The following is a 42053-nucleotide window of genomic DNA, read 5'->3' on the forward strand; positions in this document are numbered from 1 at the left end:
GCGTGGTGATCACCCGCGCCCCCGCGCGGGAAACCCCCGCGCCCCCACCCCCGGTCCTCCACGTCCGTGTTCAACATCGGCGCCGGTACGGCGGGACGTGGTACGGCGAACCCGGCGCCGCCGTACGGCGGTCAACCCGCGATACGTGCGGCGCCAGGTGAAACGGTCCTTGCCGGAGGGCGCGCTTCGCGCGGAAAGGCGCAAGGGCTGTTCTCATGCGGGGGACACCCCCGCACCCCCGAGCCTGCCGGGCTCACCCCACTCCACCGCGACACATCCCGGTCAATACCGCTGTTCGAGCCCATGCCCACCGTTCCCACCATCCCCCCGACCCGATCCGGTCTATGCCCCCGATCCGGCTCCACTCCTAGCCGCGCCGCCCGGTACTTGTCGCCCTCCGGGCTTGTGGGTACCAGCGCCGCGACGGCGGGACGCGGTACGGCGATCCCGGCGCCGCCGGATGGCGGTTGACCTAATCCCTCTTCCGTTAGGGCTCGCAGATAATTAACACGCGGTTTTGATTTTTATGGCTGGTGCGATACCTGCGGCTGCGGCCAGTTCGTAGAGGGCTTCCAGTGTTGTGACTCGGTGGGGGCTGGGGTGGATGGTGTGTCCGGCTTGCTGGAGGAGTTCGCGAATCTCGCGGGTGCGCCGGTTGAGGGTCTCGGGCCGGACGGTGAACAGACCCGCGATGATCACCTGAGGGAGGCCGAGCCGGTGGTGGAGCAAGGTGGCCAGCAGCCGGTCGGCGAGGGTGAGAATGGGACGTCGTCCGGTGCCGGGTGCGGCCATCCGGGGACGGTGCCCGCGCCGCTTGTCCAGCTGGGCTTCGCGCTGCTGGTCGTGCAGCGTCAGCAAAGTGGCCATCAGGCCGTCCCAGTCGGGGGCCTGCAGCCCTGTCAGTGCGGGGTGACACAGCCAGGTCAGGTCGAGGCTGGGCTGGTCAAACGGGTCTGGCAGGTCGCTGGGGTGATCGTAGGATTGGGGGTGCAGGGTGTAGTTCCAATCGCCGTGCCAGTCGTGAGGCGAGAGCGGCAGGGCGTTCATCTGCCGGTCGCCGATCCGTTCTCCGGCGGGATAGGCGCCGGTGTCGAGTTCGGCGTGGACGCGCAGCCCGGTGCGGGTGGTGGTCGCCGCGATGGTCTGCACGATGACTTCGTGGCTGGTCAGCGGTCGTCCCGCCCAGTTCATGGTGATGTGGGAGAACAGCCGGTGCTCCACCTTGTTCCATTTGGAGGTGCCGGGCGGGAAGTGGCACACGATGATCTCCAGCCCGGTCTGAAGGGCCAGTGCGGCCAGTTCCGCCTTCCAGGCTCGGGTGCGATAGCCGTTGGAGCCGCCCGCGTCCGCGGTGATCAGTAGCCGCCGGGCCATGGGGTAGGCGATGGCACCCGCCCCCTTCCACCAGCGGCGGATGGACTCCACCGCGAACGCGGCGGTGTCATGGTCGGTGCCGACATTCACCCAGCCCGCATTCTGGGCCAGGTCGTAGATGCCGTACGGCACCGCCTTGCCCAAGCTCAGGTCCGGGAAGTCGTGCGTGCGGGCGCGTGCTGGTTCCCCCTTGGGCCGCCAGGTCCGGCCCGTGTTCTTGAACTCGCCGATGAGTTCCTTCTTCTTGGTGTCCACGCTGATCACCGGATCGTCGCTGCCCTGAAAGTCCTTGACCTGCTCGTTGATGTAGCGGAACTGCGCGTCGCGGTCAGGGTGCTGCTTGCCTTCCATCGTCTTGGCGTTGGCCTGGAGGCTGAATCCCTCTTCCTTGAGCAGGTCGCCGACGACATCGGCGCTCACCTTGTGTCCCTGCCGGGTCAGCTCCGCGGCCAGGGCACGGGTGGACTTGGTGGTCCACCGCAACGGCGAGCACGGATCACCTCGCTCGTCCGGCTCGACCAGGGCCAGCAGCGCCGGCCGCAACCCAGGATCGGTCTCTGCCAGGCGCTTGCGGCCCCCGCCGGGACGGCGTACCCGGCCCAGCGGTTCAGCCCCGGACTCCAGTTCATCGATCCCTAGTGAGACGGTGGCCTCTCGCACCCCGGCAGCGCGTGCCACGGCGCGGATGCCGCCATGTCCCAAGGCCCGGGCCTCGGCTCCCAGCAGCAGCCGACGCTGCCGCTCATCCAGATGCGGGAAGATCGTCTGAAACTTCACCGCCAGAAGCTCTACCGTCTCCTGCGTCACGCCCATACCACAGCAACGAGTGAGAAATTCGGAAGCTACGCCTTATTCAGCGGCGAGCCCTTACCCGCACGGGTTGTCCGCCCCGAACGGACATCCGCCCCGGCGGTCGCCCTGGTCGGCGCCGCGACGGCGGAACGCGGTACGGCGAAGAAGCCGGTGCCGCCGTACGGCGAGAAACCCGTCGTGGGTCGCCGGAGATAAATGACGTTAAGGATCAACGACGACAAACCCTTCTCCGGCTGAGGCGGATGAGCCCACCCGTTGTCGATTCCCACCGTGTCGACCATGGCCCACCCGATCCCGGGGGTTTCCGTCACCGCACGTGGACGCCCCCGCCGTATCCGTCACCGCACGTGGTGCGTCACCGCACGTGGATGCTCGCGTCGACTTCATCGCCGCACGTAGACGTCAGCCCGCGAACGTGGGCGCCTGGCGGATCACATCCGCGCTCGTCGGCGCACCCCCGGTTGACAAGTGGAGTCGTCACTCCGCATGATTAAAAAGGAGTACTCACTCCGGTTAAACTCACGCCTCCAAGGAGGACCGAACGCATGTCCGAAGCCCCCCAGATAGCCACCCCTCGCGACATCTTCAACAGCCTGATTACCGGAATCTCCACCGGAGCCTGGGCGGACCTCGCCGACCTGTACGCCGAGGACGTCGTGGTGGAGATGCCGTTCGCGATCCCGGCCCCGGTCCAGATCAAGGGCAGGGACCAGATCCGTGCCCACTTCACCGCCGCGGCGGGCCGCATGATCGAGATACGGCCCAGGGACATCGTCGTCCACGACACGACGGACCCTGAAGTGATCATCGCCGAGTTCGCCTACGACGGCCGGTTCGCGGGCCGCCAGGACTTCAGCGTCAACAACATCCAGGTCCTCAGAGTCCGCGACGGCCTCATTCAGGCCACCCGCGACTACCACGACCACTTCGCCATGGGTGTCGCCTCCGGCGCCTTGTCCGCCTCGCCTCCGCCCGCCGCCTGACCAAGGTCCGGTCCGCACCGGGGTCGTAGACCGGACCCACGGCACTGAGCCCAGGCCGACTAAAGGCCGGGGCTCAGTGCCGAGCGAGCCCAAGCGATGGAACGGTGCTCGGGTATCAAGCGAGCTCAGGACGAAAACCGGGTCAGTGCCGGGCGCGCCCCGTCACCAGATCGCGCAGCCGATCAGCCGCCCCCACCAGTGGTGAAGTCGCCTTCAGCAGGCCGGGATTCGGTGGCGTGTGCGGATGCGGCCGCGTAGGCGCCATCTTCTTCGCGCGCTCGATCTTGGTCCCCAGCTCCACCGACCGCTCAGGGCTGAGCACCAGGCGGAGTTCCGGCCACACCCGCTCCTCCTCGAACGCGATGTGTTCCCGTGCCTCCTGGATGAGCCCGGTGAGCATCTGCTCGTACCGCGTCTCCCCGGGCTGGTACCCGATCAGGTCCTCCAGCGTGAACTTCGCCTTCTGCTCCTGCCGGACGGCCTCGTCGGCGAGCTCGTGCCCACCGGGGACCAGCTCGCGCACCACGGGCCAGAAGTACTGCTCCTCGACCGCCTCGTGCTTGGACTCCTCCATGATCAGCTGATCCACCAGCTGCTTGCGGCCCGGTGTCCGCCGGCTTTCCCCCTCCCGTGCCGGTGGCGAGCCGGTCTCCAGTTCGGCCATCATGCTCTTGACCTCATCGTGATCCTTTTCCAGGACCTCGAATACGTTCGCCATGGTTGCCTCCGTTACCGATGGCGGCGTCCCCTCTTTGGGGCTTTGCCAGCGTCGCCGCAGGTAAACATGCCGCCCCGGTTCGGGCGCGTAGAGATCATGGCCGGAGAGCGGACAGAACGGGTCGTTGTGCGGTACGACGGAGTCGTGGTGGATCCTCCTCGCAGTACCATCTCGGCGGTCCGAGATCCTATGGGTGTGATCGGCACCGGAACGGTGGAGATGGCGAAAAGAGAGCCCCGGCGGCTCCCCCCGGACCTGCGGGGGCTGTTCGACGACGGCGGACGCGGACGCTTGCTGTCCGTGGACCTCCCCTCCGGCGAGGTGGTGTGGCCCGACCCCACCTACGTCCGCTGGCCGTCCAACCGCCGCCCCGCGTTCTGGCTGAGCGACGACCCGGTCACCGGCGACTTCTGGACCCGCCTTCGCCGCGAGCACCCCCACTCCGGCCTGTGGCCCGTCCTGCTGGAGGACTCCGTCCAGCCGTGGTCGGTGGGCCAGGTCGCCCCCGACGCCGCCACCGAGATCGACCACTTCCACGTCGGCGCCTTCATGGACGAGGTCTGGTCCGACTGGGTCGAACGCGCCACCGAGGACCAGCTGGAGATCCTCGACCCCTTCGGCCCCCACTGCCCCGGCCCCGCCGACCCGGCCCCCGTCCGCTGCGACCCCGACGAACTGGCCGACCGCTACGCCGCCGTCCTGGCCCAGCGCGGCATGCCCTTAGGCCTCGCCGCCGTAACCCGAGGCGCCGACGCCCTGGCCGTGATGGGCTGGCAAGGCGCCCTCCACCACAACGAGTGGAACGTCCCCCTGGCCGCCGTGGTCAGAAGCTGGGAAGACCGCTACGCCGCCCGCCTGGTAAGCATGGGCTTCAACACCTTGGAACTCTCCGTAGCCGCACCCCCCGCCACCCCCCAGCATGCCCTCCACATCGCAGCAGAACACTGGACCTTCTGCCCCGACGCCATCCTCCAAGGCGCCGGCACCCTCCTCGACTACGCCGCCCAGATCCTCAACAAACCAAACTGGTCCTTCTGGTGGGACTGAACACCCGCCGCCCTACCCCCGCACCTCGAACCAGACGACTCGCCCCCCCGAATGGAACGCCCACCCCCAGGCCGCAGACAACTCCCGCACCAGCCACAGCCCACGCCCGCTCTCGCGCAGCGGGTCGATCGTGGCGGGTATCCGTGGAAGGGGAGTGGCCGGGCCTTCGTCGAGTACGGCGACGTGGACCGTATGGCCGTCGTCGAAGACGTGGAGTGCGAGTCCAACCGTCCGCCGTCGTCGTCTGGCCTCTGAGCTGCGAAGACTGCGGATCCAGCGCGGGATGAGCATGCAGGAGGTGGCCGACCGGATCGAGATAACAGCAGCCTCACTCAGCCGTCTCGAAACGGGACGTCGTGGGATACGCCCCCGCGACCTGCGCCATTTTCTCGATCTGTACGAGGTGGGCGGACCGGAGCGGGAGGCGCTGCTGGCCCTCGCGAGGGAATCGCAGCAACGCGGGTGGTGGCAGAACTACGGCAACGTGCTGACCAGTGAGTACGCGACGCTGATCGGGCTGGAGGCGGAGGCGCTCACCGTCAGGAACTACGAGCAGACGCTGGTGCCAGGGCTGTTGCAGACCGAGGAGTACGCGCGGGCCATCATCGAGGCGTTTCGTCCCGGTGATACGCCGGAGGAGGTAAGTCGCCTCGTGGCCGTCAAGATGGAACGGCAGAAGCGGCTCACCGGCGGGGTGCCGCTGGAGTTGTCCGTGATCCTCGGCGAGGGGGTCACGCGGCAGTTCGTCGGGACGGCGGAGGTCACGGCCGAACAGCTTCGGCTGCTGGCGGTTCGACGGCCGAACGTGATGGTGCAGGTGCTGCCCTACGGTGCCGGCGCGCACCCGGCGTTGACGGGATCGTTTAACATCGTGGGGTTCCCCGCGCCGAGCCACATTGATGTGGTCTACCTGGAGAACATGTCGAGCGCGCTCTATCTTGAAGACGCGGAAGACGTACGGAAGTACGGGTCGGTGTTCGATTATCTGCGCGCGGCGGCGCTTGGTCCGAATGATTCGGCGGACTTGCTCATAAAGGCGGCTGAGAAGTTCACGTAGGGAGTCCGAGGAGAGGAGGAGCGGGATGTCCGGCGCGGATTCGTCCTGCGTCACGTGGCGGAAGAGTTCTCGTAGTGGTGGCAATGGGAACTGTGTCGAGGTCGCGGGGCTGGCGGATGGCATGGTCGCGGTTCGTGATTCCAAGACACCTGGGAAGGCGGCGGTGACGTTCGGGCGGATTGCTTGGGGTGAATACCTCCGTGCGGTCAAACGGGGGGACTTCGGGGGGCTGGCCTGAGGGTTGGGGGGTACATGTTCACTCTGGGCTTGTCAGGGTGGGATGTGGGTGGGGTGGGGGAGCGTGAGATGATGGGCGCGCTTCGCCGGATCCGGGGGCGTGGGGGATCGGTGGTGGAGGTCCGGGGCTGCCGTTGGGCAGGCTGTCGCACGCGCCCGAGAGGCTTAGTGGTCACCCGTCCACACGCAGGAGGTTTGTATGACTGCCGAGGAAGCGGAGCCGGAGGCCGAAGCCCCGGACGATGATGATTTGAAGCGGAAGTTCCGCGAGGCGCTGGAGCGTAAGCGGCAGACTCAGGCGGAGACCAATGCCGCTGGTCGGGGGAAGGGCGGCTCCAAGATTCACGGAGCCCACGGTCCCGTGGCGGGTAAGCGGTCGTTCCGCCGGAAGAGTGGCTGACGTTCGTCTGGTGCGCATGGCCGACGTTCACCGGTGCCGGTGATCATTGTTCGGGTTCGTCCTTCTTTTCCTTCGTGTCCTTCGCGGCGCAGGTCGCTGAGGTCGTACCGCTCCCTTGGGCCTTGCCGCCCGAGGGAGCGGTTTTGCGTTCCAGGGGTGTCACGACCGGCGGGGTGGGGGGCGGGAGCGGGGGGTCCTGGAAGTCGCTCGGCTGATCGTTCGGCAGGCCGTTCGGCTGATCGGTTGGTTGGTCGTCCGGCTGGTCGGTGGGCAGGTTGGTCGCTTGGGTGGTCGGCAGGGTGGGCGGGCAGTCGGGGGTGGGGGGCGGGTCGCCGGACCAGACGACGAAGTAGAAGATCAGGGCGAGTGCGCCGAGGAGGCCGGCGACCGCGTACAGCGCCAGGACGTGCCGGCGGCTGGGCGGCCGGTCGCGGAGGCCGGTCGCGGAGCCGTACGCGGAGTCTTGCGCGGAGCCGTACGCGGAGTCTTGCGTGGAGCCGTACGCGGAGGCTTGCGCGGTGGTGGTTCGGTCGTGCGCGGTGAAGGCGCGGGGTGCGCCGGTGGTCCCTGCGGGGATGGCGGGGGTCCTGCCACGGGTGGCGGGGGTCGTGAGGTGGGGTGTGCCGGAGGGGACGGTGAAGGCGGGGGAGGGGACGACGGTGAAGTTCTCCTCGTCGGCGAGGAAGCGGCGGTAGGCCTCCAGGGACGCCTGGCGGGTGGCGGTGAGGTCCTCGTCGCGGACGTGCGGGGTGACGCGGCCCGCGCACACGTAGCCGTAGATGAGCTGGAGCGGGCGGCTGTGCTGGTCGCGCGGGGCACGGGAGGACGGCTCGGTGCCGGGCTCGGCGATCTCGGCGGCGGTGACCAGGTGGGTGGCGTGCACGACGGTGAGGGGGCGCCCGGCGCGGGTGGTGACCTGGATGACGGTCGCGTGGTCCTCCTGGTTGCTCGGCACCACGGTGTCGTCCAGCACCCCGTACTCCTGCCCGTCGAGCAGCACCTCGGGGGCGAGGACCACCCGGTAACCCTTCTCGCGGCCCCGGGCGACCAGGAACGCCCAGGCGGGCATGGAAGGCGACGCGGTGTCCATGGCTCAGCCCTCCTCGGGGATGCCGGGCGGCGGGGTGGCGGCGTCCATACGGCGGCTCAGTGCTCCCGGGAGAGACGAGTGTGGGGCAGGCGGCCCTCCAGGACGTTGACCTTGCGCCGCATGTCGTGCAGGACGCGGCGGCGGGCGGCGGCCAGCTCGTCCAGGCGGCGTTCCGCGGCGCTGAGCTCCTCGGAGAGGGCGTCCTGTTTCCCCTGGCCGCCGCGCGAGTCCAGGAACAGGCCGAGCAGGGTGTCGCCGAGCGCCACGGCCGCCACGGGGCCGAAGGCGGCCAGCAGGGCGCGGCCCGCGATCTGGCTGCCGAAGGCGGTGAGCGAGGCGAGGGCCTCCAGGGGGCCCTGCTGACGGCGGCGGCGGGCCTCGGCGTCGAGGGCCGCCATGTTCTCCCTGGTCAGCCTGGCCTCCACCTGGTCGAACAGGTCGGGGACGACGGCCGACAGGGGGACGTCCACGTTGGCGGGGTGGACGGCGCCGGTGGCGACCTTGACGATGTCGCCCTCGGGGTCGACGGTGGCGAAGCCGTGGCCGACGGCGCTCACCGGAACCAGCCGCATGATCCGGGTCGAGGCGTGCATGTCGACCAGGGACCGGAAGTGCGAGTTGGACATCAGCAGGTCGTGCACGACGCTCAGGCGCCTGCCCTCGTCGGGGTAGCGGTCCGCCAGCAGGTCCCACTTGGTGATCACGAAGCTGATCGGGCAGGACGCCTCGATCATCGCGGGCAGCAGGGCGTTCAGGGTGCGCTCCAGGTGGACGGCCCCCGCCGGGTGCCCGTCCAGGTGCTGGAGCAGCCGGTACCCGTCGATCACCCCGAGCAGCGCGTCCGCCGCCTTGACGTGCCCGAACAGCTCGTCCTGCCGCCCCGACCCCTCGTCCTGCGGCTCGCTGAGCAGCTCGCCCGCGTACTCGAGGTACTTCAGCTGGAACATCGGATGCGGCGCGCCGCTCACGGCCGTCTTCACCGTGAACAGGAAATGCCGCGTCTCCCCCTTGGCCGTCCCCCGCGGCCACAGATGCGACGACCCCGTGTCCGCCATCTCGGCGTACCACTGGTTGAGCTGCAGCACGTCCCGGTACTCCGCGTTGAGGAAGTACGACTGCCCCGCCGGCACCCGCAGGCAGTGGTACATGCTGGCCAGCAACAACGTCTTCCCCGACCCCTGCAACCCGAGCGCCACCACCTGGAACGTAGGGATCCGCTCCTCGACCGCGATCGGCGCCTTGGCCCTTTTCTCCCCCATCCGCCGTGCGAGCACGGCGAACACGATGGCCCCCACCGTGATCACCAACGCGACAACCAACATGGCCTCTCCGTCCCGCGCGCCCGCGGCCCGCAGGCCACGAGCACGATGAAACGCCTCCAGGCACCCGGTCCCGAGCCCCTGACTCGAATGGTCGCGTCCCTGGCGGAGGCCGCACATGAGTACAGGCCTACTCAAATCCCGGGCAGGCCCCTGATGGTCGCCGCCCCGCGCGAGGACGGCTTCGGCGGGCTTCAGGCCACAGCCGGGCGGGCGGCGTGGCAGGCGTTTCCCCGAGGCCGTCGTGCCTGACACGCGGAGCGGCCGTGCGGCCGGTCGGAGCATGGTCTGCTCCGGGTGGCCGCACGGCCGGTGGTGCGTGATGGGCGGTCAGGGGGTCTTGACGACCGGCTTCTCGCCTGACTCGACCAGAACGCCGGGTGTCTTGACGCCGGGCGTGCCGGACACCTTGCCGTCGGGCGTGCCGGGCGCTTCGGGGGCCGGAGCGCCGGGCTTCCGGGCCGGCCCGCCGGGGGCCTTTTCGGACGGCGCGCCATAGTTGTCCGACGGCTGCTCCACGTCGCCGGCGGGCGGTGCCGTGACCGTCACCGGGGTGCCGTAATCGCCGAACTCCATGACGTTCCTCTGGCCGGAACCGCCGAAGTTCACTTCCAGCCGCCGGACCCGGCCCTGGTCGTCCACGTCCACGGCCCCCGTGACGGCCTCCGTCCTCTTGGCGTTGTCCGCGTCCGTCAGCGAGAACGTGAACCGCTTGCCGGTCCAGCCCTCGCCGGAGGCGGGACCTTCCTCCTGCACGTCCGTGGCGGACCGCAGTCGCTGCAGAGCCTGCTGCGGGTCCACCATGGCGAACTTGACCACGGCGACGACCACCGGCAGCTCGGCCGCGTCCGCGCGCGGAGCGACCTCCCATTTCGCCCTGCCCGGCTGACGGATGTACAGCAGGTCGCCGACGAACCGGGTTTCCGCGCCCTCCGCGGCCGAGGCGATGAAGCCCACGCGCTGGACGGGGTCGAAGGCCCCGTCGAACACCCTGCCGTCGCTGGTGCTGTGGATCCGGTAACTCTCCTGGCTGGTGTTGTCGACCGCGGCGGCCACCTGGGCCTGCGCCGAGGGCTGCCCCAGGGGCAGCGCCAGCATGATCACGCTCACGGCGGCCGCGACGCCCAGGGAGGCCAGCGGGACCAGTGGCCGGATCCGCCTGCGCTCCCGCCTCGCCCGCACGCCCGGCGTGTCCGTCACGGCCGGCATTCCGGCCAGGAGGTCGAGCCCCGGCGGGCGGTCCTCTGTGGCCTTGATGAGCAGGGCGCGCACTTCCTTCTCGTCCATGAACGGCTCCTCGTCTCGGTGTCTCACCGGATCCCACTCCCTTCCGCCTCGGTTCGGTTGACCGCCGTGCTGGGCGGAATCAGTTTCCGCATCGCCCGTAACCCGCGATGCGTGTGGGTCTTGACCGTCCCCACCGAGCACCCCATCAGATCGGCGACCTCCGCCTCCGGCAGGTCGTCGAAGAACCGCAGCACCAGAGCCGTCCGCTGCCTGACCGGCAGCTTCGCGAGCGCGTCGCGGACGTCCTCCGCCACCGCCCCGGCCTCCCCCAGGTCGCCGGGGCCCGGCAGATCGGGCATGTCGGCGCGCGGGATCTCCCGGCGCCATCGGGCGCGCCACCAGGATCGGTAGGTGTTGACCAGGATCCGGCGCAGGTACGCGTCGGGCTCGCTGCTGGTGTCCAGCCGATGCCACACCCGGTACAACTTGCCGAGGCAGGACTGCAGCAGGTCCTCGGCCGTGTGCCAATCCCCGGTGAGCAGGACCGCCGTCCTCAGATGGTGGTCCCCCCGGTGCCGAACGAAGTCCACGAAATCCGCATCCACCCGGTCCCCTCTCGTCGGTGAGCCATCCCTGACACTCCTTGGGACCCACCCCAGGTTGACCGGTGACCGTTCTGTTACGACCAGCATGGGACGGGGTCCGCGGCAGGGGAAGCCGGGGCTTTCGCGCGTGGTGAAGTGGCCCGCGGGCAAGCTGGGACGACGGCTGTTGGGAGCGCTCCCAATAATCGCGTTGAGTGATCATTGAAGTGCGGACCGAAACGGGCGGCGCTGAACTGCGTAAATGGATTGTCAGAGGTCTGGGCCTGCCGTTCGTGCTCTCCGGAGGGGCAAACAATCATGTTTCCAGTGATTCACATCGCCGACCTATTGCCGTAATCTAAGTGGGAGCGCTCCCACCTGAGGAGGAGCAGTGTGCCTGACCTTCCGCGCGAACCGCTCGTCCGGCGGCTTTCTCGGCGTGCTGCCGGTACGAACGGCCGAGTGGATTCTGTCTGCCGACGCCCAGAGCGTCTGTGCCGCCCGCACGCTGGTGCGGGAGGAGCTCGGACGCTGGGGGACCGGTGGAGTGGTCGACGACTGCTGTCTCATCGTGAGTGAACTGGTGACGAATGCCATCCGGCATGGTGGTACGGCGTTCGCGCTCCGGCTCGGCAGCGATGGGAGCTGGGTGTACGGAGAGGTGTTCGACGCGGGCGACGGGCTGCCGTGCGAGGTGCCGGACGATCTGAGCGCCACAGGCGGGCGAGGGCTCGTCATCGTGGGAGCGCTCTCGGACGACTGGGGGGTCGTCCCGGCCGACGGCGGTGGCAAGACCGTCTGGTTCGTCGCCGGTCTCGGCGACGGGCGGATGAGCGCATGAGCCGGTGAGGGCGACCTCACGGCTCGGGGGTCTGTGAGGTTTCGCCGGGGCACGGTGATCACCGGGCGGTGCGTGCCTCGGCGATAAGGTACGGCTCGCGCCGGGCGCGCGCAGAGCCCGCCCGAGGAGTGCGAGTCCGGGCGCGAGCCGTACCTTCACACCCGCGCCGTCAGCGGAAGGCGTCCAGGCCGGTGGCGGCGCGTCCGAGGGTCAGCGCGTGGACCTCCTCGGTCCCCTCGTAGGTCGCCACGGTCTCCAGGTTGAGCATGTGCCGCATCACGGGGTACTCCAGGGTGATGCCGTTGGCGCCGTGGATCCCCCGGGAGGTGGCGGCCACGCGCTGCGCGGCGCGCACGTTGGCCAGCTTGCCGAAGCTGATGTGAGCGTGCTGGGCCTGGCCCGCGTCCTTGAGGCGGCCGATGTGCAGGGCGGTGAGCATCGCCTGGTTGACGTCCACCAGCATGTCGGCGATCTTGCGCTGGGTGAGCTGGAAGGACGCGATGGGACGGTCGAACTGCACCCGGGCCCGGGAGTAGTCGATGGCGGCCAGCAGGCACGCGCGCGCGGCCCCGGCGACACCCCACACGATGCCGTACCGGGCCTCCGACAGGCACGACAGCGGCGCCTTCAGCCCCTGCGCGCCGGGCAGCAGCGCGTCGGCGGGCAGCCGCACGCCGTCCAGCACCAGCTCGGAGGTGATGGAGGCCCGCAGCGACAGCTTCTTGTGGATGATGTTGGCCGAGAAGCCGGGCGCCGAGGTGGGGACGAGGAAACCGCGGATGCCCTCGTCGGTCGCGGCCCACACGACGGCGCAGTCGGCCACCGAGCCGTTGGTGATCCACATCTTGGTGCCGTCCAGCACCCAGTCGCCGCCGTCCCGCCGGGCGCGGGTGCGCATCGAGCCCGGGTCGCTGCCCGAGTCGGGCTCGGTGAGCCCGAAGCACCCGAGCGCCTCCCCGGTCGCCATGCGCGGCAGCCACTCCGACTTCTGCTCCTCGGTGCCGTACCGGTGGATCGCGGTCATCGCCAGCGACCCCTGCACCGACACGAAGCTGCGCAGCCCGCTGTCCACGGCCTCCAGCTCGCGGCACGCCAGCCCGTAGCTCACCGCGTTGGTACCCGCGCAGCCGTACCCCGACAGGTGCATGCCGAACACGCCGAGCTTGCCGAGTCCCCTGGCCAGCCCGCGCGGGTCGGGGATGGTGCCGGCGTCGTACCAGTCGGCGACGTGCGGCAGCAGCTCCGCGGTGGAGTAGTCGCGCACCGTGTCGCGGATCGCGCGCTCCTCGTCGGACAGGTCGCGGTCTACGTCGAGGAAGTCCTGAGGATTCATGGGCCGTCACCGTCACCAGGTCGCGGTCTCGTCACACCAGCACCCAATCACAGCCCCGCCGGCGTGCCGCGACCGGCCTAGTCGAGATCGTCGTCGCGGCTTCGGCGCGGGGCCATGCGCCTGAGCATGCGGTCCAGGGCGTTGCCGAACGGGTTGTCCTGCACGAGGTACGTCCAGGTGGCCGTGGGCCGCTTCAGCCCGCCGTCCAGCGGGTCGAAGCCGTCGGCGGTGATGGGCATGACGGCCAGCGTCTCCACAGACCGCTCGCGCACCTCGTCCATCAGGCGCTTGTAGGCCTCCACGCCCTCGCGCTGGAACTCGTCGATCGGCACCAGCCGGTGCCCGAGCGCCCGCAGGTGGATGCCCTCCCGGACGTCGGCCATGAACGCCACGTGCTCGGTCCAGCAGCGGTCCAGGTGGAAGAGCACGATCTGGCGGGCCGCCTCGTGCAGGATCTCTTCCCCGGCGGTCTCCAGCAGCTCGGCCCACCGCTCGGGCGCGGCCCGCTCCAGCGCCTCGGCCGCGGCGTCGCCGCCGAGCACCTTGGCGCGCTGGTCCAGGACGAGGTCGCGCTGCTGCTCCAGCAGCCGGGTGTACTTCCAGGTGTTGCGGTGGATCTCCATGTTGGCGCCCTCGGCCACCCGCTGGGCGTGGCCGACGACGTACACGGCGCGCCTGTGCCGCACCCGGCCGTCGTGGTCGGCGGCGGGCAGCCACTCGTCGGGCGCGTACCGCTGGATGAGGTCGTCCTCGAGGCTGACCATGAACACCGACCCGCCGGGGTCGCCCTGCCGCCCGGCACGGCCGCGCAGCTGGTCGTCCAGGCGGCTGCTGGCGTGCCGGCCCGAGCCGATGACGAACAGGCCGCCGAGCTCGGCGACCCCCTCGCCGAGCCGGATGTCGGTGCCGCGGCCGGCCATCTGGGTGGACACGGTGATCGCGCCGTGCGCCCCGGCCTCCGCGATGATCGAGGCCTCCTCGGCGTCGTTCTTGGCGTTGAGCACGACGCATTCCAGGCCGTCGTTGCGCAGTTCCTTGGCCAGCCGCTCGGACTCCGAGACGTCCAGCGTGCCGACCAGGATGGGACGGCCGGTGGCGTGCACCTCGGTGATCTCGTCGACCAGCGCCTGCTCCTTGTCGGCGGCCGAGCCGTACAGACGGTCGGGCTCGTCGACGCGCACGCAGGGCTTGTTGGGCGGGATGACCGCGACCTTGAGCTCGTAGAACTCCCGGAAGTGGTCCTCCACCGCGACCGCCGTGCCGGTCATGCCGCACAGCGTGGGGTAGCGCCTGATCAGGCCCTGGATGGTGATGGAGTCGAGCACCTCGCCGGACTCGGTGGGCGGCAGCGCCTCCTTGGCCTCCACCGCCGCCTGCAGGCCGTCCGGCCAGCGCTGGAGGGTGGCGACCCGGCCGCGCGACTGGTTGACCAGCTGGATGCGGCCCTCGCGCACGAGGTAGTCGACGTCGCGGACGAGCAGCGCGTGGGCGTGCAGCGCGAGGTTGACCTGGGTGAGCACCTCGGGTGTCTCGTACAGGTTGATGTCGCCGAGGGCTTTCTCGACGGCGTCGGTGCCCTTGGCGGTGAGGTGGACGTTGCGCCGCTGGTCGTCGAGCTCGTAGTGGTAGCCGCGCGACAGGCGCCGCACCAGCGCCGCGAGCTCGGGCGTCCCGGCCCCGGTGTCGGCGGCCCCGGCCAGCACGAGCGGCACGCGGGCCTCGTCGACCAGCACCGAGTCGGCCTCGTCGACCAGCGCGACCTCGGGGTCGGGCACGATCATGTCGGCGGGGTCGGTGGCGACGCGGTCGCGCAGCACGTCGAAGCCGAGCTCGCTCACCGGGCCGTAGGTGACGTTCTTGGCGTACGCCTCGCGGCGCTCCTCGGGCGTGGAGTCCTGGCCGATCCACCCAACGGTCACGCCGAGCGCGGTGTAGAGCGGTTCCATCCACTCGGCGTCCCGGCGGGCGAGGTAGTCGTTGACCGAGATCACGTGGACGCGTTTTCCGCGCAGGGCGTAGCCCGCCGCGGCGATGGCACCCGACAGCGTTTTGCCCTCACCGGTGGCCATTTCGGCGACATATCCGGACAAAAGGGCTAGCGCGCCGGTCAGCTGCACGTCGAACGGGCGCATGCCGAGAGTACGCTCGGCCGCTTCCCGCGCGATGGCGCAGAACTCCGCGAGATCTTCGATCCGCGGCGGCGGAAGCTCGTCAAGAGCTTTGAGCCGGTCTTCCTGGCTGCCGGCCGCCGCGGTGATGCGCTGAAAAGGGGAAATATTCGCGCTTCCCGGACGATCCAGGAGATTTCTCACTAACTGCGATATCGACGCCACATCGCCTCCAACGCGTTCCACTCTAGCGGCGTTCCCGCACAGATCCCGTCAGCCACTGTGCGCGGCCATGTCGGCGGGCGGCGCGGCCAGGCGCTCGGACAGCGGGATCTCCTTGACGAAGAATGCCAGGACGAATCCAATCGCGACCACAGGTGCCACGTAAAGGAAGATCGGCGGCAGCGCCGCGGCGTACGCGTGCGCGATGACGGTGCGCACCGGCGGCGGCAGCTGCTGCACCATCTGCGGCGTGATCGAGTTGATGCCCCGCACCGGCAGCCGGGCCCCGCTCCCGGCCAGCTCGGTGGTCAGGCGGTGGATGAACACCGCGCCGACCAGCGAGGTGCCGAGCGACGCGCCGGTCTGCCGGAAGTAGTTCACCGCCGAGGTGGCGGCGCCCACGTCGCGGTACTCGACCGAGTTCTGCACGATCAGCACCAGCGTCTGCATCATCATGCCGAGGCCGAGCCCGGTGACGAACATGTAGAGGCCGTTCAGCGCCATCGAGCTGTCCGCGGTCATCCGGGACAGCAGCACCAGGCCCAGGGTGAGCACGCCCATCCCGGCGATCGGGAACATCCGGTACCGCCCGGTGGCCGCGATCACCCGTCCCGAGCCGATCGAGGTGAGCGTTATCCCGGCGACCATGGGCAGCATGAGCAGGCCGGACTCGGTGGCGGTGGCGCCGTTCACCATCTGCAGGAACGTCGGCAGGTAGGCGATGGCCGCGAACATCCCGACGCCCACGAACACCGAGATCGCGGCGGGCACCACGAACAGGTTCTGCCGGAACAGGTGCAGCGGGATGATCGGCTCGGCCGCCGCCCGCTCGGCGAACACGAACCCCACCGCGAGCACCACCGCCAGCGCCGCCAGCGAGACGATCATCGGGGAGTTCCAGGCGTACTCGGTGCCGCCCCAGCTGGTGACCAGCACGACGCAGGTGGAGGTGCCCGCGAGCAGGGCGGTGCCGAGGATGTCCAGCCGCGGGCGCACGCGCGGCTTCGGCAGCTTGAGCAGCACGGAGGTGAGCACGAAGGCGAGCAGGCCGAGCGGCAGGTTCACGTAGAAGCACCAGCGCCAGCTCGCCTGGTCGGTGAGGAACCCGCCGATCAGCGGGCCGATGACCGAGGACAGCCCCCAGACGGCCCCGATGATCCCGGTGTACCGGCCGCGCTCGCGGGGCGACACCAGGTCGGCCACGATGGCCTGCACGCCGATCATGAGCCCGCCGCCGCCGAGGCCCTGCAGAGCGCGGAACGCGACCAGCTCCGGCATGTTCTGCGACATCCCGCACAGCACCGAGCCGATCAGGAAGATCACGATGGCGGCCTGAAAGACCACCTTGCGGCCGACCAGGTCGCCGAGCTTGCCGTAGATCGGCAGGCCGATGGTGGACGCCAGGAGGTACGCCGTGACGATCCAGCCGATGTGCTCGACCCCGTGCAGGTCGCCCACGATGGTCGGCAGGGCGGTGGAGACGATGGTCTGGTCCAGCGCGGCCAGGAGCAGGGCCACCATCAGCCCGAAGAACACCAGGTTGACCTGCCTGCGGCCCAGCCGTGGCGGTTCGATGTCCATGGTGTCACCTTTCTCCCAGCTCTGGGGTTTCCACCGTATGCACAGCGAAACCTTCGGGAAGGTGCGGCGGCCGGTTGCACGGAGACCCCTTGCGCACTGACTGATTATCCAGTCAGGCTAGGCCGGGGAGTCTAAGGAGCGGCACATGAACGACATCGCCGACCGGCTGGGCATGGTGGGACTGCCAGAGCCGGTCTCGGATCTCGCGGCACGACGCTGGGACGTCATCGTGGTCGGCGGCGGGCACAACGGGCTCACCTGCGCGGCCTATCTGGCCAGGGCGGGACGGTCCGTGCTGGTCCTGGAGGCACGCGACCGGCTCGGCGGCGCCGCCACGCTGGACCGGCCTTTCCCCGACCCGCGCTACGTGATCAGTCCGTGTGCGTACGTGATCGGGCTGCTGGACGAGACGGTGATCCGCGAGCTGGACCTGCACCGGCGGGGCCTTGAGGTGTACCTCGCCGACCCGCAGCTGTGGGTGCCGTTCGACGACGGGACGGCCTTCGGCCAGTGGCTCGACCACGGCCGGACGCTGGAGGGGTTGCGCGGTCTGGGCCTCGGCCAGAGCGACATCGACGGGTACTTCGCCTATGAGGAGCTGTTCGACCAGATCAGGATCCGGCTCCGCAAGGGGACCAGGGACACCTGGGCCGGCGATTCACCGTCCCGCGCCGAGCTGGAGGAGCTGCTGGCCGGCGAGGACATGATGAAGGACGTCCTCTTCCAGGCCTCCATCGCCGACGTCCTCGACGAGTTCGTCACCGACCAGCGGCTCAAGGACGCCCTGTTCGGCCAGGGCATCATCGGCACCTACGCGGGGCCATACGACCCGGGGACCGCCGCGGTGAAGCTCATGCACTTCGCCGGGGAGATCGACGGCGAGGGGGCCGTCTGGGGCTACGTACGCGGCGGCATGGGTGTGGTGAGCTTCGCCATCGCCGACGCCGCCCGCGAGGCCGGCGCCGTGCTCGCCACCGGCGTACCGGTCGGCGAGGTGCTGCCGGGGGAGGGGGTGCGGCTGGACGACGGCACGTTCATCGCCGCCAGGACGATCGTCAGCAACGCCGACCCCAAGCGGCTGATGACCATGCTGCCCGCCGGGGCCGCGCCCGAAGACTACCGGCGGAAGATCGCCGACTGGGACATCCGCAGCCCCGTGGTGAAGTTCAACGCGGCACTGCGCAGACTGCCCGCCTGGACGGCCGCGCCAGGTGAAACGTTCATGGCCAAGGGCGTCGTCAACACCACCACGGGCCTCGCCGACGCGCAGAAGGCGTTCGAGCGGTGCGACGCGGGGGAGCCCGCCGTCGGCTTCGGCGAGATCTACGTGCAGACCGGCCACGACCCCACGCCCGCGCCCGAGGGCCGCCACCTGATGAGCGTCTTCGGGCAGTACGCGCCGTACGCCCTGAACGGCGGCTGGGAGGCGCGCAGGGACGAGGTCGCGCGGCAGTTCATCGAGCTCATCGGCCGGTACGCCCCCGACTTCGGCGACTGCCTGGAGAGCTACGAGGTGCTCGGGCCGCCGGACATCGAGCAGCGGGTCGGCCTCACCGGGGGCCACATCTTCCAGGGCGAGGTGCGGCCCGACCAGATGTGGGAGAACCGCCTCACGCCGCGCACTCCCGTGCCCGGCTTGTACCTGTGCGGGGCGGCCACCCACCCCGGAGGCAGTGTGATCGCGCTCAACGGGAAGAACGCCGCCGCGGCCGTCCTCGCGGACGATCTGCATACGTAACGGGTAAACCTCTCTTAAGCTGTCGGAGTGCCTCCGCTCACATCACGCCCGTCGCAGCATGCCCGCACGCCGTTGATCGGTGATCGCCCATGATATGGGCCGGGATCACGGTCGCGCTGGTGGGCGCGCTGGGGTACGCCGTCGGCGCCGCCCTCCAGCAGTACGAAGTGGTGCGCGGGGGTGCCACGCTTAAGCTGGTCCGCCGCCCGCGGTGGTTCATCGGCGGTGTCGTCGGGCTCGCCGGGGCGGTTCTCCACGCGCTGGCGCTGGCCCTCGCGCCGCTGGTGATCGTGCAGCCCGTGAGCGTGACCACACTGGTCTTCGCCGTCCCGCTCGCCGCGCTGCTGCACGGCCGGCGGCCGAGCAAGCAGGAGGTCATCGGCTCGATCGCCGTGGCCGGGGGCCTGCTCGGGCTGATGATGCTCATCCCGCACGACGACGTCCGCCCCGAGCTGTCCACTTCCGCGGCCCTGTGGTTCCTGGCGTGCGTGGGCGCCGTCGCGGGCATCTGCGAGGTGGCCGCGCGCCGCTTCCAGGGCCCCGCCCGGGCTCTGGTGCTGTCGATCGGCGCCGGAGCCGTCACCGCCGCGGTCTCCACGTTCGTCCGTGTGGTCGGCGGTGGCCTGGAGGGGGATCTGAGCCGCCTGATCCACTGGTTCACCCTGGTCATCCCGGCTCTGCTGCTGCTCGCCATCGTGCTGCTGCAGCGCTCGTACGCCGTCGGCTGCTTCGGCATCGCCTACGCCGGCGTCCAGGTCGTGGACCCCATCACCTCGATCATCGCCGGCGTGGTCCTCCTGGGCGAACCCCTCCCCATGTCCACCCACGCCGCCCCCGCCCTCCTGTTCGGCGCCATCCTGATAGCCGGCACAGTCATCCTCGGCCGCCTATCCCCCGACACAGCCCACCCCCACCGCCCCCCCGACCTCCCGCTCCCCGTCCCCGCGACCCCCACCCGCGCAGGCGCCAGGTAACCTCCCTGCCCCGTGAGCGCCAGGGTTGTGTGGTGCCGCTCCACCACGCCGCTTCGACACGCTTCGGCCCTGCCGCATCCAGGGCCTCGTCCGAACCGGCGCCGGCGCGGTGGGATGTGGTGCGGCGAACTTGGCGCCGCCTTGCGGTGGGAAACCGGCCTGGGGTCTCCGATCCGGTGATCGTCGGCGTGAAGGGGGTCGACGACATCGAACCCGTTTCGGGCTGGGGTGGATGGGCCCACCCGTTGTCGTTTTTTCCCCGTGTCGACAGTTGCCCACCCGATTCCCGGGCCGTCGATCACCGCATGTGGACGCCACCCCGTGAACACGGACGTCCTGGGCGGACTGCGTCCTCATCTGTGGGTGCCACCCGCTTCCAGGGCCTCGTCCGAACCGGCGCCGATGCGGTGGGATGTGGTGCGGCGAACTTGGCGCCGCCTTGCGGTGGGAAACCGGCCGGGGGTTTCCGATCCGGTGATCGTCGAGGTCAAGGGGGTCGACGACATCGAACCCGTTTCGGGCTGGGGTGGATGGGCCCACCCGTTGTCGTTTTTCCTCCGTGTCGACAGTTGCCCACCCGATTCCCGGGCCGTCGATCACCGCATGTGGACGCCACCCCGTGAACACGGACGTCCTGGGCGGACTGCGTCCTCATCTGTGGGTGCCACCCGCTTCCAGGGCCTCGTCCGAACCGGCGCCGATGCGGTGGGATGTGGTGCGGCGAACTTGGCGCCGCCTTGCGGTGGGAAACCGGCCGGGGGTTTCCGATCCGGTGATCGTCGAGGTCAAGGGGGTCGACGACATCGAACCCGTTTCGGGCTGGGGTGGATGGGCCCACCCGTTGTCGTTTTTCCTCCGTGTCGACAGTTGCCCACCCGATTCCCGGGCCGTCGATCACCGCATGTGGATGTCACCCCGCGAAGGCGGGTGTCCTGAGGGGACTGCGTCCTCATCCGTGGGTGCTACTACGTGGACGTGGGCGTCCTCGGTGGATGCGTCCGCACCCGTGGGGGCCACCCCGCGAACGCGGGTGCCCCGGTGGACTGCGTCCCCGCCCGTCCCGTAGATGGCGCCGGGTCGGCGGGGAGTGGTACGGCGAATTCGGTGCCGTTGTGCGGGGAGAAACCGCCATGGATTGCCAGATGGTCGCAGCGTCGTCCAAGAGATCAGCCATCGGAATGGGTGGCGTGGCCGGATGCGGCCGCAGTTCGTGGCGGTGCCCACACGCATGGATGACACCCGGGCGCGGAGCGACACACCCACCGGCGCGAAGCCCGACGGACGCGGAGGTGGTCCGCGGCAGCGCCAGCGCTCGCGGGGCGGCGTCCACGTGCGGTGATCGACACCTCGGGAATCGGGCGGGCAACTGTCGACACGGGGGAAAACAACAACGGGTGGGCTCATCCGCCTCAGCCCGAGACGGGGTTTGATGCCGTCGATCCCCTTGAAGTCGACGATTCCCGACTGGCTACTCGTGACGGGTTTCTCGCCGTACAACGGCGCCGATTCCGCCGTACCGCCACCCGCGGGACCCGGCGCCGTCCAATGGATCGATGACCAGGGTGGGTGGCGCGGACGGATGGCGCGGACGGGTGGCGCGGACGGGTGGGGACACACTCCACCGGGGCGCGCGTTCGTGGGGTGGCGTCTGCGTGCGGTGATCGATACCTCGGGGATCGGGTGGGCAACTGTCGACATGGTGGGAATCGACAAACGGGTGGGGCTGTCCACCTCGGCCGGAGGCGGGGTTGATGTCGTTGATTCCGTGACGTCGGCTATTCCGGTGGGCCGTGGTACGAGTGCGGGGTCGTCGTACGGTCGCCAGGACGGTTTCCGGGAGGGGTTACGGGGTGGGTGGGCGCCAGCCGAAGACCGCGTCGAAGGAGCGGAGGGTGGTGTTCGGGCCCAGGCGGCCGGTGAGGGCCATGGCGGTGTCGCGGGCGTGGACGGCCAATGGGTTGGTCCAGCTGGTCAGGCGGCAGATGGACCAGGATCTGCGCATGATGGCGGAGGTGCGGGACAGGCGGGCTTCGGTGTAGGCGGCGGGGCCGTGTTTCTCGGCTACGGCGGCGAGTACTACGGCGTCCTCGATGGCCTGGCAGGCGCCCTGGCTGAGGTTGGGGGTCATGGCGTGGGCGGCGTCGCCCAGGAGGACTACGCGGTCCTTGTGCAGGGCGGGGAGGGGGTTGGCCAGGGCGTGGAGGTCCAGGCGGAGGATGCGGTCCTCGGGGGCGGCGGCCAGCAGGTCGGGGATGGGGGCGTGCCAGCCGCCGAACAGGCGTAGCAGTTCGGCCTTCTCGGCCGCTCCGTCACCGGGTGGGGCGGCGCGGCGCGGGGCGCCGGGCGGGGAGGTCGGGGCGCCGGGCGACGAGGTTGGGGCATCGGGTGGGGAGGTCGGGGCATCGGGTGGGGAGGTCGGGGCATCGGGTGGGGAGGTCGGGGCGCCGGGCGGGGCGCCGGCCGAGGAGGTCGGGGTGGCGGGCGACGAGGTCGGGGTGGCGGGGGGTGGGGCGTCCGCTGGGGCGACCTGCGTGTCTGCCGGAGGCTGGGGGGCGGAGGTCGAGGGGGACGCGGGGGCGGTGGCGTAGCAGTAGACCTGGTCGCCGGTGAGGGGCATTATGCCGAAGACGCTGCCTCGGCCCCAGGATTCGCCGCCGGTCAGGGTGCGGGCGGAGGGCCAGGGGATGATGGCCCGCCAGCTGGTGACGCCGGAGTGGACGGGTCCGGGGTGGGTGGGGAACAAGGACCGGCGGGTCGGGGAGTGGATGCCGTCGGCGGCTACCACCAGGTCGGCGGTCAGGTCGCCGGAAGAGGTGGAGACGCGGCCCTCGGCGGGGTCCACCGAGTGGACGGTGGTACCGAGGCGCAGGGAGCCGGAGGGGACGCGACCGGCGATCAGGTCGATCAAGGTGGTGCGGAGCAGCAGGACGGTGGGGTCGCCGAAGCGGGACCGGGCGGCTTCGGCGCTGGTGCGGACGAGCCACCGGCCGTCGGAGCGGCGGATGCCCGCCTCGCCCTGCCACGCCGACAGCTCGCGCACGTCGTCGCCGATGCCGATGGTGTCCAGGGCGGCCAGCGCGTTGGGGGCGATGGCGATGCCGGAGCCCACGGGTTCCAGGGACGGTGCCCGCTCGCACACCGTCACCGTCCAGCCGGCCTGGGACAACGCCGCCGCGGCGGTCAGGCCGCCGATTCCGCCACCGATCACTACAGCGTGGGACATGAAACCCCTCCCTGGTCGCCGATCATGCCACCAGGGGGAGCCGGTCCCTCATCCGGATATCCGGAGGCTGTGTCGACAGGCATACCGGCCGGTCGGTACGCTCCATGGGACTGGCACCACAGGGGAGCGCGATGCCCGTACAACCGGAGACGAGCCCGCCGGGCCTGGACCTCTCCCGCCTGGAGACACACCTGGCGGAGCACGGTCTCGCCCGCGGCCCGCTGACGGCCGAGGTCATCCAGGGCGGCATGTCCAACCTGACCTACCTCGTCCGGGACGGCGACGGCGACCACCCGTTCGTGGTCCGCCGGCCGCCCCTCGGCCACGTCCTCGCCACCGCGCACGACATGGGCCGCGAGTACCGCGTCATGACCGCGCTGCGCGACACCGGCGTCCCGGTCCCGCGCACCCACCTGCTGTGCGAGGACGCCGAGGTCATCGGCGCCCCCTTCTACGTCATGGAGTACGTCGAGGGCGGCCAGCCCCCGGCCACCCGCGAGATCGACGCCAAGCTGACCGACGTCCTGGCCCGCCTGCACGCCCTGGACCCGGCGGAGATCGGCCTCGCCGGCTTCGGCCGCCCCGAGGGCTTCCTGGAGCGCCAGGTGCGCCGCTGGAAGCGCCAGCTCGACGCCTCCCGCAGCCGCGACGTCCCCGGCATCGACACGCTGCACGACCGGCTGGCGCGGGCCGTCCCGAAGACCCAGCGGGACACGATCGTGCACGGCGACTTCAAGCTCGGCAACACCCTCATCGCCGGCGGCGAGGTGCGCGCCGTGCTCGACTGGGAGATGTCCACCCTCGGCGACCCTCTCACCGACCTCGCCCTGTTCCTGCTGTACGCGGAGTTCGCCGCGCTGGACGGCAGCGGCGCCGTCGGTCCCGGCGGCCGCACCCCCGTCGCCGAGCTGGCCGAGCGCTACGCCCGGGGCGCGGACCTCGACATCACCGGCCTCGGCTGGTACCTGGCCCTGGCCTGCTTCAAGCTCGCGGTGATCTCCGAGGGCATCCACTTCCGCTACACCAAGGGCCTCACCGTCGGGCAGGGCTTCGCCGACATCGGCGCCAACGTCGCGCCCCTGGTGGCCCACGGCCTGAGCGCACTGGAGGACTGATGGACTTCGGCTACGACGCCGCCACCGAGGAACTGCGCAAGCGCCTGACCGAGTTCATGGACGAGTGCGTCTACCCGGCGGAGGCAGAGTTCGAGCGCCAGGCCGCCGGGAGCGGCTGGGGCATGCCGCCGCTGATGGCCGGCCTCAAGCAGGAGGCGCGCGGCCGCGGCCTGTGGAACCTGTTCCTGCCGGGCGAGCACGGCGCCGGGCTGACCAACCTGCGCTACGCCCCCCTCGCCGAGATCATGGGCCGCAGCCCCCGGATCGCCCCGACCGCCACCAACTGCGCGGCCCCGGACACCGGGAACATGGAGGTGCTGGCCATGTTCGGCACCGAGGACCAGCGCCGCGCCTGGCTGGAACCCCTGCTGGACGGCCGCATCCGTTCGGCGTTCGCCATGACCGAGCCGGACGTGGCCTCCTCGGACGCCACCAACATCTCCACCTCCATCGTGCGCGACGGCGCCGAGTACGTGATCAACGGCCGCAAGTGGTTCGCGTCCGGCGCGATGAACCCGGACTGCGCGATCTTCATCGTGATGGGCAAGACGTCGCAGGAGGGCTCGTCCCACCGCAGGCAGAGCATGGTCCTGGTGCCGCGCGACACCCCGGGTCTCACCGTGGTACGCGGCATGCACGTGTTCGGCTACACCGACGCCGACCACGGCGGCCACGCCGAGGTGCTGTTCGAGGACGTCCGGGTGCCGGTGGAGAACCTGATCGGCGAGGAGGGCGGTGGATTCGCCATCGCGCAGGCCCGGCTCGGGCCCGGCCGCATCCACCACTGCATGCGGCTGATCGGCATGGCCGAGCGCGCCGTCGAGTTCATGTGCGCCCGCGCCCTGTCCCGCACCGCGTTCGGCAAGCCCGTGGCCCAGCAGGGCGTGGTGCAGGACTGGATCGCCGAGTCGCGGGTCCGGATCGAGCAGCTGCGCCTGCTGGTGCTGAAGACCGCCTGGCTGATGGACACCGTCGGCAACCAGGGCGCGCACACCGAGATCCAGGCCATCAAGATCGCCACACCGGTGACGGTGGAGTGGATCCTGGACAAGGCGATCCAGGTGCACGGCGCCGGAGGCGTCAGCCAGGACTTCCCGCTCGCCGGCCTGTGGGCGTACGCCCGCTCGCTGCGCCTGGCCGACGGGCCGGACGAGGTGCACAAGCGGTCCCTGGCCTACCGCGAGCTGAAGAAGCACATGCCCGCGGAGTGAGCTGAAGCCGGTTGCCCGCGAAAGTGACCCGCGGGCGGAGCGCTGAGAGGCACGAGCCCGCGGAGTGACCCCGCCGGCGGACGCGAAGGGATGATCCGTGACAGTGGACCAAGCGGCGCTCAGGGAGAGGGCCCGCGAGTTCCTCGCCGGGCACGACCCGGCGGCGACAGGGCGGCTCGAGTTCCTGCGGGCGCGGTTCGACGCAGGGCTGGCCTGGGTGCACTTCCCGCCCGGCCTCGGCGGCCTCGGCGCGCCGCGCGAGCTGCAGAGCGCCGTGGAGCGGGAGTTCGAGGGCACCCCGCAGCTCGACGTGGGCAAGCAGGCCATCGGGCTCGGCATGGCGGCCCCCACCTTGCTGGTGTTCGGCACCGCCGAGCAGAGGCAGCGGTTCCTGCGGCCGCTCTGGACGGGCGAGGAGATCTGGTGCCAGCTGTTCAGCGAGCCCGGCGCCGGGTCCGACCTCGCCACCCTGGCCACCCGCGCGGTGCGCGACGGTGACGAGTGGGTGGTGGACGGGCAGAAGGTGTGGACGTCCGGCGCGCACCTCGCGCGGTGGGCCATCCTGGTGGCCCGCACCGACCCGGACGTGCCGAAGCACCGGGGCCTGACGTACTTCGTCTGCGACATGCACGCCCCCGGCGTCGAGGTGCGCCCGCTGCGGCAGGTCACCGGGGAGGCCGAGTTCAACGAGGTCTTCCTGACCGGCGTACGGCTGCCCGACACGCTGCGGCTCGGCGAGGTGGGCGACGGGTGGCGGGTCGCGCAGACCACGCTGATGAACGAGCGGGTCGCGATCGGCGGCGCCCCGTCGCGGCGCGGCGGCGGCATGATGGGCGTGGTCACCGAGATCTGGCGCACCCGGCCCGAGCTGCGCAGCCACGACCTGCACCGGCGCCTGCTGGAGCTCTGGGTGGAGGCCGAGGTCACCCGGCTGGCCGGTTCGCGGCTGCGCGAGCAGCTCGCCGCCGGGGCGCCCGGCCCGGAGGGGTCGGGCATGAAGCTCGCGTTCGCCCGGCTCAACCAGGCGCTGTCCGGCATCGAGGTCGAGCTGCTCCGCGAGGAGGGGCTGGAGTACGACGACTGGACGTTCCGGCGCTCGGACACCGTCGACTTCGTCGGGCGCGGCCCCGGCTACCGCTACCTGCGGGCCAAGGGCAACTCGATCGAGGGCGGCACCTCGGAGATCCTCCGCAACATCGTCGCCGAGCGGGTGCTCGGCCTGCCCGCCGAGCCGCGCGTCGACAAGGACGTCCCCTGGAAGGACCTGCCGCGATGACCCTGCTGTACTCCGAGGTCGAGGAGGAACTGCGGGCCGCCGTCCGCGCCCTGCTCGCCGACCGGTGCCCGCCGTCCGCCGTGCTGTCCCGCGTCGGCGAGGCCCCCGCGCACGACGCCGGGGTGTGGAAGGCGCTGGCCGGCGACATCGGCGTGGCCGGCCTGCTGATCCCCGAGGACCTCGGCGGCGCCGGCGCCACCCCCCGCGAGGCGGCCGTGGTCCTGGAGGAGCTGGGCCGCGGCGTGGCCCCCGTCCCGTACCTCACCAGCTCGGTGATGGCCACCCAGGCGTTGCTCGGCGCCGGCACGGACGCCGCCGCCGCCCTGCTGGGCCCGCTGGCCGAGGGCGAGACCACCGCCGCCCTGGCGGTGTCCCTGGCCACGTCCCCCTACGGCACGCTCGCCACCCCCGTGAGCGTGGTGGACGGCGCCCTGACCGGCAGAGTGACCGCCGTGGCCGGCGCGGACGTGGCCGACGTGCTGATCGTCCCCGCCTCCGGCGCCCTGTACGCGGTCGAGGCCGCCGGCGCGACCGTACGCCCCGTGGTCTCCCTGGACGTCACCCGCCCCGTATCGGTGGTCACCTTCGACGCCGCCCCCGCGACGCCGCTGGCGTCCGATCTGACCCCCCTGCGTGCGGCTCTGGAGATGGGGGCTGGCCTCCTGGCCTCCGAGCAGCTGGGTGTGGCCGAGTGGTGCCTGGCCACCACCGTCGCCTACGTCAAGGACCGCCGCCAGTTCGCCCGCCCCGTGGGTTCCTTCCAGGCACTGAAACACCGCCTGGCCGACCTGTGGATGGAGATCGTCCAGGCGAGGGCCGCCGCCCGCAACGCCGCCGACGCCCTGACCACCGGCATCGACACCTCAACCGCGGTCTCCGTGGCCCAGGCATGGTGCGGCACGGTGGCCGTCCACGCCGCGGAGGAGTCCCTCCAGCTCCACGGCGGAATCGGGATGACCTGGGAACACCCCCTCCACCTCTACCTCAAGCGCGCCAAGGCCGACGAGATCGCCCTCGGCACCCCCGCGGAGCACCGCGACGCCCTCGCCGAGCCCTCCGGCCTGTCCGCCCCGGCGGCGGGTTAGGGGCGGAGGGAGGACAGGAGGAGGTCGGCGAAGTGGTGGCCGATCTCCGGGGGGGTCAGGGCGCCGTCCGGGCGGTACCAGGAGCCCAGGTGGTGGACTGAGCCGAAGAAGAAGTCGACCACCAGGTCCGGGGGGACGTCGGTGCGGAAGACGCCGGAGGTCTGGCCTTCGCGGACCAGGTCGCGGAAGCGCTCGTGGTAGCGGCGGCGTTCGGCGCGGACGGCCTTCTGGGTCTCGGGGGCCAGCTGGTGCATCGAGCGGAAGAAGATCTTGAAGTCGTCGAGGTTGTCGATGGTGGTCATGATCACGTCGGCGGCGGCGGCGTGGACGCGGTCGGCCACGGGACCGGGAGCGTCCGCGAAGCGGTCCAGACGTTCGGTCTGCAGGCGCAGCACGCGGGCGTAGACCTCGCGCAGCAGGTCGTCCTTGGAGCCGAAGTAGTGGTACATCGCGCCCTTGGTGACCCCGGCCGCCGACACGATCTCCTGCACCGAGGTGTTCTCGAAGCCCTTGTCGGCGAACAGCCGCGTCGCCTCGCCGAGCAGCCTCCGCCGCACCGGCTCCTCGCGCCGCGCCGCGGCCGGCTCGCCCGCGCCCACACCACGGCCGTCGTCCGCCGTGAGTCGTTCCCGTACATCGCCGCGCGCCATTCGCACGCCTCCCCTGGAAAGTCAGTGGCCCCCAGCATACCGACTGGTCGGTCAACCAGCGGCGACTTCGCTGCTCCCTCCCTGTAAGGCGCGCTCCCACCCCGCCGTAGGGGTATCGCCGGTGTTCTATTTACGTCACCTTTTAAAGTTGGAGCTCCCGGTTGGGTATCCCACACGTAAGTCGACTGAGCCCGAAATCGTGGGGGTTTCCGGTGCCCAATGGGTCTATCTACGTGCCGCCTGACGACAAGTTCAAGTGGGGTTCGCCATCGGTGATGTACGAACTCCGCTGGCGCGAGACGAGATCGGAGCGGCGCCGCAGACGCAACATCATGGCCGGTGCGGGATTCGTCGTCATCACCGCGCTCGCGATCTACCGGGGCTTCCCTCTTCCGCTGCTGATCGGCGTGCTCGGCGGCTTCGCCGTCTGGGGCATCGACGGTTTCATCTCCTGGCGGATGTTCGAGGCCACGGCCGTCTGGCGCGGCAAGCGCAGCGGCGCCGTCCGGACCGGCAGGTTGTTACGCCGAGCCCTCGGCAAGCACGGCTACAGCGTCCTCGACGGCCGCGCCGTCCCCGGCAAGGCCTCCATCGACCACCTGGTCATCGGTCCCGGCGGCGTCTGGATCGTCGACAACGAGGCCTGGCCCCCGGACACCCACATCGCGGCGTACGGAGGCAAGCTCTTTCTCGGGGAACGTGCCGGTCGCAAATTTGCCGAGGCCCTGGTGGGCGCCGCGGCGACCATGCGCGAGGTCCTGTCCCGCGAGGCCTCCACGCCCATCGAGGTCTCCGCGCTCCTGGCCGTCCACGGTGGCCGGGTCAAGGACGGCGTGGTCGTGGCCGAGGGGCTCACCCTCTTCACTCCGCGCCGCGCCGCCAAGTGGATCCTCGCCAACGGCAACGGCGACCTCACCCCGGAAGAGGTGGAGTTCCTCACCCGCACCTCGGCCCGCATCCTGCGCCGCCTGACGGTCTGAGGGACGCCTAGGCGATCTCCTCGATGAAGTCCGCGAGCTGGGCGACGTTGCGGCACTCGTACATCGGGACCACCGCGTCGTAGACGGAGGCGGCCGAGTCCCCGGTGTCCCACTGCGCCCGGGGCTCGGGGTTCAGCCAGTACGCGTGACGGGCGGCGCCGGCCAGGCGCCGCACCGTGGGAAGACGCGGCGGCTGGTAGTTGGTGCGCGCGTCGCCGAGGACGAGCAGGGACGTCTTCGGCCCGACGGCGTCGGCGTACCGCTCGGCGAACGTCTCGAACGAGTGGCCGTAGTCGCTGCGGCCGAAGCGGGAGATGTCGGCCTCCTGCGTCATGCGGGTGATGGCGTCCAGGACGTCGGCGCCGGGGGTGAAGAAGCGGGTGATCTCGTCGATCGTGTCCACGAAGGCGAACGCGCGCACCTTGGAGAACTGCTCGCGCAGCGCGTACGTCAGCAGCAACGTGAAGTGCGAGAACGCCGACACCGAGTCGCTGGCGTCGCACAACACGACCAGCTCGGGTTTGTGGGGCCGGCGCGGCCGGGTGTGCGTGACCAGCGGGACGCCCCCGGTGCCGAGCGAGGCCCGCACGGTGCGCCGGAAGTCCAGCCGCCCCCGCTTGCCGAGGCGGTGCTTGGCCGCGAGGCGGCTCGCCAGCCGCCGGGCCAGGGGATACACCTCCCGCCGCAGCGCGGACAGGTCGGCGTTGGTGATCCGCAGGAAGTCGATCCGGTCCACCGGCGGCTTCACCGCGGCCCGCGCGATCCGCTCCACCCCGGACTCCTCGGCGATCCTGCGCCGCACCTCCGACCCCACCGCGTCCTCGAAGCCCGCGATGTTGTCGGTCAGCCGCCTGCGGGCGACCTTCTCGGCGAGCCCGCCCCGCTCCTGCCCGTCCAGCTCCCGCGCCAGCATGCCGGCCATCAGCGTGCCGGGGGACAGGGCCCGCAGCACCGAGTAGGAGAACCAGCTCTGCCGCCCGGCGCCGGCGGGCATGTTCCCGAACCGCGCCACCATCGCCCGGACGAACTCCGCGAACGCCGGGTCGCCCGACGGCCCGGCGTCCTCCAGCAGCAGCCGTGCCAGGCGCTGCCGCAACTCAGGCACCTCGGCCAGCTCCAGATCCATGCCTTCCTCGGCGCGCGGCCCGCCGTGGCCGATCACCACCGGGAACCACAGGTCGAACAGCGTCTCGAACCCCGGCCGGTGCGCGGGCCGCTTCACCAGCGTCGCCGCGTACGCGGCCCGCAGCGTCTCCCGCCGCCCCAGGTCGATCACCGACAGCATGCGGGCGGCGTCCAGCCCCTCGGCGGGCGACACCGGCACCCCGGCCGCGCGCAGCGCCCGGACGAACCCCACGTGCCGGTCCAGCAACGACACCGGCCCCCCGGCCCGCCGCACCGCCGCGACCCGCTCCTCGTGCCCGGCCGCCACCGGCTCCCCGGACGGCACCGGCTCCCCGGGTGGCATCCGCTCCCCGGACAGGTCAGGCCCCTCGGGCGGCGTCACGACCGCGCGGGCAGGCCGAGCTCCTTCTCGGCCCGCGTCTGGTCGGAGGCGTGCTTCAGCACCACGCCGAGGGTGCGGGAGGTGACCGCCGCGTCCAGCTCGGCGTGCCCGAGCGCGAGCAGGGTCTCCGCCCAGTCGATGGTCTCGGCGATGGACGGCGACTTCTTCAGCTCCAGGGCCCGCAGCGTGGCCACCGTCCGCGCGAGCTGCTCGGCCAGCGCGGCGCCGATGCCGGGCACCCGGGCCAGCACGATGTCCCGCTCCCGCTCCGGCGTCGGGTACCCGAGGTGCAGGTACAGGCAGCGCCGCTTCAGCGCCTCCGACAGCTCGCGGGTGGCGTTGGACGTCAGCACGACGTACGGCCGGCGCGTCGCGGCGATGGTGCCGAGCTCGGGGATGGTGACCTGGTAGTCCGAGAGGATCTCCAGCAGCAGCCCCTCGACCTCGACGTCCGCCTTGTCGATCTCGTCGATCAGCAGCACCGCGGGCCCGGTGCGCCGGATGGCCCGCAGCAGCGGCCGTTCCAGCAGGAACTCCTCGCTGAAGATGTCGTCGTGGGTCCGCTCCCAGCCCTGCTCGCCGGACGCCTGGATGCGCAGCAGCTGCTTCTTGTAGTTCCACTCGTAGAGGGCGCGGGCCTCGTCCAGGCCCTCGTAGCACTGCAACCGGATCAGCTCCGCGCCGGTCGCCTCGGCGACGGCCTTGGCGAGCTGGGTCTTGCCCACCCCGGCGGGTCCTTCGGCCAGCAACGGCTTGCCGAGCGCGGCGCCGAGGAACGCCGTGGTAGCGATGCCGTCGTCGGTGAGATAGCCGGCGGCGGCCAGCCGTTCCCCGGCGTCCTCCGGCGACCCGAACCAGCCTGTCATCTTGCTCCCGTCCTGGACCGAACCTTGTTCTAATCTACCTGATCCATACATTCCCGGCCTGGACGGACGCCCGCCCGGCGGGATTTCCGGGTGCGCGGGGCGGGAAATCCGGGAGGGCGGTTTCGCCGGGAACGGTCCAAACATTCCCCCATTTGCCATCTATATACGCTATAAAAAGGGAGCACGGCCGACAGGATAAAGGCGGGAGGCGGTAATGACCGCGTCGACGCCGGGGCCCCACGACGGCCCGCGGAGAATGAGCGCATGGCCCGCCGCGACCCTGCTCGGATCCCTCAAACCGGCCACCCGTGATGAAATGCTCTCGCTCGGCACATTCTCACAGGTCGCCAGCGGAGAAACCCTGCTCATGGAGGGTGATCGCAAGACCCGGCACGTTTTCCTGATCGTCCAGGGATACGTGAAGGCGGTCAGCAACAGCGCCGACGGCAAAGTGGTGCTGCTGGCCGTGAGATCGGACGGCGATCTGATCGGGGAGTTCGCCAGCCTGGACAATCGCCCCCGGGTCGCCACCGTCACCACGGTGGGCGCGTGCTTCGTCCGGAAGATCAGCCAACGCGATTTCCTGGAGTTCCTGGAAAGGCGCTCGGACGCGAGCCGCGCGGTGTACGCGAGCATCGTGGCGAAACTGCGGCACGCCACCTGGCACCGCATCGAGTTCGGCACCTCCCCGATGCCGGTCCGGGTGGCCAGGGTGCTGCTCTACCTCGCCTCGCGATACGGCGAGCGCACCCCCGAGGGCGTGCTCATCGGGTCCCTCACCCAGCCCGAGCTGGCCGCGATGATCGGAGCCAGGGAGCACAGCGTGCACAAGATCCTGCGCGGCATGCGCGAGCGCGAGGTGATCGCGACCCGCTACGGCCGGATCCTCGTGCTGGACGGCCCCGCGTTGTCGTCCGACGCCGGAATCACCGAAATCCCGCCTGAATACGGGGTGTGGCCGACCACCCCGGGCGACAGTGGAGAGGACTGAACGGGACCACGTCGGCGGAGGGCGTATGGATGTGCTGGACCCGTTACCGGACCCGGTACGGCGACTGTGCGTGGCGGTCGAGGGCGAGGGCCCGCTGCGCGGCGACCCCCGCCCCCGCCTGGTCGACGTGGTGGAGCGCGCCGGCCTGGCGGCCGGGCTCGACCAGGCCACCCTCCAGATCCAGCCCACCGGCGTCCTGCTGGTGCTGACCTCCGGGGTCAACGAGGCCCGGGTGGTGGCGGGCCTCACCCGTGAGCTGGGGAACACCCTCTGGCGCCGCAACCGCCGCTCCCCGGACGGCCCCCGGCTGCGCTGCCGCCTCTCGTTCCACCAGGGCCTGGTCCGCCTCGACGACGACGGCTTCACCGGCCAGGCGGTCACCGCGGTCGGCGAGATGTGCGCCAGCGACGACCTGCGCGCCGAACTCGCCGGCAGCCCGTCCTGCGACCTCGCGATGATCATCTCCGGCCAGCTCCTGGACGACCTGGCCTACCCGGAGTCCCAGGATCTGCACAAGACGTGGTTCCGCCCCGTCGTGGTCACCACCCCTACCCGGTCCATCCCGGCCTACATCTACGCGGCCGGGTCGCCGCCATGACCCCGCCGCACCGGGCCGAGCCCGCCATACAGCAGGGCCTGCCGGCCTGGATCCCGCTGTGCGGGCCGGAGCCGCTGCTCGGGCCGGGGCCGCGGCGGGCGCGGGAGGCCGGGGCGGGCATCGCCAGGCCGCGGGTCCGCGCGCTCCCGGACGACCGGCTCGCCGCGGCGTTGCGCGACCACGCCGCGGCGGCGGGGGTGCGGCACCGCGAGGCGGTGTTCGCGTTCGACCTGGACCGGCTGCCGGGCGACCGGCACTACGCGGGCGTCAGGTTCGAGGTGCGCCTCACCGGGGACGCCGTGGCGCTGCGCCTCGGCGCCGGCGCCGCGCCGTGCGGGACGGCGCCCGGCGAGGTGACGCACGGCCGCTACCACCGGGCCGCGCACCGGTTGCGGGACGCCGTCGCCGCGCCCCGGGTCTTCGGCGTGCTGCGCCCCGCGTTCGGCTTCACGCTCGGCGCCGAGCCGTCCCGCCCGCTGCCGCGCCGCTCGTACCGGATGCGGGTGCTGCTGGAGCTGCCGCCGGGTGCCACCGACGTCGCCGGGGCGCTGACCGTCGCCGCCGCGGTCGGGCACCCCGGCGGCCTGCTGGAGGCGGCGCCCGCGACGGCGGAGGCGTTCCGCGTCCCGGTGGACCCCGGCTCGCCCGAGGCGCCGGAGCCGGTGGTGCGGCTGTGCGTCGCGGCCGGCCTGGACCCGCCGGGGGAGACGTCCCGGGCGGTGGAGCTGCTGACGGCGGCCTGCCGCGTCACCGGCCTGCGCCCGAGCGCCGTGGAGGTGCGGGAACGGGCCGACGGGTGGTTCGCGGTGCTCCCGCCCACCTGCGGCGACGTGCGGGCCGTGCACGGCCTGGTGGCCGCGCTGCACGGCGAGCTGAGCCGGCTGGACCCCGGCCCGCGGCTGCGGCTCGCCGTGTGCCGCGCCGTCCCGCACCCCGCGGACACCCGCGCCACCGCCGCCGCCCTCCACCGGACGCTGGACTCCCCGTCCGTGCGCTCCGCGCTGGCCGACGAGCCGCGCGCCTCCCTGGCGCTCGCCCTCTCCGCCTCGCTGTACACCGACCTCGCCACCACCGCCAGCGGCGACCTGCCCCCCGCCTCCTTCCGCCCGACCACCGCCACCCTGCCGGAGAAGGGCTTCGCGGAGACGGCGTGGCTGCTGCTCGCGCACGAGGCCTGAACGCCGAGACGGGGCCCCCGGCGGCGGACTGCCCCGGCCGCCGTCAGGGACCCCGTGAGGCCGCCCCGGCCGCGCCGGGGGAGCGGGGCCGGGGCGGGGATCGTGGGATCAGGGCAGGGTCTTCTGGCCGGGCCGCCAGTTGAGGCCCCACTTGTAGGTGGCGTCCATCTGGCGGTGGCCCCGGGTGAAGTAGCGGACCTCCCGGCGGATGCCGAGCCGCCCCTCGGTGTTGCGGAGCAGGAAGACGGCGCACACCCGCGCGCGGGGGTCGGAGCCGTCCAGCATGACCTCGATGGGCGGGCCGCTGACCGGGAAGACGGTGGCGACGCCGTCGGCGGCGGCCCAGTTGGGCACGCCGTCGTAGATGTAGGCGAAGACCAGGATGCGGCTGATCAGGTGGGACTGGGACATGTCGATCGTCATGTTCTCGCCCTCGGGGCCGCCCGCGCGCTCGTCCCGGTCCAGGGCGATGACCGGGGCGCCGCCCCCCTTCGGCACGCGGAACTTGCCGCCGAGGGCCTGGACGCAGCCGCGGGAGCCGTCGGCCAGCTCCCACAGGCAGCACAGGTCCAGGTCGATGGGGGAGGACCCGCTGGAGTTCCAGGTGAGGTTGATCCTCATCCGGCCGCTCTCGGTGGGCAGCGCCATCCTCGGGGCTTCCTTGGTGAGCACCACCCGGTACTGCTCCGGCACGATCCCGTCCCTTCCCGTCAGTTCCGTGTCTCGGCGGGCTCGGGGGCGACCTGCTCGGCCGCGATGATCTCCCGGTCGCGGGCGGCGCCGCGGTTGCGCAGGGTGGAGGAGAGCATGGCGGTGCCGATGAAGGCGAGGCCGATGAGCCCGGTGACGATCTCCGGCACCTCGCGCCCGAGGCCGATCAGCATGATGGCGGCCAGCACGCCGATCGCCCAGTGCGCGCCGTGCTCCAGGTAGACGTACTCGTTGAGCGTGCCCCTGCGGACCAGGAAGATGGTCAGCGACCGCACGTACATCGCCCCGATGCCGAGCCCGAGCGCGATGATCAATAACTCGTCGCTGATGGCGAACGCGCCGACCACGCCGTCGAACGAGAACGACGCGTCCAGCACCTCCAGGTAGAGGAACAGGAAGAACCCCGCGCGCCCCGTCGCGCCCGCCAGGCCGGACGGCCGCCGCCCACCGGCGGGCGGGAGCACGGTCAGCGGCTCCTCGTCCCTGGCGAGCGCCGGCAGCCCGGTCCCGATGCCCTCGGCCTGCGCGCCCTCGACCCGCTGCCCGGCCTCGAACAGCTCGCCGAGGCTGTTGACCAGCAGGTATGTCACGATGCCGAGCACTCCGGCGGTCAGCACGCTGCCGGTGTCCACGTCGGCGACCACGGTGGCGCCGACCAGCACGGACAGCGCCACCACGACCGACAGCTGGTCCAGCTTGCCGATCTTCGCCAATGGCCGCTCCAGCCAGGCCAGCCAGGCGAACTCCCGGTCCTCGAAGATGAAGTCCAGGAAGATCATCAGCAGGAACATGCCGCCGAACGCCGCGATCAGCGGGTGCGCCTCGTGCAGCCGCCTGCCGTACTCGGCCGCGTCGTTCAGCGCCAGGCCGATGGCGTCGGCCGGGCTCAGCCTGGCGGTGATCCCCACGATGAGCAGCGGGAACGCCAGCCGCATGCCGAACACCGCGATCACGATGCCGACGGTGAGGAACATCCGCTGCCAGAACGGGCTCATCCGCTCGATCACCCGGGCGTTGACCACCGCGTTGTCGAACGACAGGGAGATCTCCAGGACGGCGAGGATGGCCACGAGCACCAGCGCCCGTGGCCCGCCCATGGCGAGCGCCGCCAGCAGGCCCACCCCGGTCAGGGTGAACGACCAGCCGAAGATTCGCCGGATCATGAGGTGACGTTCACCCCGTAACCGACCGCGATCCCCCGCAGGCCCGAGGCGTAACCCTCGCCGAGTGCGCGGAAGCGCCACTCCTGGCCGTAGCGGTACAGCTCCCCGAAGATGGCGGCCGCCTCCTTGGAGAAGTCCTCGCTCAGGTCGTAGCGGACCAACTCGGCCGAGGTGGCCTCGTCCACCACCCGGATGTACGCGTCGCGCACCTGGCCGAAGGTCTGGCCGGACGTCTCACCGTGGTAGATGGACACCGGGAACACGATGCGCACACACCGCGCGGGCACCTCGGGCAGGTCGATCAGGATCGTCTCGCAGTCCTGCTCGGCGGTCCCGGTGCCGGTGCGGTCGTCCCCCTTGTGCTCGACCGAGGCGTCCGGGCTCTTGAGGTTGTTGTAGAAGACGAAGTGCTCGTCGGACAGCACCCGGCCGCTGCGCCCGACCATCAGCGCCGAGGCGTCCAGGTCGACGTCCCGGCCGCTGGTGTCCAGCGACCGCCAGCCGAGGCCCACCAGGACCTTGGTCAGGTGACGCCCGGGGAGCCCGGTGTCGCCCCCCTTGGTGAGATTCACGCCCATATTCGGTCTCCTCAGGTGTCGGACTGGTTGGGGTCGTGCCGGCGGCGCTGGTGCCGGTCCAGGACGGAGGGCCCGAAGAGGGACGCCTTGGGATCCTCGATCCCGCTGATCAGGGCGTCCATGTAAATGGTCTCCACGTGGTCGTAGCCCCCCTCGATCTGCGTGGTGTACCTCTCGCGGCTCTGGTCGATCGTGGCCAGGTAGTGGTCCAGCTCCATCGCGTACGAGTCGCACTCCTCCTGGCGGGCCTGCGCCGCCGCCAGGGCCTGTGAGGTGCGCCGCAGGTGGGCCCGGTGCTCCTTGAGCGCACGGTCGTTGGGGTTGCCCATCCGGCGGCCGAGCTCCGTGGCGATGAGCGCGGTGAAGATCATCAGTGCGGTCACCAGGATGACCGTGGGGATCAGGCCCCAGCCGTCGATCGCGCTCGGCACCCGCTGCTCGTTGCCGTCGGCGTCGATGTAGGTGACGTCGCCGATCAGCAGCAGCCGCAGCGACGCGACCGCGCCGATGGCGGCGAGCCAGATCACCGGGATCAGGAACAGGATCACCGGACGGCCCGCGAGCCCGCGCCGGCGCGGCGACCGCTCGTCCTCGCCCTTGCGCTCGCTGTGCCTGCGCCGCCCGCGGAACTCCTCCCACTCGCGGAACTTGCGGCCGTACATGTGCGGCCCGAAGACGAACACGAAGATCGCGCCGAGGGCCAGCGCGTACGTCATGATCGTCGTCTCGCCCCAGTTGAGGAAGGTCGCGTAGTAGATCGGCACCTCGATGCTGAGCAGCACGAGCAGCAGGAGGAACGGCACCCCCCACGAGCGCAGCGCCTCCCGCCACCCGCCGCCGAGCGCGATCGAGCTCGGCTTGCCGTCGCCCGGCCACTGCGACGGGCCGATCTCCAGCCCCTCGACCCTCCCGCGGGCCACCTCGTGCACCGCGCGGGTGCGCACGTAGTCCTCCGACACCGCCTCCGCGCGCTTGCCGTGCGCGGCCCGCGCCGCCCGCGCCGAGTGCTCCTGCCGGGCGAGCTGCGCGTGCAGGTCGTCGATGGTCCGCTGGCGCTGGGCGTCCAGCACCAGCAGGTGCGGCGGCTCGTACCCCTGCGTCTTCAGGGTGATCGAGTCGAAGCCGGGGCTCTTGGCGTCCGCGGCGCCCTTGGCCGTGGCCTTGGACTCCAGCTGGTCCCAGTCGGGCAGATGGACGGTCTGCGGGCGCCACGGGCCGGAGGGTGGCGACGCCGGGCCGGCGGGGTGCCCGTCGACGGGCGGTTCTCCCTGCTCAAGTTGTCTGACCTGTTTGACGGCCATGGATGTTTCCGATCTCCGATGAGGTCGTTCGATGACTGGGGATCACTGCTGGATGTTCACGGAGTCGTCCGGCACGCCGGCCGCGCTGAAGATCGCTCTCCACAGGAGCTTCAGCGGCGGGACGCAGTCGGGGCGGCGTTCGGAGAGCAGGTTGAACCCGTAGATGACGACGGTGGCGCCCTCCAGCCGGGGGAGGAGGTCCTTCTGCTTGAGCTCCTCGACCTTGGCGGCGCGGGCCTTCTGGTCGGTGTAGTCGCACTCGGACAGGTCCAGGGCGCCGATGTTGCTCATCATGTCGCTGAACACGACGATGCGGCGCTCGCCGTCCGGCGCGGGCGACCCGTCGAGCTGGGCGCCGATCGCCCGCAGGCCGCCGAGCACGTCCGAGCCGCGCGCGTCGTCCCGCTCGCAGCCGAGCAGGTTCTTGGTGCGGGTGATGGCCTCGGCCAGGTGCGCCGTGCGGACCGTCTTCTCGATGACGGCGTTGTCGTTGGGGTTCTCCTCGGGCAGCACGAACAGCGGGACCGGCGCGCTGTGGCACGGGGAGCCCTCGGAGCTGCCGGTGATCGCGGCGTAGCCGAGCCAGTCGCAGCCCTTGAGGAAGTTGCGCAGCCGCTGGTCGACGAACTGCTCGGCCTCGGGATACTGGCGGAAGCCGGTGATGTCGATCACCGCGCCGCACATGGCCTTCTCCGGCGCCGGGGCGCCGCCCCCGCAGCCGGCGCACGGCAACAGGACGAGCAGGGCGGTCAGGGCCCAGAGCACGACCCTGACCCGCCCCCTCGTCGGGATCATGGACACGGCAAGAGCGCGGAGCAGGGCCCCGGCCCGGGTCAGCGTGGGGAGCATCCCCGTCACCGCCCCTCGTGGCGGTGATCGCCGCCCTCGATGGGACGGGGGAGGGTGTCCGTGCGCCACAGGTCCAGCCACTGCTCCCAGGCTTGGGTCGCGCTGTCGCGCACCCCCCGGGGGATGGCGTCCTGCAGCCGGGTGGCGGGGTCCTGGAACCACTCGTCACGCAGCCGGAACTCCGGCGGACGCCACCTGCGGGCGATCTCCTCGGCGTGCTGGTGGGTGTCCAGCAGCCCTTCCTTGTAGGAGGCGCCGAGGCTGTTGGCGCGCTCCAGGGCGAGCTGGGCCTGCTGGTGGAACGACGTCCAGCACTGCATCCAGTTGTTGCTCACCGTCGTCAGCGACGTGACGTGCGCCTCGATCTGCGCGTTGTTCCTGCGCAGATCCCGCTCCAGGCGCTCCTGGTCGGCCTCCTCGTGGGTGAGCGGCCGGACCTCTCCCCAGGTGGCGCCCTCGCGCGCGACCGGCCTGCCGAGCGCCAGCCGCTCCGGGCCCATGGTCGTAGTGATCGCCTGGAGCTCGTTGACCCTCCTGGTGAGCGACACCGACGACTCGTGGGCGTGCCTCTCGATCTGGCCCAGGGCCTTGGTCCGGTCCATGAGCAGCCGGCTCTGCATCGAGCTGAAGTGCGAATCGATCCGTTCGAAGAAGACCGGCCGGTAGGTCGGATCGATGATGAAGATCGGGCAGAGTGCTTGGTTTCGCCCATCGGCCGCGCCCGCCCGTCGCGCGTCCTCATAGGTGACGGCTTCGTCCGCCCCCGCGGATGGTTCTGTTCCTTCGACGTACGCCATCGGGCGCGATCCCTTTCCCGCATGCGCCTAATCCGACAGCCTCAGCGTGGGGGAACAGAGATCGCACGACACCCGATAAATACGGGTTTCGCAGCCCGTCGCGCGCGGTGGGCGGGAAACCGGCCTCGGCTACGCGCCGCGCGGCCGCCGCCTCGGGTTACGCGCCGCGCAGCCGATCGGCGTGGTCGCGGGCGAACTCGGCGAAGGAGCGGGGCTGGCGGCCGGTGACGGTGGCGTGGTCGCCGGTGGTGAAGTCTCCCCAGCCTGCCGAGTAGGCGTTGAAGTATTCGACGTAGACGGCGGCGTCCCACGCGGGCAGGCCCTGCGCGAGCAGCGTCTCGTGCACGTCGGCCGGGGGCACCGGCTGGTAGGTGATCGGCTCGCCGAGCACCGGCCCCAGCTCGGCGGCGGCCTCGCGCAGCGACAGGCTGGCCGGGCCGGTGAGCGTGTAGACCTTGCCGTCGTGCGCGGCGGGGGCGGCGAGCACGCGTGCCGCCGCGTCGGCGATGTCCCGGACGTCGACCATGCCGAGCCGGCCTTCGCCGAGCGCGCCGTACAGGGTGGTGCCGGACACCGAGCCGAGCAGGTTCTGCATGAAGAAGTGGGGCTTGAGGATGGTCCACCCCAGCCCCGAGGCCTTCAGCTCGACCTCCGACAACGCGTGCAGCCGCCCGTTGCGCGTGGGCGCGTCGTGCGCGGCCCCCACCGCCGACATGCGGACCACGTGCCGCACCCCCGCCTTCCGTGCGGCCCACACCGCGTTCGTGGTCGCGTGCGGCGCCTGCGGTCCCATCGCGGTGAGCAGCCACAACGTGTCGACCCCGGTGAACGCCTCGTTCAGCGAGGCGGGCTCGTCCAGGTCGCCGACGGCCACCTCGGCTCCAGGTACGTCGGGTGCCTTGGCGGGGTCGCGCACCAGCAGCCGCAGGTCCTTGGGGGAGGGCAGGAGCGCGGGCAGGACGTCGAGCAGGGCGCGGGAGACGACGCCGTTCGCGCCGGTGATCAAGATGGTCATGATGGTGTGTCCCGTCGTGGATGAGAACGATCAACGTCCTCCACGGTATAGTAAGAAATAATGATAGTCAAAGTTAGTGACTAAATCTGGAGCAGTGGTCGATGCGGCGCAGTGAACGCAAGCAGGCGAACCCCGACCTCGGGATCCTGACCAGCCGAGTCCTGTTCAGCCTGCAGAAGGAACTGTTCGAGACCCTTGCCCACCGCGGCCACCCCCGCCTGCGCCCGAGACACGGCGCCGTGATGGCCTACCTGGACGCCGAAGGCAGCCGCGCCACCGACCTCTCCCAGCAGTCCGGCCAGCACAAACAGGTGATCGGCACCTTGATCGACGAACTGACCGACCTGGGCTACGTCCGCCGCGAACCCGACCCCCAAGACCGCCGAGCCAAACTGATAGTCCCCACCGCCCTGGGCCTCACCCTGATGTCCGACTCCGACGCCGTAATGGCAGAAATCGAACACCGCCACGCCCAAGAACTAGGCGAAAACACCTACACCACCTTCAAACAAACCTTCCAAAAGGTAGCCACCCTCCAACTAACAAACCACCCCCCCACCTCCGAAACTAGCCCTCCCCCCCGGCCGCCCGGTGACGTCCGCTAGGAGCGATGGAATTTGTGGGTGATGAGGAACCCGCCACCCTCCACTCCCGCCGCCCTGCACGCCCGCTGTACTCCGTCCCCCGTTGCTTCCGGAGCCATCCGAATCGGCGCCGGTAGGCGGGACGTGGTACGGCGAACCCGGCGCCGCCGTACGGTGGTCAACCCGCGATACGTGCGGCGCGGGGTGAAACGGTCCTTGCCGGAGGCCGCGCTTCGCGCGGAAAGGCGCAAGGGCTGTTCTCCTACGGGGGACACCCCCGCACCCCCGAGCCTGCCGGGCTCACCACACTCCACCGCGACACATCCCAGTCAATGCCACTGTTCGAGCCCATGCCCCCGATCCGGTCCATCCCCCGATCCGGCTTCACGCTCCCAGCCCGGTACACGCCTAGCCGCGCGGCCCGGTACTCCTCACCCTCCGCGGCTTCCGTGTACCGGCGCCGCGACGGTGGGATGCGGTACGGCAAACCCGGGCGCCACCGGATAGCGGTTGACCTAACCCCTCTTCCGTTGCCCGCACGGGTTGTCCACCCCGGCCAGACGTCTGCCTCGGCGGCCGCCTTGGCCGGCGCCACGACGGTGGGACGCGGTACGGCGAACCCGGCACCGCCGGACGGCGGTCGAGCTAACGCCTCTTCCGTTGCCCGCACGGGTTGTTCACCCCGGCCAGACGTCTGCCTCGGCGGCCGCCTTGGCCGGCGCCGCGACG

37 protein-coding genes are annotated in these 42053 nt (G+C 71.0%); 17 read left to right on the forward strand and 20 right to left on the reverse strand.

The genetic code is table 11. The features are described from left to right. Positions 1 to 504: 504 nt before the first annotated feature. On the reverse strand, positions 505 to 2187 hold the full coding sequence (locus ACFP1K_RS34230) for an ISAzo13 family transposase (RefSeq protein ID WP_380761281.1): 1683 nt from the start codon (positions 2185 to 2187) through the stop codon (positions 505 to 507). Between the two features lie 545 nt (positions 2188 to 2732). Here ACFP1K_RS34230 and ACFP1K_RS34235 point away from each other — a divergent pair. Beyond that, positions 2733 to 3170: a nuclear transport factor 2 family protein gene (locus tag ACFP1K_RS34235; RefSeq protein ID WP_380761283.1), complete on the forward strand. Its 438-nt coding sequence runs from the start codon at positions 2733 to 2735 to the stop codon at positions 3168 to 3170. Positions 3171 to 3312: 142 nt separating this feature from the next. Here the strand turns inward: ACFP1K_RS34235 and ACFP1K_RS34240 are convergent, their stop codons facing one another. Then, positions 3313 to 3888 carry a hemerythrin domain-containing protein gene (locus tag ACFP1K_RS34240; RefSeq protein WP_380761285.1) on the reverse strand — a complete coding sequence of 192 codons (576 nt, stop codon included), beginning with the start codon at positions 3886 to 3888 and terminating at the stop codon, positions 3313 to 3315. Positions 3889 to 4083: 195 nt separating this feature from the next. On the opposite strand from ACFP1K_RS34240, the gene ACFP1K_RS34245 reads away from it, so the two are divergent. The 4 genes from ACFP1K_RS34245 to ACFP1K_RS34260 all read left to right on the forward strand — a co-directional run bounded on the left by ACFP1K_RS34245 (position 4084) and on the right by ACFP1K_RS34260 (position 6629). Then, positions 4084 to 4935, forward strand: coding sequence for a DUF4253 domain-containing protein (locus ACFP1K_RS34245; RefSeq protein ID WP_380761287.1), 852 nt, complete (start codon positions 4084 to 4086; stop codon positions 4933 to 4935). Positions 4936 to 5089: 154 nt separating this feature from the next. Further along, positions 5090 to 5992 carry a helix-turn-helix domain-containing protein gene (locus ACFP1K_RS34250; protein WP_449329172.1) on the forward strand — a complete coding sequence of 301 codons (903 nt, stop codon included), beginning with the start codon at positions 5090 to 5092 and terminating at the stop codon, positions 5990 to 5992. A 25-nt stretch (positions 5993 to 6017) separates the two neighbouring features. Then, positions 6018 to 6230: a DUF397 domain-containing protein gene (locus ACFP1K_RS34255; RefSeq protein WP_380761288.1), complete on the forward strand. Its 213-nt coding sequence runs from the start codon at positions 6018 to 6020 to the stop codon at positions 6228 to 6230. A gap of 198 nt (positions 6231 to 6428) precedes the next feature. Beyond that, positions 6429 to 6629, forward strand: a complete 201-nt coding sequence (locus ACFP1K_RS34260; RefSeq protein WP_380761290.1) for a DUF5302 domain-containing protein — start codon at positions 6429 to 6431, stop codon at positions 6627 to 6629. Between the two features lie 43 nt (positions 6630 to 6672). Here ACFP1K_RS34260 and ACFP1K_RS34265 read toward each other — a convergent pair whose 3' ends face one another. From ACFP1K_RS34265 to ACFP1K_RS34280, 4 genes are all read right to left on the reverse strand, one after another. Then, complete coding sequence (locus ACFP1K_RS34265; RefSeq protein WP_380761292.1) at positions 6673 to 7719, reverse strand: hypothetical protein; 1047 nt, start codon at positions 7717 to 7719, stop codon at positions 6673 to 6675. A 56-nt stretch (positions 7720 to 7775) separates the two neighbouring features. Further along, a complete protein-coding gene (locus ACFP1K_RS34270) occupies positions 7776 to 9041 on the reverse strand; it encodes a hypothetical protein (protein WP_380761294.1) in 1266 nt (421 codons plus the stop codon). Between the two features lie 327 nt (positions 9042 to 9368). Then, on the reverse strand, positions 9369 to 10325 hold the full coding sequence (locus ACFP1K_RS34275) for a hypothetical protein (RefSeq protein WP_380761296.1): 957 nt from the start codon (positions 10323 to 10325) through the stop codon (positions 9369 to 9371). Between the two features lie 23 nt (positions 10326 to 10348). Beyond that, the gene (locus tag ACFP1K_RS34280) at positions 10349 to 10855 is read right to left on the reverse strand and encodes a SigE family RNA polymerase sigma factor (protein ID WP_380761300.1); all 507 of its coding nucleotides are present in this window, start codon (positions 10853 to 10855) and stop codon (positions 10349 to 10351) included. A 385-nt stretch (positions 10856 to 11240) separates the two neighbouring features. Here ACFP1K_RS34280 and ACFP1K_RS34285 point away from each other — a divergent pair, with 385 nt between their 5' ends. Beyond that, entirely contained in the window at positions 11241 to 11690 is a 450-nt protein-coding gene (locus ACFP1K_RS34285; protein ID WP_380761303.1) for an ATP-binding protein, read from the forward strand. Between the two features lie 169 nt (positions 11691 to 11859). Here the strand turns inward: ACFP1K_RS34285 and ACFP1K_RS34290 are convergent, their stop codons facing one another. The 3 genes from ACFP1K_RS34290 to ACFP1K_RS34300 form a co-directional block, all read right to left on the reverse strand. Continuing rightward, positions 11860 to 13023: an acyl-CoA dehydrogenase family protein gene (locus tag ACFP1K_RS34290; protein WP_380761305.1), complete on the reverse strand. Its 1164-nt coding sequence runs from the start codon at positions 13021 to 13023 to the stop codon at positions 11860 to 11862. Between the two features lie 77 nt (positions 13024 to 13100). Next, positions 13101 to 15335, reverse strand: a complete 2235-nt coding sequence (gene secA2, locus ACFP1K_RS34295) for an accessory Sec system translocase SecA2 (RefSeq protein ID WP_380761307.1) — start codon at positions 15333 to 15335, stop codon at positions 13101 to 13103. Between the two features lie 69 nt (positions 15336 to 15404). Beyond that, on the reverse strand, positions 15405 to 16934 hold the full coding sequence (locus ACFP1K_RS34300; protein ID WP_380761310.1) for an MDR family MFS transporter: 1530 nt from the start codon (positions 16932 to 16934) through the stop codon (positions 15405 to 15407). 145 nt (positions 16935 to 17079) lie between these two features. Here ACFP1K_RS34300 and ACFP1K_RS34305 point away from each other — a divergent pair, with 145 nt between their 5' ends. Both ACFP1K_RS34305 and ACFP1K_RS34310 read left to right on the forward strand, forming a co-directional pair. Continuing rightward, a complete protein-coding gene (locus tag ACFP1K_RS34305; RefSeq protein WP_380761312.1) occupies positions 17080 to 18672 on the forward strand; it encodes a phytoene desaturase family protein in 1593 nt (530 codons plus the stop codon). 89 nt (positions 18673 to 18761) lie between these two features. Beyond that, positions 18762 to 19646, forward strand: coding sequence for a DMT family transporter (locus ACFP1K_RS34310; RefSeq protein ID WP_380761314.1), 885 nt, complete (start codon positions 18762 to 18764; stop codon positions 19644 to 19646). A 1843-nt stretch (positions 19647 to 21489) separates the two neighbouring features. Here ACFP1K_RS34310 and ACFP1K_RS34315 read toward each other — a convergent pair. After that, a complete protein-coding gene (locus ACFP1K_RS34315) occupies positions 21490 to 22869 on the reverse strand; it encodes an FAD-dependent monooxygenase (RefSeq protein WP_380761316.1) in 1380 nt (459 codons plus the stop codon). A gap of 131 nt (positions 22870 to 23000) precedes the next feature. Between ACFP1K_RS34315 and ACFP1K_RS34320 the strand changes: the two genes are divergently transcribed. The 4 genes from ACFP1K_RS34320 (at position 23001) to ACFP1K_RS34335 (ending at position 27556) form a co-directional block, all read left to right on the forward strand. Beyond that, positions 23001 to 23984 carry a phosphotransferase family protein gene (locus tag ACFP1K_RS34320; RefSeq protein ID WP_380761318.1) on the forward strand — a complete coding sequence of 328 codons (984 nt, stop codon included), beginning with the start codon at positions 23001 to 23003 and terminating at the stop codon, positions 23982 to 23984. After that, positions 23984 to 25195, forward strand: coding sequence for an acyl-CoA dehydrogenase family protein (locus ACFP1K_RS34325; protein ID WP_380761320.1), 1212 nt, complete (start codon positions 23984 to 23986; stop codon positions 25193 to 25195). The genes ACFP1K_RS34320 and ACFP1K_RS34325 overlap by 1 nt, the downstream gene beginning before the upstream one ends. 97 nt (positions 25196 to 25292) lie before the next feature. Beyond that, positions 25293 to 26471: an acyl-CoA dehydrogenase family protein gene (locus ACFP1K_RS34330; protein WP_380761322.1), complete on the forward strand. Its 1179-nt coding sequence runs from the start codon at positions 25293 to 25295 to the stop codon at positions 26469 to 26471. Further along, on the forward strand, positions 26468 to 27556 hold the full coding sequence (locus ACFP1K_RS34335) for an acyl-CoA dehydrogenase family protein (RefSeq protein WP_380761324.1): 1089 nt from the start codon (positions 26468 to 26470) through the stop codon (positions 27554 to 27556). The genes ACFP1K_RS34330 and ACFP1K_RS34335 overlap by 4 nt, the downstream gene beginning before the upstream one ends. Here the strand turns inward: ACFP1K_RS34335 and ACFP1K_RS34340 are convergent. Continuing rightward, a complete protein-coding gene (locus ACFP1K_RS34340) occupies positions 27553 to 28206 on the reverse strand; it encodes a TetR/AcrR family transcriptional regulator (protein ID WP_380761326.1) in 654 nt (217 codons plus the stop codon). The two genes, ACFP1K_RS34335 and ACFP1K_RS34340, sit on opposite strands and share 4 nt — an antisense overlap. Before the next feature lie 212 nt (positions 28207 to 28418). On the opposite strand from ACFP1K_RS34340, the gene ACFP1K_RS34345 reads away from it, so the two are divergent. Further along, complete coding sequence (locus tag ACFP1K_RS34345; RefSeq protein WP_380761328.1) at positions 28419 to 29186, forward strand: nuclease-related domain-containing protein; 768 nt, start codon at positions 28419 to 28421, stop codon at positions 29184 to 29186. A gap of 7 nt (positions 29187 to 29193) precedes the next feature. Here the strand turns inward: ACFP1K_RS34345 and ACFP1K_RS34350 are convergent, their stop codons facing one another. Together ACFP1K_RS34350 and ACFP1K_RS34355 are read right to left on the reverse strand one after the other, a co-directional pair. Next, the gene (locus ACFP1K_RS34350) at positions 29194 to 30654 is read right to left on the reverse strand and encodes a vWA domain-containing protein (protein WP_380761330.1); all 1461 of its coding nucleotides are present in this window, start codon (positions 30652 to 30654) and stop codon (positions 29194 to 29196) included. 35 nt (positions 30655 to 30689) lie between these two features. Further along, complete coding sequence (locus ACFP1K_RS34355) at positions 30690 to 31559, reverse strand: AAA family ATPase (RefSeq protein ID WP_380761332.1); 870 nt, start codon at positions 31557 to 31559, stop codon at positions 30690 to 30692. Between the two features lie 256 nt (positions 31560 to 31815). Between ACFP1K_RS34355 and ACFP1K_RS34360 the strand changes: the two genes are divergently transcribed. From ACFP1K_RS34360 to ACFP1K_RS34370, 3 genes are read left to right on the forward strand one after another with little or no spacing between them, the layout of a single operon-like run. Then, positions 31816 to 32550: a Crp/Fnr family transcriptional regulator gene (locus tag ACFP1K_RS34360; protein WP_380761334.1), complete on the forward strand. Its 735-nt coding sequence runs from the start codon at positions 31816 to 31818 to the stop codon at positions 32548 to 32550. 25 nt (positions 32551 to 32575) lie between these two features. After that, positions 32576 to 33148 (forward strand): hypothetical protein, encoded by a 573-nt coding sequence (locus ACFP1K_RS34365; RefSeq protein WP_380761336.1) that lies wholly within the window; start codon positions 32576 to 32578, stop codon positions 33146 to 33148. Next, the gene (locus ACFP1K_RS34370; protein WP_380761338.1) at positions 33145 to 34326 is read left to right on the forward strand and encodes a hypothetical protein; all 1182 of its coding nucleotides are present in this window, start codon (positions 33145 to 33147) and stop codon (positions 34324 to 34326) included. The genes ACFP1K_RS34365 and ACFP1K_RS34370 overlap by 4 nt, the downstream gene beginning before the upstream one ends. A 108-nt stretch (positions 34327 to 34434) precedes the next feature. Here ACFP1K_RS34370 and ACFP1K_RS34375 read toward each other — a convergent pair whose 3' ends face one another. From ACFP1K_RS34375 to ACFP1K_RS34405, 7 genes are all read right to left on the reverse strand, one after another. Then, a complete protein-coding gene (locus ACFP1K_RS34375) occupies positions 34435 to 35019 on the reverse strand; it encodes a hypothetical protein (protein ID WP_380761340.1) in 585 nt (194 codons plus the stop codon). Positions 35020 to 35036: 17 nt separating this feature from the next. Beyond that, positions 35037 to 36200 carry a DUF475 domain-containing protein gene (locus ACFP1K_RS34380; protein ID WP_380761342.1) on the reverse strand — a complete coding sequence of 388 codons (1164 nt, stop codon included), beginning with the start codon at positions 36198 to 36200 and terminating at the stop codon, positions 35037 to 35039. Beyond that, positions 36197 to 36778: a TerD family protein gene (locus tag ACFP1K_RS34385; protein ID WP_380761344.1), complete on the reverse strand. Its 582-nt coding sequence runs from the start codon at positions 36776 to 36778 to the stop codon at positions 36197 to 36199. Before ACFP1K_RS34385 ends, ACFP1K_RS34380 begins: the two co-directional genes overlap by 4 nt. Before the next feature lie 11 nt (positions 36779 to 36789). Then, the gene (locus ACFP1K_RS34390; RefSeq protein ID WP_380761346.1) at positions 36790 to 38079 is read right to left on the reverse strand and encodes a hypothetical protein; all 1290 of its coding nucleotides are present in this window, start codon (positions 38077 to 38079) and stop codon (positions 36790 to 36792) included. A 42-nt stretch (positions 38080 to 38121) separates the two neighbouring features. Beyond that, entirely contained in the window at positions 38122 to 38928 is an 807-nt protein-coding gene (locus ACFP1K_RS34395; protein WP_380761348.1) for a hypothetical protein, read from the reverse strand. Between the two features lie 5 nt (positions 38929 to 38933). Further along, a complete protein-coding gene (locus tag ACFP1K_RS34400) occupies positions 38934 to 39725 on the reverse strand; it encodes a hypothetical protein (protein ID WP_380761350.1) in 792 nt (263 codons plus the stop codon). A 157-nt stretch (positions 39726 to 39882) separates the two neighbouring features. Next, positions 39883 to 40740 (reverse strand): NAD(P)H-binding protein, encoded by an 858-nt coding sequence (locus tag ACFP1K_RS34405; RefSeq protein ID WP_380761352.1) that lies wholly within the window; start codon positions 40738 to 40740, stop codon positions 39883 to 39885. 101 nt (positions 40741 to 40841) lie between these two features. Between ACFP1K_RS34405 and ACFP1K_RS34410 the strand changes: the two genes are divergently transcribed. Beyond that, positions 40842 to 41345 carry a MarR family winged helix-turn-helix transcriptional regulator gene (locus ACFP1K_RS34410; protein WP_380761354.1) on the forward strand — a complete coding sequence of 168 codons (504 nt, stop codon included), beginning with the start codon at positions 40842 to 40844 and terminating at the stop codon, positions 41343 to 41345. The last annotated feature ends 708 nt before the right edge of the window (positions 41346 to 42053 follow it).

Origin of the sequence: Sphaerisporangium aureirubrum, from assembly GCF_042658925.1 — a bacterium.
Classification (GTDB): domain Bacteria; phylum Actinomycetota; class Actinomycetes; order Streptosporangiales; family Streptosporangiaceae; genus Sphaerisporangium; species Sphaerisporangium aureirubrum.

Bases quoted from the DNA above. Each gene is read 5' to 3' on its own strand.
- ACFP1K_RS34240 (WP_380761285.1), bottom strand. From the start codon at position 3,888: ATGGCGAACGTATTCGAGGTCCTGGAAAAGGATCACGATGAGGTCAAG.
- ACFP1K_RS34320 (WP_380761318.1), top strand. From the start codon at position 23,001: ATGCCCGTACAACCGGAGACGAGCCCGCCGGGCCTGGACCTCTCCCGC.
- ACFP1K_RS34400 (WP_380761350.1), bottom strand. From the start codon at position 39,725: ATGGCGTACGTCGAAGGAACAGAACCATCCGCGGGGGCGGACGAAGCC.
- ACFP1K_RS34370 (WP_380761338.1), top strand. From the start codon at position 33,145: ATGACCCCGCCGCACCGGGCCGAGCCCGCCATACAGCAGGGCCTGCCG.
- ACFP1K_RS34300 (WP_380761310.1), bottom strand. From the start codon at position 16,934: ATGGACATCGAACCGCCACGGCTGGGCCGCAGGCAGGTCAACCTGGTG.
- ACFP1K_RS34260 (WP_380761290.1), top strand. From the start codon at position 6,429: ATGACTGCCGAGGAAGCGGAGCCGGAGGCCGAAGCCCCGGACGATGAT.
- ACFP1K_RS34355 (WP_380761332.1), bottom strand. From the start codon at position 31,559: ATGACAGGCTGGTTCGGGTCGCCGGAGGACGCCGGGGAACGGCTGGCC.
- ACFP1K_RS34405 (WP_380761352.1), bottom strand. From the start codon at position 40,740: ATGACCATCTTGATCACCGGCGCGAACGGCGTCGTCTCCCGCGCCCTG.
- ACFP1K_RS34380 (WP_380761342.1), bottom strand. From the start codon at position 36,200: ATGATCCGGCGAATCTTCGGCTGGTCGTTCACCCTGACCGGGGTGGGC.
- ACFP1K_RS34410 (WP_380761354.1), top strand. From the start codon at position 40,842: ATGCGGCGCAGTGAACGCAAGCAGGCGAACCCCGACCTCGGGATCCTG.
- ACFP1K_RS34315 (WP_380761316.1), bottom strand. From the start codon at position 22,869: ATGTCCCACGCTGTAGTGATCGGTGGCGGAATCGGCGGCCTGACCGCC.
- ACFP1K_RS34255 (WP_380761288.1), top strand. From the start codon at position 6,018: ATGTCCGGCGCGGATTCGTCCTGCGTCACGTGGCGGAAGAGTTCTCGT.
- ACFP1K_RS34385 (WP_380761344.1), bottom strand. From the start codon at position 36,778: ATGGGCGTGAATCTCACCAAGGGGGGCGACACCGGGCTCCCCGGGCGT.
- ACFP1K_RS34305 (WP_380761312.1), top strand. From the start codon at position 17,080: ATGAACGACATCGCCGACCGGCTGGGCATGGTGGGACTGCCAGAGCCG.
- ACFP1K_RS34290 (WP_380761305.1), bottom strand. From the start codon at position 13,023: ATGAATCCTCAGGACTTCCTCGACGTAGACCGCGACCTGTCCGACGAG.
- ACFP1K_RS34275 (WP_380761296.1), bottom strand. From the start codon at position 10,325: ATGGACGAGAAGGAAGTGCGCGCCCTGCTCATCAAGGCCACAGAGGAC.
- ACFP1K_RS34395 (WP_380761348.1), bottom strand. From the start codon at position 38,928: ATGCTCCCCACGCTGACCCGGGCCGGGGCCCTGCTCCGCGCTCTTGCC.
- ACFP1K_RS34340 (WP_380761326.1), bottom strand. From the start codon at position 28,206: ATGGCGCGCGGCGATGTACGGGAACGACTCACGGCGGACGACGGCCGT.
- ACFP1K_RS34365 (WP_380761336.1), top strand. From the start codon at position 32,576: ATGGATGTGCTGGACCCGTTACCGGACCCGGTACGGCGACTGTGCGTG.
- ACFP1K_RS34310 (WP_380761314.1), top strand. From the start codon at position 18,762: ATGATATGGGCCGGGATCACGGTCGCGCTGGTGGGCGCGCTGGGGTAC.
- ACFP1K_RS34325 (WP_380761320.1), top strand. From the start codon at position 23,984: ATGGACTTCGGCTACGACGCCGCCACCGAGGAACTGCGCAAGCGCCTG.
- ACFP1K_RS34390 (WP_380761346.1), bottom strand. From the start codon at position 38,079: ATGGCCGTCAAACAGGTCAGACAACTTGAGCAGGGAGAACCGCCCGTC.
- ACFP1K_RS34360 (WP_380761334.1), top strand. From the start codon at position 31,816: ATGAGCGCATGGCCCGCCGCGACCCTGCTCGGATCCCTCAAACCGGCC.
- ACFP1K_RS34335 (WP_380761324.1), top strand. From the start codon at position 26,468: ATGACCCTGCTGTACTCCGAGGTCGAGGAGGAACTGCGGGCCGCCGTC.
- ACFP1K_RS34350 (WP_380761330.1), bottom strand. From the start codon at position 30,654: ATGCCACCCGGGGAGCCGGTGCCGTCCGGGGAGCCGGTGGCGGCCGGG.
- ACFP1K_RS34265 (WP_380761292.1), bottom strand. From the start codon at position 7,719: ATGGACACCGCGTCGCCTTCCATGCCCGCCTGGGCGTTCCTGGTCGCC.
- ACFP1K_RS34235 (WP_380761283.1), top strand. From the start codon at position 2,733: ATGTCCGAAGCCCCCCAGATAGCCACCCCTCGCGACATCTTCAACAGC.
- ACFP1K_RS34270 (WP_380761294.1), bottom strand. From the start codon at position 9,041: ATGTTGGTTGTCGCGTTGGTGATCACGGTGGGGGCCATCGTGTTCGCC.
- ACFP1K_RS34230 (WP_380761281.1), bottom strand. From the start codon at position 2,187: ATGGGCGTGACGCAGGAGACGGTAGAGCTTCTGGCGGTGAAGTTTCAG.